Source organism: Oceaniferula flava, assembly GCF_016811075.1.
In the GTDB taxonomy this organism is placed as follows: Bacteria; Verrucomicrobiota; Verrucomicrobiia; order Verrucomicrobiales; family Akkermansiaceae; genus Oceaniferula; species Oceaniferula flava.
In genome coordinates, this window is the sequence record NZ_JAFBGL010000003.1 from 344150 (window position 1) to 401820 (window position 57671).

Annotated in this window: 50 protein-coding genes, 1 tRNA gene and 1 pseudogene (1 of these 52 cut by a window edge); 31 read left to right on the forward strand and 21 right to left on the reverse strand. The window is 54.5% G+C overall.

Annotation, left to right across the window (positions count from 1 at the left end):
* The first annotated feature begins 18 nt into the window (after positions 1–18).
* Entirely contained in the window at positions 19–513 is a 495-nt protein-coding gene (locus tag JO972_RS06825) for a lactoylglutathione lyase family protein (RefSeq protein ID WP_309489270.1), read from the forward strand.
* Positions 514–790: 277 nt separating this feature from the next.
* On the opposite strand, the gene JO972_RS06830 is transcribed toward JO972_RS06825, so the two are convergent.
* The 3 genes from JO972_RS06830 to JO972_RS06840 form a co-directional block, all read right to left on the reverse strand.
* Positions 791–1237 (reverse strand): hypothetical protein, encoded by a 447-nt coding sequence (locus tag JO972_RS06830; protein ID WP_309489271.1) that lies wholly within the window; start codon positions 1235–1237, stop codon positions 791–793.
* A gap of 236 nt (positions 1238–1473) precedes the next feature.
* A complete protein-coding gene (locus JO972_RS06835) occupies positions 1474–1923 on the reverse strand; it encodes a hypothetical protein (protein ID WP_309489272.1) in 450 nt (149 codons plus the stop codon).
* Positions 1924–2022: 99 nt separating this feature from the next.
* Positions 2023–9810, reverse strand: coding sequence for a hypothetical protein (locus tag JO972_RS06840; protein WP_309489273.1), 7788 nt, complete (start codon positions 9808–9810; stop codon positions 2023–2025).
* Positions 9811–10619: 809 nt separating this feature from the next.
* On the opposite strand from JO972_RS06840, the gene JO972_RS06845 reads away from it, so the two are divergent.
* Positions 10620–11300, forward strand: coding sequence for an RNA polymerase sigma factor (locus tag JO972_RS06845; RefSeq protein ID WP_309489274.1), 681 nt, complete (start codon positions 10620–10622; stop codon positions 11298–11300).
* Between the two features lie 269 nt (positions 11301–11569).
* A complete protein-coding gene (locus JO972_RS06850; protein ID WP_309489275.1) occupies positions 11570–13849 on the forward strand; it encodes a serine/threonine protein kinase in 2280 nt (759 codons plus the stop codon).
* Between the two features lie 47 nt (positions 13850–13896).
* Here JO972_RS06850 and JO972_RS06855 read toward each other — a convergent pair whose 3' ends face one another.
* From JO972_RS06855 to JO972_RS06875, 5 genes are all read right to left on the reverse strand, one after another.
* Positions 13897–15054, reverse strand: a complete 1158-nt coding sequence (locus JO972_RS06855) for a prenyltransferase/squalene oxidase repeat-containing protein (RefSeq protein ID WP_309489276.1) — start codon at positions 15052–15054, stop codon at positions 13897–13899.
* A gap of 29 nt (positions 15055–15083) precedes the next feature.
* Positions 15084–15920 carry a YdjY domain-containing protein gene (locus tag JO972_RS06860; RefSeq protein WP_309489277.1) on the reverse strand — a complete coding sequence of 279 codons (837 nt, stop codon included), beginning with the start codon at positions 15918–15920 and terminating at the stop codon, positions 15084–15086.
* Between the two features lie 98 nt (positions 15921–16018).
* The gene (trxB, locus tag JO972_RS06865) at positions 16019–16948 is read right to left on the reverse strand and encodes a thioredoxin-disulfide reductase (protein WP_309489278.1); all 930 of its coding nucleotides are present in this window, start codon (positions 16946–16948) and stop codon (positions 16019–16021) included.
* Between the two features lie 76 nt (positions 16949–17024).
* On the reverse strand, positions 17025–17930 hold the full coding sequence (locus JO972_RS06870) for a LysR family transcriptional regulator (RefSeq protein ID WP_309489279.1): 906 nt from the start codon (positions 17928–17930) through the stop codon (positions 17025–17027).
* A gap of 34 nt (positions 17931–17964) precedes the next feature.
* Positions 17965–18915 carry a LysR family transcriptional regulator gene (locus JO972_RS06875; protein ID WP_309489280.1) on the reverse strand — a complete coding sequence of 317 codons (951 nt, stop codon included), beginning with the start codon at positions 18913–18915 and terminating at the stop codon, positions 17965–17967.
* Positions 18916–19456: 541 nt separating this feature from the next.
* Here JO972_RS06875 and JO972_RS06880 point away from each other — a divergent pair.
* The 3 genes from JO972_RS06880 (at position 19457) to JO972_RS06890 (ending at position 23306) form a co-directional block, all read left to right on the forward strand.
* Positions 19457–20209 carry a PEP-CTERM sorting domain-containing protein gene (locus tag JO972_RS06880; RefSeq protein ID WP_309489281.1) on the forward strand — a complete coding sequence of 251 codons (753 nt, stop codon included), beginning with the start codon at positions 19457–19459 and terminating at the stop codon, positions 20207–20209.
* Between the two features lie 214 nt (positions 20210–20423).
* Positions 20424–21770 (forward strand): Trk system potassium transporter TrkA, encoded by a 1347-nt coding sequence (trkA, locus tag JO972_RS06885; RefSeq protein ID WP_309489282.1) that lies wholly within the window; start codon positions 20424–20426, stop codon positions 21768–21770.
* A gap of 30 nt (positions 21771–21800) precedes the next feature.
* Positions 21801–23306 carry a TrkH family potassium uptake protein gene (locus tag JO972_RS06890; RefSeq protein ID WP_309489283.1) on the forward strand — a complete coding sequence of 502 codons (1506 nt, stop codon included), beginning with the start codon at positions 21801–21803 and terminating at the stop codon, positions 23304–23306.
* 18 nt (positions 23307–23324) lie between these two features.
* Here JO972_RS06890 and JO972_RS06895 read toward each other — a convergent pair whose 3' ends face one another.
* A complete protein-coding gene (locus JO972_RS06895) occupies positions 23325–23897 on the reverse strand; it encodes a YqgE/AlgH family protein (RefSeq protein ID WP_309489284.1) in 573 nt (190 codons plus the stop codon).
* A 133-nt stretch (positions 23898–24030) separates the two neighbouring features.
* On the opposite strand from JO972_RS06895, the gene JO972_RS06900 reads away from it, so the two are divergent.
* From JO972_RS06900 to JO972_RS06925, 6 genes are all read left to right on the forward strand, one after another.
* A complete protein-coding gene (locus JO972_RS06900; protein WP_309489285.1) occupies positions 24031–24999 on the forward strand; it encodes a thioredoxin fold domain-containing protein in 969 nt (322 codons plus the stop codon).
* A gap of 178 nt (positions 25000–25177) precedes the next feature.
* Complete coding sequence (locus JO972_RS16825) at positions 25178–25927, forward strand: TraR/DksA family transcriptional regulator (protein WP_309489286.1); 750 nt, start codon at positions 25178–25180, stop codon at positions 25925–25927.
* Positions 25928–26095: 168 nt separating this feature from the next.
* On the forward strand, positions 26096–26269 hold the full coding sequence (gene rpmG / locus JO972_RS06910; RefSeq protein WP_309489287.1) for a 50S ribosomal protein L33: 174 nt from the start codon (positions 26096–26098) through the stop codon (positions 26267–26269).
* A 37-nt stretch (positions 26270–26306) separates the two neighbouring features.
* Positions 26307–26558: a 30S ribosomal protein S18 gene (gene rpsR / locus JO972_RS06915; protein ID WP_343221548.1), complete on the forward strand. Its 252-nt coding sequence runs from the start codon at positions 26307–26309 to the stop codon at positions 26556–26558.
* An 86-nt stretch (positions 26559–26644) separates the two neighbouring features.
* Entirely contained in the window at positions 26645–27430 is a 786-nt protein-coding gene (folE2, locus tag JO972_RS06920; protein WP_309489288.1) for a GTP cyclohydrolase FolE2, read from the forward strand.
* Positions 27431–27483: 53 nt separating this feature from the next.
* On the forward strand, positions 27484–27903 hold the full coding sequence (locus JO972_RS06925; protein WP_309489289.1) for a hypothetical protein: 420 nt from the start codon (positions 27484–27486) through the stop codon (positions 27901–27903).
* A gap of 39 nt (positions 27904–27942) precedes the next feature.
* Here the strand turns inward: JO972_RS06925 and JO972_RS06930 are convergent, their stop codons facing one another.
* Entirely contained in the window at positions 27943–28587 is a 645-nt protein-coding gene (locus JO972_RS06930; protein ID WP_309489290.1) for a CHAP domain-containing protein, read from the reverse strand.
* Between the two features lie 207 nt (positions 28588–28794).
* On the opposite strand from JO972_RS06930, the gene JO972_RS06935 reads away from it, so the two are divergent.
* Genes JO972_RS06935 through JO972_RS06945 form a run of 3 tightly spaced genes read left to right on the forward strand, consistent with a single transcriptional unit; the run spans position 28795 to position 32878 of the window.
* Positions 28795–30510, forward strand: a complete 1716-nt coding sequence (locus JO972_RS06935) for a GspE/PulE family protein (RefSeq protein ID WP_309489291.1) — start codon at positions 28795–28797, stop codon at positions 30508–30510.
* A gap of 31 nt (positions 30511–30541) precedes the next feature.
* Positions 30542–31855, forward strand: coding sequence for a type II secretion system F family protein (locus tag JO972_RS06940; protein ID WP_309489292.1), 1314 nt, complete (start codon positions 30542–30544; stop codon positions 31853–31855).
* A gap of 48 nt (positions 31856–31903) precedes the next feature.
* Positions 31904–32878 carry an ornithine cyclodeaminase family protein gene (locus JO972_RS06945; protein WP_309489293.1) on the forward strand — a complete coding sequence of 325 codons (975 nt, stop codon included), beginning with the start codon at positions 31904–31906 and terminating at the stop codon, positions 32876–32878.
* 76 nt (positions 32879–32954) lie between these two features.
* On the opposite strand, the gene JO972_RS06950 is transcribed toward JO972_RS06945, so the two are convergent.
* Entirely contained in the window at positions 32955–35855 is a 2901-nt protein-coding gene (locus JO972_RS06950) for a M16 family metallopeptidase (RefSeq protein ID WP_309489294.1), read from the reverse strand.
* A gap of 255 nt (positions 35856–36110) precedes the next feature.
* Here JO972_RS06950 and JO972_RS06955 point away from each other — a divergent pair, with 255 nt between their 5' ends.
* The 4 genes from JO972_RS06955 (at position 36111) to sucD (ending at position 40001) form a co-directional block, all read left to right on the forward strand.
* A complete protein-coding gene (locus tag JO972_RS06955; RefSeq protein ID WP_309489295.1) occupies positions 36111–36965 on the forward strand; it encodes a VTC domain-containing protein in 855 nt (284 codons plus the stop codon).
* An 84-nt stretch (positions 36966–37049) separates the two neighbouring features.
* The gene (locus tag JO972_RS06960; RefSeq protein WP_309489296.1) at positions 37050–37757 is read left to right on the forward strand and encodes a DUF4956 domain-containing protein; all 708 of its coding nucleotides are present in this window, start codon (positions 37050–37052) and stop codon (positions 37755–37757) included.
* Between the two features lie 141 nt (positions 37758–37898).
* Positions 37899–39083: an ADP-forming succinate--CoA ligase subunit beta gene (gene sucC, locus JO972_RS06965; protein ID WP_309489297.1), complete on the forward strand. Its 1185-nt coding sequence runs from the start codon at positions 37899–37901 to the stop codon at positions 39081–39083.
* Between the two features lie 27 nt (positions 39084–39110).
* Positions 39111–40001: a succinate--CoA ligase subunit alpha gene (gene sucD / locus JO972_RS06970; protein WP_309489298.1), complete on the forward strand. Its 891-nt coding sequence runs from the start codon at positions 39111–39113 to the stop codon at positions 39999–40001.
* A 64-nt stretch (positions 40002–40065) separates the two neighbouring features.
* Here the strand turns inward: sucD and mgtE are convergent, their stop codons facing one another.
* The 3 genes from mgtE to JO972_RS06985 are packed head-to-tail and all read right to left on the reverse strand — an operon-like array spanning position 40066 to position 43237.
* On the reverse strand, positions 40066–41460 hold the full coding sequence (gene mgtE, locus JO972_RS06975) for a magnesium transporter (RefSeq protein ID WP_309489299.1): 1395 nt from the start codon (positions 41458–41460) through the stop codon (positions 40066–40068).
* A gap of 56 nt (positions 41461–41516) precedes the next feature.
* Positions 41517–42107 carry an HAD family hydrolase gene (locus JO972_RS06980; protein ID WP_309489300.1) on the reverse strand — a complete coding sequence of 197 codons (591 nt, stop codon included), beginning with the start codon at positions 42105–42107 and terminating at the stop codon, positions 41517–41519.
* Between the two features lie 20 nt (positions 42108–42127).
* Complete coding sequence (locus JO972_RS06985) at positions 42128–43237, reverse strand: MGDG synthase family glycosyltransferase (RefSeq protein WP_309489301.1); 1110 nt, start codon at positions 43235–43237, stop codon at positions 42128–42130.
* A gap of 68 nt (positions 43238–43305) precedes the next feature.
* On the opposite strand from JO972_RS06985, the gene JO972_RS06990 reads away from it, so the two are divergent.
* Positions 43306–44376: a hypothetical protein gene (locus JO972_RS06990; RefSeq protein ID WP_309489302.1), complete on the forward strand. Its 1071-nt coding sequence runs from the start codon at positions 43306–43308 to the stop codon at positions 44374–44376.
* An 85-nt stretch (positions 44377–44461) separates the two neighbouring features.
* On the opposite strand, the gene JO972_RS06995 is transcribed toward JO972_RS06990, so the two are convergent.
* Positions 44462–44881, reverse strand: coding sequence for an EF-hand domain-containing protein (locus tag JO972_RS06995; protein WP_309489303.1), 420 nt, complete (start codon positions 44879–44881; stop codon positions 44462–44464).
* A 187-nt stretch (positions 44882–45068) separates the two neighbouring features.
* Between JO972_RS06995 and JO972_RS07000 the strand changes: the two genes are divergently transcribed.
* Together JO972_RS07000 and JO972_RS07005 are read left to right on the forward strand one after the other, a co-directional pair.
* Positions 45069–45980: a phosphatidate cytidylyltransferase gene (locus tag JO972_RS07000; RefSeq protein ID WP_309489304.1), complete on the forward strand. Its 912-nt coding sequence runs from the start codon at positions 45069–45071 to the stop codon at positions 45978–45980.
* 33 nt (positions 45981–46013) lie between these two features.
* Positions 46014–47174, forward strand: a complete 1161-nt coding sequence (locus JO972_RS07005; protein ID WP_309489305.1) for a 1-deoxy-D-xylulose-5-phosphate reductoisomerase — start codon at positions 46014–46016, stop codon at positions 47172–47174.
* Here JO972_RS07005 and JO972_RS07010 read toward each other — a convergent pair.
* Together JO972_RS07010 and JO972_RS07015 are read right to left on the reverse strand one after the other, a co-directional pair.
* A complete protein-coding gene (locus JO972_RS07010; protein WP_309489306.1) occupies positions 47152–48042 on the reverse strand; it encodes a PEP-CTERM sorting domain-containing protein in 891 nt (296 codons plus the stop codon). The genes JO972_RS07005 and JO972_RS07010 overlap by 23 nt on opposite strands.
* Before the next feature lie 94 nt (positions 48043–48136).
* Complete coding sequence (locus JO972_RS07015) at positions 48137–48853, reverse strand: N-acetylmuramoyl-L-alanine amidase-like domain-containing protein (protein ID WP_309489307.1); 717 nt, start codon at positions 48851–48853, stop codon at positions 48137–48139.
* A 302-nt stretch (positions 48854–49155) separates the two neighbouring features.
* Between JO972_RS07015 and JO972_RS16830 the strand changes: the two are divergent.
* The 7 genes and pseudogenes from JO972_RS16830 to JO972_RS07045 form a co-directional block, all read left to right on the forward strand.
* Positions 49156–49248, forward strand: a pseudogene (locus tag JO972_RS16830) (type II secretion system protein); the annotation flags it as partial.
* 6 nt (positions 49249–49254) lie between these two features.
* Positions 49255–49524 carry a hypothetical protein gene (locus JO972_RS07020; RefSeq protein WP_309489308.1) on the forward strand — a complete coding sequence of 90 codons (270 nt, stop codon included), beginning with the start codon at positions 49255–49257 and terminating at the stop codon, positions 49522–49524.
* 105 nt (positions 49525–49629) lie between these two features.
* On the forward strand, positions 49630–50484 hold the full coding sequence (locus JO972_RS07025) for an undecaprenyl-diphosphate phosphatase (protein WP_309489309.1): 855 nt from the start codon (positions 49630–49632) through the stop codon (positions 50482–50484).
* A gap of 263 nt (positions 50485–50747) precedes the next feature.
* A complete protein-coding gene (locus tag JO972_RS07030; protein ID WP_309489310.1) occupies positions 50748–51476 on the forward strand; it encodes a thermonuclease family protein in 729 nt (242 codons plus the stop codon).
* A 55-nt stretch (positions 51477–51531) separates the two neighbouring features.
* Positions 51532–52290, forward strand: coding sequence for an imidazole glycerol phosphate synthase subunit HisF (gene hisF, locus JO972_RS07035; RefSeq protein WP_309489311.1), 759 nt, complete (start codon positions 51532–51534; stop codon positions 52288–52290).
* A 118-nt stretch (positions 52291–52408) separates the two neighbouring features.
* A tRNA-Val gene (locus JO972_RS07040) sits at positions 52409–52483 on the forward strand.
* Positions 52484–53117: 634 nt separating this feature from the next.
* Positions 53118–53582, forward strand: coding sequence for a PEP-CTERM sorting domain-containing protein (locus JO972_RS07045; RefSeq protein ID WP_309489312.1), 465 nt, complete (start codon positions 53118–53120; stop codon positions 53580–53582).
* Between the two features lie 118 nt (positions 53583–53700).
* On the opposite strand, the gene JO972_RS07050 is transcribed toward JO972_RS07045, so the two are convergent.
* The 3 genes from JO972_RS07050 to JO972_RS07060 form a co-directional block, all read right to left on the reverse strand.
* Complete coding sequence (locus tag JO972_RS07050; protein WP_309489313.1) at positions 53701–54153, reverse strand: DUF5069 domain-containing protein; 453 nt, start codon at positions 54151–54153, stop codon at positions 53701–53703.
* Between the two features lie 367 nt (positions 54154–54520).
* On the reverse strand, positions 54521–55198 hold the full coding sequence (locus JO972_RS07055; protein WP_309489314.1) for a vWA domain-containing protein: 678 nt from the start codon (positions 55196–55198) through the stop codon (positions 54521–54523).
* A 40-nt stretch (positions 55199–55238) separates the two neighbouring features.
* Positions 55239–55367 (reverse strand): hypothetical protein, encoded by a 129-nt coding sequence (locus tag JO972_RS07060; protein ID WP_309489315.1) that lies wholly within the window; start codon positions 55365–55367, stop codon positions 55239–55241.
* Between the two features lie 172 nt (positions 55368–55539).
* On the opposite strand from JO972_RS07060, the gene JO972_RS07065 reads away from it, so the two are divergent.
* Positions 55540–56310 (forward strand): BrxR family helix-turn-helix transcriptional regulator, encoded by a 771-nt coding sequence (locus JO972_RS07065; protein ID WP_309489316.1) that lies wholly within the window; start codon positions 55540–55542, stop codon positions 56308–56310.
* Positions 56311–56354: 44 nt separating this feature from the next.
* On the opposite strand, the gene JO972_RS07070 is transcribed toward JO972_RS07065, so the two are convergent.
* Positions 56355–56882, reverse strand: coding sequence for an adenine phosphoribosyltransferase (locus JO972_RS07070; RefSeq protein ID WP_309489317.1), 528 nt, complete (start codon positions 56880–56882; stop codon positions 56355–56357).
* A gap of 124 nt (positions 56883–57006) precedes the next feature.
* On the opposite strand from JO972_RS07070, the gene JO972_RS07075 reads away from it, so the two are divergent.
* Positions 57007–57671, forward strand: the 5' portion of a protein-coding gene (locus JO972_RS07075; RefSeq protein ID WP_309489318.1) for a response regulator transcription factor. It continues 25 nt past the right edge of the window; 665 of the gene's 690 nt are visible here — the first part of the coding sequence; the start codon lies at positions 57007–57009; its stop codon lies off the right edge, out of view.

The following is a 57671-nucleotide window of genomic DNA, read 5'->3' on the forward strand; positions in this document are numbered from 1 at the left end:
TCAACACACACAATTTTTATGACCGACTATCCAAAAACATTCTCCCACATCGGCCTTTCTGTGCCAGACGTCGAAAAAGCCGTCGAGTTCTATGAAAAAGTCATGGGCTGGTACACCATCATGAAGCCTACCGTGGTGCATGAGGAGTCGGATTCCGCCATCGGTAAAATGTGTATCGATGTCTTCGGTGAAGGCTGGGGCTCGTTCAAGATCGCCCACGTTTCCACTGGAGATAAAATCGGCATCGAGATGTTCGAGTTCAAGAACAACGAGAAGCCCAAAGATTTCGAATACTGGAAAACCGGAACATTTCACTTCTGTGTCCAGGATCCCAACATCGAGGAGCTGGTGAAAAAAATCGTCGCCCACGGCGGCAAGCAGCGCATGCCGATCCGGGAGTATTACCCGAATGAAAAGCCATATAAAATGGTCTACGTCGAAGATCCCTTTGGCTTGGTGTTCGAAATCTACACCCATAGCTACGAATTGACCTACTCTCAAGGCGCTTACTAAAACCGCTGACTCCTCGCGCGGGCTTGCGTCCTGTCATAGATGACTGTTTTCAGTTGTGAGTATATTCTCAGTTTTACTCGGTGAATGAGTGGACGGAGTATTACCAAGAGGATTCAACTGAGATCAGTTGTCTGCCAGGTTGTTAAACCTACGATTAAAAGCATACGGCCAGCCTCGGATTTGGAAGTAGCAGAAAAACATCCCTTCAATCCTGTAAATAGGTCAGAGGGCCCGCATCCCAAGTGGCGTGCGGTCTCATCTTCAATCTTGATCCTTTTTAAGCGTGGATTTGTTGAACGGGTTCTACTTGTCTAGGGGCCAGGGATTGAATCGATTGGATAACCGCTTGGCTACTTTGGAAGTGGAGATAGAGAATATGGTGTGAGCTTTTTTGTAACAAGATACGAAGCTCGACAGGCTCAGGTCTACCTGGCTCTTTAATGTGGTAGAGATATTCAGCTCTTCGGTCCTCCGGTAATTCCCACATACGAGTGTGAAGTTGGTGGAACTGATGCTCTGATAGCCCTTCAATCGTGGCGAAAATACGCGCCATCCTGGGATCAATGTATTCGATCTGTGCGATCAATTGGTAGTTAGCTTCAAAACGCACGATGTCCTTTTCTGAGGCCTCACCGTAATCTTGCTCAAGAGGGGAGTTCACTAAAACTCCTACGATGGAGTTGACTACCCGGCGGATGATTAAACTAACAAATGAACAAGCCATGCCGTCGAATGAAGAAGCTAAGGGGGTTGGGTAATAGTTAGATGTTAATTACAAGTCGCTATGCTGCGTCAGAGCTTTAAAAAAAACACCTCAACGTTACTAATATCAAGACATCGCATGCAGAAGTGAAAACACTCCAGCAACTTCGCCTTGAGGGCTAGATAACGATGAGGTGAAAAGGTGGAATACTCAAAGATTTTGAGCATTCCACAATTTTATATCTCGTATGAAATGTCTTACTTTTTCTTCAGCCAGACTGCTTGATAGTATGCTTCACCCGATCCGTCCTCATAAACCTGCAGGTGTTTTCTTTCAAAACCGGCTTTTTGGAGTTTGAGATCGATTGGATAAAAATCATCCGAGCTAAGACCCCAGTAGACAGCCCACTCAGAATGAGTCTCCAAGGGGAGTGGGCGAATCACGTGGCGGTATTGCTGGAACCCTCCTAGTGAGCGCCCTTCAGTGAAGGCGAAATAAGTGTTTTTATCCCGTTTCTCATAAGCGATTTGTTGATCCGCTTTACTCATCCACTCTGAGAAATCGCTTTCTTCAAAGCTGTGGCTTGAGCTGTAGGATCGCACCTGAGTGGGGGCTTCCGTCGTCTGTGCAGTGCCGTCTTTACAAGATGGTAATGTGCAGATGAGCGCAAGTGATGATATCACGGGGAATACGTGTTTAAGTTTCATGGTGATTACTATTTTTAGTGTTCTATAAGATGGAAAAAGAGGGGCTGCAGACATAGCCGCAGCCCCTCTTGGATGAAATCCAATTTTAGTCTAGGGAGACTAGAAACTGAATGAGGCTCCGAGGCCGAATGTATTGCTGGTTTCCTGATCAGATCCGAACTCAGCGCGGTAGTTAGCGTTGAAGCTCAGGGAGTCAGTAGCATACCAGGTAGCACCGAGGCCGAGGCTGAGGATATCATCACTCAATCCGTTGGAATCAACACTGAATGGGGTAGCTCCACCCACGAACTGAGCATCAACAGTGCGACCACCGTCGATGAAGTTATGAGTGTAACCGATGCTTCCGTTAACGAGGAAACGTTCGGTAACCTTGTATTCAGCGTGAAGTTCCAGCTCAGCGAGCAGCGCTTCGTTGTCCATGCTATCGATCGTCATTGGAAGCAGTCCACCGGTTTCGGTGAAGCCATCCACTTGAGTGTCGATGTAATGCAGGCCAAACGTAGTTGTCAGGCGGAACTTGTTGGACTGGTAGACATCAGTTTGAGCCTCCACGAAGATGTCCAATGACTCGCCATCAACTCCGCGGAATTGAGAAACGCCATTGAATGCACTGCTGCGCGTTCCATCATACTCGAAGTCGCCATAGGTAATACCACCAGTGACAAACGTATTAGTTTCATCATTGATATGGTAAGAAGCGAAGGCTCCGAACATCAGGCTGTCCACATCAGCGTGAATGTGAGTCGTTTCGATGTCACCGGAGTCAACTCCGATAAACCCACCGAGGGTGACTTTGTTCACACGGTGACGAAGACCGGCAATCGCTCCACTACCATCAAGAGAATAATCTCCAGCTGATGATGAATCGGTTTCGGCATCGAAGTTAATGAAGCCAGCGAAGATCGTGGTTTCTTTAACTGTCTGTGCTGGATGATATTCAGTCATTCCACCTTTGGCTCCGCTGCCCTTCGCGCTATCAATAACGGGAGGTTCAGGAGTAACAATAACGCCAGGCATGTTCAGCGCGGATCTCGTGTAAGTGCGAGTCGCGTGCTGCGCATAGTCTGCCATTCCTGCGTAACCTTCTGGAGAGATGGAACTCAGGAAGTCTCCATTACCGCAGTCCGAAACAATTTCGATGGCTGCAGCACCAAACGCGTTGTTAGCATCGACTGTATTGCTACCGTCGAGAACTTCATCCGAAATGGCTCCTGCAATTGCTTGCTCGTTGGAGTCCAGTCCGTCGATGTCTTCAAGGCCTTCACCTTGGTCCACTCCGGTGCCGTAAACGATACCGTCATAACCATTGGTGGTGCCGTTGTCGAACAGCATCAGCTCACTGAACTGGGAGATGTCGAACAGGTCGACAGCCCCGGTGATTCCTCCGCCTGTCTGGATGACACTGGCTTGCTCGCCACACCCGAGGGCGTAGTATTGCTTGTCCAGGCGCAGAGTAGTTCCGCTCAAGTTGGCTGAGCCTTGCGTGATGAACTGATCAGTCAGAACTCCAGAGTTATAACCATCGAGTTTGATCGCGATCACTGCACCGTTCTGGCCTTGGTAGTTACCTCCGATTGTGAGTGAGCCGTAGCCCGTGAGGTATCCTGGGGATACCGTTCCACCATCGTTGAAGAGGTCTCCAGCCACGTAGCCGTGACCAGCAAGAGTAGCTCCGGATGCCACATAACCGTGACCTGCCACTGAAGCTCCCTGCCATGAAGCATCGCCGAGCACCAGTGTGCCTTCCTGAACGGAGGTAATACCGGTGTAGGTGTTTGCTGCATTGAGAACCAATGTTCCGTCTCCAAGTTTCCAGAGGCCGCCATCTGTGGCTGATCCTGTGATCGCTTGGTTCAGGGTGAAGGTGTTGGATGCATCATCGATGTCAATTCCGCCACCGCCGTCAAGGATGTTGAGATCTCTTGAGGTAGTAGTGAATGCCGTTCCCGTGATCTGAAGGTTACCACCATCGAAGGTGATACCGCCAGCCAGGTCACCAAGGTTGCCTTCTTCAGAAACCGAGAGGGTTCCGCCGAGAAGCGTCCATGGTGTTAGTTCAGTGGTCGTATTTGTCAGAGTCCAGAGGCTGGTGCCACGTTTCTCAAACAGATCGAATCCATCGTATTGGTTACCGGAACCAAGTTCGGTGACATCGAAGGAGTGATCGACTGATCCGCCGAGGGCGAAGGTATCGATGCCTCCAGTTGCGATTACGTTGCCCTGGATATCGGATCCTGCCCAGATCTCGAGATCGTTTCCACCACCGGTGAATTCGATCGCGTTAGCTTGGATGGTTCCATTCCAGTTAAGGCCACCAGCGATAGTGCCGTTGTTGATGACCTTGGTGTTTCCACTGCCAATGACAGCGACTCCACCAACTCCGCCAACTCCGGCGATGCCGCCAGCCAAACCAGCTGTGCCAGTTGAACCAGCGGAACCGTCTGTTCCAGCCAGGCCATCAGCAGCAGCGGCTCCATCAGCACCAGCAGGAGCTGCGGCATCGCTGCCGTCGACTCCATCGCTTGCGCTTTGGCCATCATTACCGGCATTGCTGTCGGCTCCAGAGGAACCATTAGCGCCGGCACTGAGTTGCGATCCTTGAGCACCAGTGGCTCCTTGGGAACCATCGGCACCAGTAGCACCATCAGCTGCGGCATTACCGGAGCCAGCAGCGTTACCAGCTGCGCCGATTCCCTGAGGAGTCACGCCATCGGCACCAGCTGCACCGTTTCCGCCCTGGGCACCAGTAGCGCCTGCGCTTCCATCGGAACCGAGGTTGCCGTCAGCACCAACTGTTCCGTCGGTTCCATCAGCACCAGCTGCGCCAGTGTTTCCAGCAGCGGAATCAGTGCCATCAATGCCGGGGTTACCGTCAGCACCGTTAGCACCAGGGGAAGCGAGCTCTCCAGGGGTTCCAGCAGTGCCATTCGCACCATCAGCACCATCAGTACCGTCAGTGCCAGCTGCGCCACCTACACCAGCGTCTCCGCCTGTGCCACCGCTGCCACCAATTCCACCAGAACCTCCTTGGGGGCCACCACCAGCAGCTCCAGTTGTTCCTCCATCACCATTGTTACCAGCAGAAGCGCCGTCTTCACCAGCGGCACCGCCAGTTCCGCCAGCTCCGCCAGCTCCGCCAGCTCCTCCGAGACCGCGAGCACCGCGAGCACCGCGGAGGCCGAGGTCTCCGCCTTCGCCAGCTTCACCAGCAGTTCCGCCAAGTGCACCTGCACCACCAGCACCACCGGCACCAGCATCTCCAGCCAGTCCAGCAGCACCGCCAGTTCCTGCGGTGGTTCCTGCTGTTCCAGCTGCGCCACCAGCACCGCCAGCACCGCCGTCACCAGCAGCACCGCCAGTTCCAGCAGCACCGCCAGTTCCGCCTGCACCGCCAGCACCCGTGATTCCGGCTGTTCCTGCGGCACCACCAGCGCCGCCGACACCGGCGTCACCGCCAGTTCCGCCTGCACCAACTGCGCCAGCAGCACCACCAGTTCCAGCAGCGCCACCGCTTGCAGCAGCACCGCCAGTTCCAGCTGTTCCAGCTGTTCCAGCTGTTCCAGCTGTTCCCGAGACACCTCCTGTTCCTGCAGAACCAGCGGTTCCAGCGGCACCTTGGTCACCAGCGTCACCGCCAATGCCTGCTGCGCCAGCGTCACCGCCAGCTCCGCCTGCCGCACCGTTACCGCCGCGGACTGTGCCTTCGTTCATTAGAGTTGCTCCGTCAGCGAGAGTAACACCGGTTCCACCGTTGCCACCGTCGCCTCCATTGTTTCCGATGCCTCCGATGCCGCCATTGGCTCCATCTGCACCGTTGCCGGCGTCGCCACCAGCTCCTGCATCACCAGCGTCGCCGCCGATTCCAGCGTTACCGCCGTTGCCGCCAGCACCAGCATTGCCGCCGTTGCCACCGTTACTTGCGGATCCACCAGAACCACCAGCACCGCCGAATCCACCGATCCCGCCTGTGCCGCCGACTCCACCAGTTCCTCCGATGCCACCGACACCGCCGATTCCAGCGTCACCGCCGTCACCAGCATCGCCGCCGACACCGCCGAAGCCGCCATTTCCGGCTGCTCCACCGTTGCCGCCAACACCGCCGACACCGCCATTGGCACCGTCACCGCCGTCTCCGGAGTCACCACCAACGCCGCCGTCACCGCCGTTGCCTGCGTCACCACCAATGCCGCCGTCGCCAGCGAGGCCAGCATCACCGCCGTTACCAGCGTCACCGCCAACGCCGCCGTCGCCGCCGTCTCCACCATCGGAGCCGTCGCCACCGTCGCCGCCGTCGCTACCAGCACCACCAGTGCCACCGTCACCGGCTACACCACCGGTTCCGCCAGTTCCGCCAGTTCCGCCGGTTCCGCCGTCACCGCCGTCACCGCCAGGGAAATTGTTACCAAAACCGCCGTCACCGCCGTCACCGCCGTCACCGCCGTCACCACCGATTCCGCCGTCACCAGCATCGCCACCGTTACCGGCAGTTCCACCAGTAGCGCCGTCACCGCCGTCGCCGCCGTCTGAGCCGTCACCGCCGTCGCCGCCGTCACCGCCGTCGCCGCCGTCGCCGCCGTCACCGCCAGCACCAGCATCACCGCCGATACCGCCGTCTGAGCCGGTTCCTCCGTTACCACCGATACCGCCGTCGGCGCCATCAGCACCGAGACCACCAGCACCGCCAGTTCCCCCGGTTCCACCAGTAGCGCCGACTCCGCCGTCGCCCCCGGTGCCACCGATGCCACCTTCACCGCCGTCACCGCCGATGCCGCCGTCACCACCGATGCCGCCGACTCCGCCGACTCCGCCGATGCCACCGGTGCCACCGGTTCCACCAGCGCCACCGGCGCCACCGTCACCGCCAGCGCCGCCGTCGGCACCGTCGCCGCCGATACCGCCAGCGGCACCATTGCCAGCATTACCGCCGTCGCCGCCGGTTCCGCCGTCCTGGCCATCGCCGCCGTCACCGCCGTCACCGCCAGCGCCACCGGCGCCACCAGTTCCGCCGACGCCGCCGTCGCCACCTACGCCACCTACGCCACCGTCACCACCATCAATGGTAGCGCCTGCATTGTTAAGGAGATAAGAATTTTCACCGACTTCGACGCCAACGCCGCCGTCGCCACCGTTCATGCCAAGGCCACCAGTGCCGCCGTTACCAGCTACACCGCCAACGCCGCCGTCACCGGCAGCGCCACCTTGAGCACCACTACCAGCGTTGCCTCCAGCGGCACCATTGCCACCGTAGCCACCGGAGCCACCATTGCCTCCGTTGCCAGCAGCAGCTGCTGATGCGCCAGCGCCACCAGCAGAGCCAGCACCACCGTTACCACCAGTGCCACCGATACCACCGGTTCCACCAGTGCCACCGATACCGCCGGTTCCACCAGTTCCACCAGTTCCACCGACACCACCAGTTCCACCGGTGCCTCCATCGGCACCTTCACCGCCGTCACCACCAGCGCCGCCTTCAGCGCCAACTTGGCCATCGCCACCGTTGCCGCCGCTACCGCCATTCTGGCCTACAACGCCATCTTCACCGGCTTCGCCGTCAGTGCCGTTTTCACCGTCAGTGCCAGCTTCGCCGTCAATGCCAGCTTCGCCAGCTTCGCCGCTTTCAGCGTCACCGCCATCGATTCCGTCTTCACCGTCTTCACCAGCGACTGTGGCATCTGTGCCGTTTTGACCGTCCTCGCCGGGAGTGCCCGCTGCAACTGCAGCACCATCAGCGCCATTAGCGCCATCAACGCCATCGTTATTAAAAAATGTTCCATCAGTGCCGTCGGCTCCATCGCCTCCTGTTGTGCCGGTTCCGCCATCACCACCGTCAGCACCGTCAGCGCCTGGTTGGATTTGCTCTACGGCATCAGCACCATCGGCAACCGGTGCACCGTCAGTGCCGTCTGCACCATCGGCGCCGTTAGCACCGTCAGCACCGTCAGCACCGTCAGCGCCCGCAGCTCCGTCTGCAACAGCAGCACCGTCTGCGCCGTTAGCACCCGCAGCACCTGCAACAGCAGTTCCGCCGTTTCCGCCAGCAGCTCCTGTGCCGCCAGTTCCACCGACGATTCCGTCACCGCCGGTTCCACCGGTTCCGCCTTGGCCGCCGATTCCACCGGTCTGGCCGGTGCCACCTAGGCCACCAGTGCCGCCGGTTCCACCGGTGCCGCCAGTTTGACCCTGACCGCCTTGGCCGCCAGCGCCTCCATCAGCACCATTTCCTCCATCGGCTCCTGCTACTGAGTTGCCGCCGTCGCCGCCATTGGCACCGTCGAGTCCATCACTACCGTCACCGCCGTTTCCAGCAATGCCGCCGTCACCGCCGGCTTGACCGTCCTGGCCATCACCGCCGATTCCTCCAGTGCCGCCTTGGCCGCCAGTGCCTCCTGCACCGCCGTCACCACCGACTCCACCAGAAATTGATCCGTTGTTAGTGACTACTGAATTATCACCAATTGTCATGCCTGAACCACCGGTTCCACCAGCGGCACCGTCAGCGCCGTCAGCGCCATTGGCTCCTGCTCCTCCAGCGCCACCATTGACACCTGATTGTCCAGCTGTGCCGTCTGTGGCATCTGTTCCGGCTGTGCCGTTGAGACCGTTTGCGCCGTCACCGCCGTTTTGGCCATTGGTAGCTGCTGTGCCAGCGCTGCCGGATGTGCCGGCTGTAGTAGCGCTCGTGCCATCTTGTCCAGTGCCTCCGATAAGGCCAGTAGCACCGATTCCTCCGTCTACGCCAGTTCCACCGTCATTGCCAGCTAGGCCAGCATCACCAGTGATTCCTGTTTGACCGGGTGTGGCGTTGCCGCCAGCTTGACCCGCCTGACCAGCTTGGGCGTCTACGGCGCCATCAGATGCGTCACCACCATTGTCGCCAGGATTGACGCCATCGGTGCCGTTTGCTCCGACTGTGCCATCGTTCCCTGCGGCAGAAACGACTGATGCGTCAGTGCCATCAGTGCCATTGGTTCCTTGAGCTCCTGTTGCTGCTTGCGCTTGAGCTGCTCCTGCAGTGCCCACTGTGCCGTCCGTTCCTGGAGCGGCCACACCGGCTGTATCTGTTCCTGCTGCACCAGCTGTGCCAGCGGTTCCGTCTGTTCCGGCTGTTCCGGTGGTGGCATCTGTGCCATTTGCTCCAGCTACGGCTGCAGGGCCAGCGGCCGCGCCATCGGTGCCGTCAACGCCGTCTGCGCCATTGGCAGCTTGGGAAAGACCTGCACTAGACGTGCCGGCAGTGCCTGTAGCACCTTGGGCGCCATCAGCACCTGCTCCGCCTGTACCGCCGGCTCCGCCAGCGATGGTGTCATTATTGACATAGCCTCCGGTGATTGTGCCATTGGCATCTACGCTGCCGAGGTCATCACCAATGGCTGCGCCTACGCCGCCTTGGCCACCTGCTGCACCACCATTGATGCTTGATCCACCAATTCCGCCAGCGCCGCCTGAGATGGGGCTGCTAGATGCGATTTCTGGGTTGCTGTTATTAGAGTCGTTGACCACGAGTCCTGCTCCGCCTTGGCCGCCGTTACCAGCTGCTGCGGTGCTTCCTGCGAGAGTGTTGTTACCACCATTGCCGCCTTTTCCTCCTGCGAGAGGCATGGAAATGGGAATTGCAAAATTGGAGTTGATGACGGCACCTGCACCGCCAATTCCTCCAGCACCAGCGACTGTTTCCGAAATAAGGGTGATGTTGTCGCCGTCTCCACCGTCTGCACCCGTGTAGGAAAGAGCTCCTCCGAGTGTGCCAGTGTCGATGCCGTTGGCTCCGTCTGCGCCGTCAGAGGCTGCGCCTACGTGTCCTGTGGCAGATGCTCCAACTGTTGCAGCCACAATGGCTGCCACTGTTTTGGAGTAGTTAATATTAATGGTCGGTTTTTTTGGTTTCATAATGATGGTAGTTAGTGGGGTGTATTGATGTTTGCGTTGTTGTTTTTTAGGCGGACAATTTGGTGTCGAATATGCTGTTTATCTAACGTTTGTATTAAAATGGAGATAACTCCTTTAGTTGATCCGTGTTTTTTGAGCAGGGGTTACGTAATTCGTGCGAAAAAAAACAATGAATGTTAGGGGCGCTGATTTTAAGTGGGTTGGGTGTTAGTGGGCTAAGCAGAAAGGTGCTGAAATCCTGTTAGCTGAAAAACCGGGCGCTGCTGTTGGGGGAAATCCAGATGACCAAGAGCTCAGGCCGCGTGAAATCGTTAGGCGTTCTTTGGTTAGCTATCCCTCTTGGGTTGAAGGTGGTTCGATGGTCAATGTTTTTTGTTAGCCTAGCTGCCTCTAGGGTATCGAACGAATGGGTCCTGAGGTGTGTAGGGACTGAGACGCTTTGTATCTTGCTTGCCAACTCGTAGATCCAGGAGTGTGGGGCGTTAGAGATGGTGTCAACATTGCCCCACTAATCCATATTACCCAGGGGGCGTGGTGATTTATAGTGGATCGTAAAGAGTAGTTAACTAACGATGTTTGAATTCGATGACTCGATAAAATATTACTTGGTTTGTATTTATCAGTTAGGTAGGAAGCAGTGAGACATGTGAATTAGTTAGTCTTAGTGTGACTTTTCTATACCTGTATGAAGTGTGAAATACGGCGAAGAATCTACCATAAATCATGACTAACTGCATTTTTCTAGTATCTGATAGTTATTTGTGGTGAATATTTGAAAAATCAATTCGTCGATTGCGAAATAGAAAAATATGGTATTTCCGATTACAAACTGGGCAACGATCTCCAAAGCGACGCTGAATGGCGGTGATGAAGAACGTACAGCAATGGGAGCCTTCATTGATCGATATTGGAAACCTGTTTCCGTCGTAATTCAGTCGAAAGGCGTTCCGTTCGGTCGGGTTGAAGATCTAACGCAAGACTTTTTCGTGAAGCTCATTGAAGATGATTTTGTGAGCCGTGCTACGCAAGAGAAGGGGCGATTTAGGAGTTTCCTGCTTAAGGCTTTACGTGATTTTTTGGTTGATGATATGCGGAAATTCATGGCTCAAAAAAGGGGAGGGAGCTTTGAGCGAGTGGAGCTGAGAGATGATTCCGCTGTGCTCCGTGATGACCAGTTACTCTTTGATAAGACGTGGGCAAAAACTTTGTTTGATGCCGCGATTGAGAAAACGGCCAAGGAGATCATTGAAAAGAAAGGGGAGGAGAAATGGCAGGCGACAAGATATTTTCTATCAGGAGAAGGCAAGGAGCTTAGTTATGTTGAATTAGGGCAGATCCTTGGAGTAAGTGAGAATGCAGCTAAAACTCATGTCTCACGGTTGCGTTCACGGCTCAGAGAAAACCTGAGAGAACAAATATCTCTAACTGTAGGTGCACCTCACGAAGTCGATGAAGAACTCGCTTTTCTGCGAGAAGTGATGATGCACTGATATTTCCCCTTCAACATATCTATTCAATTCACAGCTAGCTAGGCAGCCAGCGTTATAGAACATTATTTTAAACATTGTTTACATGGTCTAGCGAAAGCTGGTCCGTCGTTGAGATTCACGAGCTAAACCGTTTTTATGTAGAACTTCTTAATTTTATGACAGATTATCAAACGAGATTCCTTATTGATAATAAAAATCTAACTGACTAAGTGATAGTTGGTCAGTAAATCTAACCGGTATTTAATTTTACCCCCTTAACATTATCGGAAATGGTCAGTGAAAACGGCACCTCGAACATATTTATAGCGGAAGCATTTGGTGATGCTCTCGATATGGGGTTGCAATCTCCTGAAGGATACCAAGTCTTGCGCGAAATTGATCGTGGAGGAATGGCTGTTGTTTATCTAGCAGAGCAATTAAGTCCTTTAAGAGAGGTGGCCTTGAAGGTCATGCTGCCTCGTTTTATCACGGACCAAATAGTAAAAGACAGGTTTAGGGTGGAGGGCCAAGCGATGGCAGAACTTGAGCATGCGGGGATTTTGCCCGTCTATCAGGTGGGTGTATGGAATGGACTTGGTTTCATCGCTATGAAGTTTGCTGATGGAGGAACGCTTCAGGAATTGTTGAATCGGCAAGCTCCAGATGTGAGGCAGGCGGTGGCGTGGATCATTACAGCTGGTGAGGCAGTTCATTTTGCCCATCAGCGCGGTGTTCTGCATAGAGACCTGAAACCGGGAAATCTCTTATTCGATAGCCAGGGCTCGATTTATGTAGGGGACTTTGGCGTTGCAAAAATGGCATCGGCTCAAGAGCGAGAGTTAAACCCTAAGGAGTCATTCGTGGGAACACCGCATTATGTGGCGCCTGAAATGGCAAATGGCACGAATTTAGGCGGGAATATTGCGACTGACGTCTACAGTTTGGGAGCCGTGCTCTACGAGTGTCTCAGCGGGAGCTGTCCCCATGAGAGCTGTGATAATCTTGAAGCTTTATTTCGAGATTTAGCTGATAGTGATTTGCCCTGTGTGAGTCAATTATGCCCTGATATTCCAAAGGATTTAGCGGCCGTCTGTGCCAAGGCTTTGGCGAAGAACCCTGAAGATCGTTATGCTTCGATGATCGATTTTGTGGACGACCTGCGTCGCTGGCAGAAGGGGATTCCTGTAAAAGCTAAACCTCTGAGCCTTGTGGAAAAGCTTTGCCTGTGTGTCAAGAAGTGCCCTGTTATCACACTGCTATCGCTCCTCGTATTGGTCACGACCGTCGGTGGTGGGGTCCTAATCTGGAATAGTAAACAATCACTTAAAAAAAGTGATGAGAAGCTCAATACGGTAATTGATGAGAGGAGCCGCCTCTATCAGCGATCATTGATCGATCGTGCGCATGTGATGCTCCTTGCCAGAAAGCCCGGGTATCGGCATGAGGCGTTAAAAATGCTGTTAGCAGCTCGAGATTATGGCGAGAATGAAGCCATTCGCACCGAAGCCGTATCGCTGCTGTCTCATTGGGACATCGGTGCCCCTGGAGGTTCAGATATTTTATGGGTCGAACGTGGCTCTGATTTCACCGTAACCATTGGAGATGCAGGGCTACGTGTGACAGATGGGAGACGTGAAGTTGATGTGATATTGCCCACGACTGAGGCCTCGAGCTGTGCTCCGGCTGTATCAGAAGATGGGAAACGGCTTGCCTACCTTCGTGGCGGGCAAATGGAGCTGATTATTCACAATGTGGAGTTTGATAAGCAGTGCGCACTCATTCCTCTGAGAAAGTCGCCTCATTCGATTCAATTTGCCAAAAACTTCAATGTAATTCGTGTCGATTACGACCTTGGTGTGTCTGACTTGTATCGGGTGACCGGTGAGCGACTTTTGAGAAATTTTAAAAGTGCTAGTCCTTTGTCGCCACCGTGCGGATTGTCACTATGGCAACCACAGATTCCGGGTGAGAGGGAATTACCAAGAACTGGTGGGAAGCTTTCTAAATGTGGGCAATTTTTACTGACGATGGGCTCTTCTGGGATTCAGCTGTGGAATTGTGACCTTGAGAAGAAGCTCAAGGATTATGAACCCGGGGATTTCAGCGAACACACGCTTTCTGACACGAAGTGGTTAGAGGGACAGCGACTACTCGTGGAAACAGATGCTGATGTGACCATCCTAGAGGTGGCTCAGAATGGGAAGTTTACAAAACATCAAAGCAATGCCCGGATCGATCGTGCACGGGTGAAAGATGTCTTGGGGAACGGTGACTGGCTGGTCGAGCGCGAACATGAGGAGGACTCTATGTCTCTGGAGATCTGGCCGGGAGGCGATGCTGAGTCAGCTCGCGATTCGGAGCTAGGAACAAAACCGTCTCCTTTTTCCCTGGATGATGGGAAAATCAAGATCGGCGCTCTGACCTTGACTGTGCCGGATAATACAGAGGTCTTGGACTTCTATGTGGACGAGCAGAAACGCAAGGCCATGGCCATTACTGCGGACTGTTGTCTTTACCGATGGGATCTAAATGTCCTGCGAGAAGAGTTGCAGCGCTTGGGCCTGGAGTAGGCTCTTTTGTATCTGCGTGGCGCAATGAGTATGTGCTTGTTACCTGATCACTCCGGGATGGAGTGGTAGATCTGTTCCAAGGAAAGCACGGCGTAGCAGGTGACCAGAATAGCATCGTTTTCCCACCAGCGGGAGTTCTCTGCGTTGATCCATGAGCCGTCTTCGCGTTGGCGTTTGAGCAGTTGGTTGGCAAGGTCAGTGCGCCAGTCGGCTTTCTCGCCATCCTTGAGTTCCAAGTTGTCGAGATTGGCGGCGGAGAGCGCCTTGGCCATAGTTTGGTAGTAGTAGTAAAGCCCTTGCTGACCGAGTGAGGGGTCGTCTTTGGTGGCCAATCCGGGGTTTTCTTTCACGGTGTAGTTTTCAGACAACCATTGTTTGGCAGCGGCTACGCGGGGGTCGCTGGCATCGAGATCGGCGTAGATCATGGAGAGCAGGCCGGCGTAAGACATGGATCCGTATCCACGCAGGGTCTTGGTGCCATCCGGGTTGACATTTTTTTCCACTGCCTTGGAGTCGCCCGGGTAGTAGTTGAACGAGCCGTCGTCAGAGATTCCTTCGACGTCGCTGGTTTCCTTCAGGTTCTGGGTGCGGGAAATGAAGGTGATGGCGGCGTCCCAGTTCAGTTCAGGCTGCTTACCGTTGGCTTCGTCCTGAGCGATGCTGCGCGAAAGGCGCAGGGCCTCGATGGCGAGGTGGGTGTTGGAGAGATCGGAGTGCGGGTAGGATCCGCCGTAGCCGATGCCGCCGTCGAAGACGTTGTCGGTCTCTCCTTTGGTGTCCCAATCGGTCTGTTGGTTAATCAGGAAACGGCGGGCTTGAAGGATGGCGGGATGGTATTCCTTTTTGCCGGCAGCCACCAGTGCGGTGAGTGAAGTTGCTGTGTTGTAGGTCGCCAGTCCTTTGACATAAATACCACCGTCCGCGTGCTGATTGCTGAGAATCCACTTGTAGGCTTTCTCGATGTGCTCGGATTTCTCGTAGGATGGCGAGCGCATGGCTGCTGTGACTGCGAGGGCCGTGAACGCCGGGTATTTGCTTTCACCCCAATATCCGTCTTCGTGTTGTTTGCTTTTGAGATAAGCATTGCCGCGCTCGATGGCGCGTTTCATCTCGAGCTTGATCGAGGTGTGTGGATTCGGTTGGTTGCTCTGTGCGCTCAGGGGCAGCACGGAGGCGAGAGTGAGAATAGTGGCTAGCGTCTTCATCGGTTGAGTGGTTCGAAGTGAATGGAGGATTATTTTTTCCAAGGTTTGATGGTTAGGCGGACGTCGGTGCCTTCACGCGGAACTTTCGCACCGGGCACCCAGATGGTGTCGTCATCGCGATCATCGCCTGGGTAGTTGGCAATGGCACCGGGGTCCGGGAAGATGGTTACCATGCTCCCGGAGAGCTGGGCTTTGAACTTTTGATTGTGAACGTAGGAGCCGTTATAGACCCAAGCGGTGTCGGGCATATGTTTTTTGGTTCCGCTGTGTTCCAGCCAGTGGGTGATCGGGCGGGTTCTTTCCACGCCCTTGTCTTTCCAGGTGATATCGATGCTGAAGCGCGCGGCTTGACGGATCGACTCGGGAACTTCCGGGTATTCATCGCTGGGGGTGCCGTCTTCCTTGGCCACGCGGAAGAGCTCGGGCGACTCCTTGTAGTTCAGAAGTTTGAGGGCGATGTTCAAGTTTGTGGGCGCCGCCTCGGTGACCAGCAGGGCTTCGTGCACTTTCTCCCCATTAAAATGCACCAGCAGATACTCGAGAAAGGTGTCTTGGTGGGTGATATTAGTTTTCGCAGGAATGGTGATGCTGCGTTTGTCCCTATTGAAGATGATTTTGCCAATTTGGTAGTCACCGTTTTCCAGTTTCTTGACCAAGGGTTTGGCGTCCTGCTGCTCCTTGGGGGCAGGGGAATTCGAGGGGTTTTCGGTCGTCGCGACCTCAGGCGCGCTTGCCGGATCTGCCGATGCGGCGGCAGTGAGGAACAGTCCCGCCACCGCTGCCAGCCCCGTGCTGCGAGTGAGCGAGGGGCGTGCGGGTGTTGGAAATGGCGGAGTCGGCCGGTGATGCTTGGTGGCGCGCTGCATGGATGTAATAGCTTAAACTCTTCCCAAGAAATTATCTTAGGTTTTTTGTGATTTTTTTTGCCGGGATAGGCGACCGGCCAAGACTCCGCCGCAGGAGATTACTCCTGCTCAGCAAGCCAGCGCTCTACCTCGATGGCGGCGGCGCAACCTTGACCGGCGGCGGTGATCGCCTGACGATACTCGGTGTCCGAGATGTCGCCGGCGGCGTAAATGCCTTCCACGCTGGTGCGGGTGCCTTGTTTTTGTAAAATGTAACCGTTTTCATCAGTCTCGACCAAACCGTTGAGGAAGCCGCTGTTCGGTGTGTGGCCGATGGCCATGAACACGCCTTCGACTTCGAGTTCCGAGGTCTCGCCATTCTGAGTATCGGCCAGTTCGACGGCGCGGATGTCTCCTTTTTCATTGGTGAGATACTGCTTGATGCCGGAGTTCCAGATGATCTCGATTTTTTCGTGCTCGAGCGCGCGCTGGGCCATGATCTTGGATGCGCGGAGCTCGTCGCGGCGGACGATGAGGTAAACCTTGCTGGCGAACTTAGTGAGGAAGGTGGCTTCTTCACAAGCGGAGTCGCCACCGCCGACCACACAAACGGGCACGTCGCGGTAGAAGGCACCATCACAGGTGGCACAGGCTGTCAGGCCGTGGCCGCCGACGGTCAGTTCTTTTTCCCCGGGGAGACCAAGGTAGCGGGCGGATGCGCCGGAGCAGACGATGACCGCGCGGGATTGGTAAGTTTTCTCTCCTGCTTTGAGCGTGAAGGTGCCGTCGTCTTCTTTGACCACCGACTCAATCTGACCGAACTCAACTCGAGTGCCGAAGCGTTCAGCCTGCTGCTGCATCTGAACCATCAGCTCAGGACCGGTGATTCCTTTGGGGAATCCTGGGAAGTTCTCCACCTCGGTAGTGGTGGTGAGCTGGCCTCCAGGCTGGGTGCCAGTGATGATGAGAGGGGCGAGGTCGGCGCGGGCTGTGTAGATGGCGGCGGTGTATCCGGCAGGGCCGGTTCCAATGATGATGACGTTTTCCATATTGCTTAGAGGATGAATGCGCGGGATTATGCCCGTAAAGTTTCGCGGCGCAAGAGGTTTAAGCCGCGCGCTTCGCTTATCCTATCTGAGCAAGGCTGTTACGACTTATATTCACCAGTTCATGGACGATTTGCGGATCTAGGTGATTTGCGCAAACTAGAGAGGTGGTGAGTTCAAGATCTTTGAATGCATCGATATCGACAAACTTCAGACAGTCTCCGTAGTGCTTCCTCCAGACAGATGCCTGTCCGGAGAGTAGTCCAATGGTCATGGGGTTCAGACAGGAGGCTACGATCTGATCGTAGCATGCCAGATCGCGCACCACACGATGAGTCAGTCCCACCTTCTCAGCCGCTTCACTTTGCAGAATCTGCCTGGTTCCTGGTATGCATGTATCGCAGGGGATGACGATCTCGGCATGGGGAGGGAGTGTGTCTGTAGGGGCGGTGGTTTCGGATTCTTCAAAATCGGGGTTGAAGACTGCGCAGAGGCCTTTTATTTGGTGAATCAGATGATGCTTATAGCCTGCCTTGGGGATCTTTGGCGTATATTCACAGATCAGTTTTGCATCATGTTCGGCTGGGGAGAGCGTATCGCCCCAAGTCTCCTCGGTTGGGAGAGCCAGTTGGTAAGCTGGATCTTTGGCTAAGCGAATGCGTAGATCATACGTCCACGGGCATGAGGGTAGGAAAACTGAGCAACTTGGTGGGTGGTTCGAGCCGATCGTTTCTGCAGTATCGAGAACTGATTCGTAGGAACGAAGGAGTTGCTTGATTTTGGGCTGCAGTAATTGACCTACTTCATTGAGAACCACCCGACCTTCTGTTCGGTGAAATAGTTGAATATCGAGGTCTTTCTCGATTTTTTTCAATGAGAGTGACAGAGCTGGCTGGGTAACGCCGAGGGTGCTAGCGGCTGAAGAGATGTTTTGATGTTCGGCGATTTGGGTGAAATGCTGTAATTGTTTGAGAGAAAGATTCATCGAGTGCGTTGTCTGAGTCTTTTGGTGATAAGGCTTATGCGGCTGGTGATATTTTGGCTGTTAGGTCGGAGAGTATTTGCGCGTGGTCGGCACCACGGAGTGTCGTTAGATAAATGGGGAGGTTTACGTGGTTGCCGAGTGGGTAAGGTTCCAAGTTCTTTGGGACGATTTCTGGTTTTAATAAAATGGAAGGAAATAAGGCATTTCTGCTGGAAGCATAGTATAAGGCCTCTGTGACATTAGCCACATAGGTAAAGGAATAGTCAGCGCTAGAGGTGTCGCGAGAACTATCGAGGATGGATGTTGCTTGCCTGGGGCTTAGAGGATGCTGGAGAACAACATCAGCATTTGGCGCCGGCTTTTCAGCAGAGGTTTCAGGTTTCACCCGATAGCAATAAATTCGCTCATGACCTAGAATGTGTGATTCCAAGGTGTCTTGCTGGGCAGGGGCTAGGCTGATGCAGCCCACACATTCTTGTTTCAGAACTTTATCGAACCCTGCGGACATTCGGAAGATATGCGTGTGAGATTGGTGCGGAGTGCCGTTACCCTGCAGACTTGCCCATAGATGCTGAGAGAATGCCAAGTAAGGAGTGATTCCAATATGTTGATGGCTATTAATCCGTCTCACGTTAGAGATCGTTTGACTCAAGCTCGTGAGTGACTGGTGAAGTGGGCGAAACGACTGAATCCATGCCTGAGCTTTGCTGGTTAATCCAAGTGTTTGATTGCGCTTGCGCTCGATGAGTTTGAAGCCAGCGACGTTTTCCATCTTGCGAATCAAACGCCGAAGATGAGATTCCGTAATTTGGCTGCGGTAAGCCGCTTCGGTGTAGGACGCTGCTCGGTCTAAATTGAGTAACCGTTCTAGATCAACGAGGTCTAACTGGTGTTTGTTTTTTGCTGACACTTGGAATGTTTTTTCTATCTGAAGAGAGGCAAAGTTAAAAAGTTGATTTGCAGAAATAGTGAAAAATCCACACAAATTAAATACTAACGCAACTTATACACCTTGAGGTGTGGTTGCTTCAAATAGAAAGTTAGATCGTCTGTGAGAAAGGTGACTGTCTACTGCTTGTTGGATATTTAGATGTTTCAATATCAGTATGTTATCTTGTTTGTTGAGTGGCCCTGTTCGTTTGATTACAGGTAAAATAGGTAATCGCAAAACTTATCCACCCATTAATATGAGTGCTTTTTTGGGTGGCGTGAATGATGGAAACATAGGGCCTCATGCTGACCTCGCGCATGCGTGGTCGTAGCTTGTCGAATATCGTGGCCTTGTTCCTAGGGGTTTTACTTTTGATTAGATGTCGAGTTGGCATAGTTTTTTCTGCTATTGATGCATATCTAGCAGGCTTTTAATATATGGCTGGATAATGTGAGTGACTGTCTAACAGTGAATGGTTTGATTAGTATAATGTCATGACCTCTTGATGGTAAAAGTATGTGAAGCGTATGAGAATGTAAGTGTGTGAATAATGAAAATTCAAACAACCTTACATTTCAAACAACCTTACATGATTATGAAAACAAAACACTTATACCTGTTAACTGGAGTGTCCGCCGCGCTGACACTTCCTTGTTACTCGCAAGTCGTCGTCGACGATGTCTTTAGTTACTCAGGGCCAGGTTCGGCCCCCGGGCCGGTGGAGGCCACGGCTGTTGTTGGGGTTAATGCCACGGAGACTGGCGTATTGGGTGACGGTTGGGATACGTCTGTTGAAATCGGGGTTGGACTCCTGTATTATGTTGCCGCGGACATGCCTGGTGATGGAAGCTTTACGATTTCGAACGGGAGTAATGTGGGGATAGGTTCGGTGCTCACTGCGGCGACTGATGTCGATGCCAGGAGGGTGTTTTCCAATACGCAATTAACCAGTGACGGAGAATACAGTTTCTCCATCACGAAGTCCCAATCAGGGACTGTTAATTTGTTAGCTGATATTGACATTGAAATCGGGCATACCGACGGCGTTACCGATACCGTGTTAGTGGACACAAGCACAGGCACAGGTTTATTGGGTATTCTCGATCTTGTCGGTTTGTTTGGAGGAACCGATACAGGGACGTTTAATTTCGACGGGGCAGATTTTGGAGATGAGGATCTCTACATTGAGCTGCGCACGGACACCGTGGCCAATGCACTGGGAAGCTCGGTGGTATTTTCCGATCTATCTATCGAGCGCACCAATCCAGTGCCCGAGCCATCCAGTTCGCTGTTCTCGATCGTCGCAGGAGGAATGATGTTGGGTTACAGAAGGAGAAAAAGCTCATAATACGGATGCTGCAAAAACGCGTTCTTCGTTAATGCAGTTGCCGGTCAGCTCTGGCTGACTTCTCAATGAGGCGTAACTTCGGTTACGCCTCAATTCATTGGTGGAAGAGGCGAAATGAAAGGGTCAAGCTTGTCACTCCCCTTGGCGCCCGATCGGTTCTTGCCATTTCGGGTTCACGATGGCAGAAGGGCGGCGCGGCCGTCTGGCTGAATCTATGAATATTATTATTGTAGGAGCAGGGGAAATTGGCCGGCATCTGGCGGTTTCTCTATCGAAAGAGGCGCACAGCATTGTGGTGATCGAATCGGCAGCCCAAGTGGCCACCGAGCTGGAGCAGCAGATCGATGCCCGTGTGTTGACCGGTAGCGGGGCAAGTGCCTCCTTATTGGTTGAGGCGGGCGTGGCGGAGTGTGATCTTTTTCTTGCTCTCACCAGCGATAGCACAGTGAACCTGATGTGTGCCTCGATGGCGAAGAAATTGGACGCTGCCAAAGTGATTGCGCGGGTGCACCCCGGCCTCCAGCGTGAGGAGTGGCTGTTTGATTACCGCGGGCATTTTGGGATCGATCACATTTTCAGCTCGGAGCGTCTCAGTGCCATCGAGTTGTCGAAGTTCATCCGCAACCCGGACTCGCTGATTGTTGAGGAAATTGCGCGCGGTCGCATCGAGCTCCAACAGATTCGTGTGGGCGAGCGCAGTGATGCCGTGGGGAAGCGCTTGGTCGATCTGAAAGCACCCGAGCGCACTCGGGTGGCATCGATCACCCGGGGCGGCGAGCACTTTGTGCCGTCGGCAGAAGACGCCCTCGCTGCAGGCGATGTGGTGACCATTTTTGGCGATCCGAACAAACTTCGCAAGCTGGCGCTGCGCCTGCAGAAGGGCGCTGGCAAGGAAGATGCCCTGAGAGTGGTGATCTTCGGTGGCGGGGAGTATGGATATTGCCTGGCACAAATGCTGGAAAGCTTTCATTGCAAGGTGCGAATTTTTGAAAAAGATCCCGTTCGAGCGCAGGAACTTACCGGCCTGCTAGCTAATACCACGGTGATCAATACCGATGGCACGGTGCTTTCCGAGCTTGAAGAAGAGCAGGTGGGCGACGCGGATTTCTTTGTCGCCACCGGCGGCACTGATGAGGATAATGTAATGACCTGTCTGCAGGCGAACAACCTCGGCACCAAGAGCTGCCTGACGCTGATCCACCGCGCCGACTATGCGCAGGCGATCAGTGCCAGTGGTCGACACTTTGGGGTGCTGGCGGCGGTCAGCCCGCGTGAGGCAACTCGCCGCGAGCTGGAGCGATTCCTGACCTCCGATAAATTCCACACGGTGAAAAAACTGGGTGCCGGCGAGGTGCTGGAGACCCAGGTGGCCAGTGCATCCCTCGCGGCGGAGCATATGGTATCCGAAATCGAATGGCCGGAAGGTTGCGTGCTGGTGGCTCGAATGCGTGGATTGCACGCGATCGTTCCCGGTCCGGAAGACGTGCTGCGCCCGGGCGATACCATCTACGCCATGGTCGCACCCAAGGTGCGGAAGAAGTTTCTCAAGCTGGTGCGCTGATCGGGCGCCTGATTCCCTGACCTCTGAATTATGAACTTTCGCATTCTTGCCAAATTCCTCGGTGCCTTGTTGTTATTGGAAAGCTTGGCGATGGCCGCGTGTGGTGCCTTTGCCTGGTTCGATACCGTGGCTGGTGACGAGGTGGCGCGCGACTCCTTGTTTCTCTCGGCTGCCGTCGTGGCTCTCGGTGGTATTCTGCTGATGGTCTGTGGGATTGGAAAAATCGACCGCATACCGCGCCGTGAAGGCATCGTGGTGGTGGGTTTGGGTTGGATTCTCTGCGCCTTTGCCGGCAGTCTTCCTTATGTTCTGGGAGAACCCCGATTGCACTGGGCTCCGGCCTTTTTCGAATCGGCCTCCGGATTTTCAACCACCGGCTCCTCGGTGCTGTCGGGCGATCCCAATGAAGCTCTCAACATCGCTTCGTGGCCGCGGGGGATTTTGATGTGGCGCTCGGTGACTCAGTGGCTGGGCGGTATGGGGATTCTGGTGCTCTTTGTGGCGATTCTTTCCTACCTCGGCATGGGTTCGAAGTCGCTGTTTCGCAACGAGTCGTCCTTCCAGACCGGTGAAGTGTCCACCGCCCGGATCCGCGACACCGCGTTGATTCTCTGGAAGGTCTATGTCTGCATCACGGCGATCTGTGCGATCGGGCTGAAGGCGATGGGGCTGACCAGCTACAATGCCATCTCCCACGCATTCACGGTGGTCTCAACCGGCGGTTTCAGTCCACACAACGAAAGTGTCGGGTATTATTCGAATTGGGGAAATGGCTGGTTGATCGAATTCTGGCTCAGCCTGTTCATGGTGATTTGCAGTATCAGTTTCCTCGTTTGGGTAGTGCTGATGCGTAAGCGTTGGAAGCGGTTGAGAAACGAAGAGGAGGGGAGGTTCTTTATCTTGATCTGTCTCGGCTCGACCCTGTTGATGGCTTTTGGTGTGGCGGAGTCTCAGGGGATTCCTTTTGCCACCGCGCTGCGGCAGTGCTGGTTCACGGTGACCTCGATTGTATCGACCACCGGCTTCGGCACCGTCGATTACACGCTGTGGCCCGGCTATGTGATGGTGATCATTGCGATGTTGATGCTCTTGGGGGGCTGTTCCGGCTCCACGGCAGGTGGCATCAAGGTGAGCCGACTGATCGTCTTTCTGAAAACTGCGCGCTTTGAAATTGTCAAAGCCTTCAGGCCGAACCAGGTCTTCCGGATGCATGTGAATGGCAATCCGCTTGATGCCGGTGAGCGCTCGCAGACGCTGCTTTTTATGGCGCTCTATACCTTTATTCTGGTGGTTTCTTGCTTGCTGGTTGCCTTGCTGGAAGTCGGCAATGGCATGGACATGATGAGTGCCTTCGGCGCGGTGATTGCCACCCTTTCCAATATCGGACCGGGTTTTGGTGAGGTCGGGCCAAGCTCGAACTTTGGTCATCTGATGCCTGCGACTCAGGTGTTTCTCGCCTTGCTGATGATCTTGGGTCGACTCGAACTCTACGCTTTGCTTGTGCTCTTTGTTCCGTCGCTTTGGAAGCACTACTAAGTCGCGGTCCGTCGAAGCTCAGTTGGAATAAATGTCGTCTGGCGCCTCGGCCAGGATTTGGTGGTAGGGGGAAATGTTCCTCAGCAGTTCACCCCAGAGGTTTTTCTCATGCCGGTGGGCGAGCAGATCGGCGCTGGGGAGTGTGGGAATCCACGACTGGTGGCGGAGTTCATTTTCCAGCTGTCCTTCGGTCCACCCTGAATAGCCGGTGAAGGCACGCACCAGAGTGCCGGGTTGTTGAGTGCGAGTAATGGCATCTTGAGCTGAAATTCGGGTGGCAAAACGCAGCTGCTGCATGGGGTCGGGGTTCGTGGAATCGATCCAAAACGCGACGAATGTCAGGTGCTCTTGTCCCACCGGGCCTCCGAGGTGCACTGGGATGTGGCTGAGCACGCTGAATTCCTCGGAGTTAAGCAAATCACCCACGGTTTGTCCCGTTGGGTGATTGAGAATCAGCCCGTATGCCCCTTGCTCACCGCTGTGTTCTGCGAGCAGGATGACGCTTTTGTTGAAAATGCCTTCACGTAAGGAAGGGTCAGCAATCAACAGCTGCCCTTCAAGGTGGATGGGTGAGTCCGGTGAATTCTGCATAGCTACCAGATATCAAACACTGGAAACGATGTCGCTGCCAAGTCTAGAGCTACCTTTTTTATCGTGAGCCGTCTTTGTTGAGTGAGAAATTTTCCGTGTTGCTAATTCGAGCCAGAATTATCACCATGGGCGCATGGATTGGAAACGTGTTCTCTCTCTTTTTCAGACGTCGAGCTTGGTGGCTGGCGGGGTGTTGTCGCTATCGTCCTGCGGCAGCATTGGAGAGATGATGGGGGGAAAGAAGGAGAGTGGTGATGCCGGTGGCGAAAAGCCATTGACCGGGATGGAAGCCTATCAGCGTGCCGGTGGGCGCATTGCTGGAGTCGGAGGTGTGGCTGCATCCGGCACGGTCACCGCCAGCGTCAGTTCCAATATCACAGGCATCACCGCTGAAGAGGATATTTACTGGGCGCCGGAAGATCCGGATGCGCCCATGGGGGGGGGATTCGAACAACTCTGGAAACAGCCTGAGAATACCTCGTGGAACGTCAGCTATACCGAGGCGATGCGGTTTTCCAGAGAGTCAGGAAAACCGCTTCTCATCTGGTTCACGGACTCCGCCCGGAGTCCTCTCTGCAAGGCACTGAGTGGTGAGTTGTTTTCTAACACCGGCTTCGATGGCTGGGCGTCAAAAAAGATCGTGAGGTTGCGCGTGGATAATGTCATCCGAGGCGTGCGAGCCGGGGAGGACGAATGGACACAGAAAAAGAAATACATCGAGTCCTTGAAGAGTCGCTACAAAGTTTTGGGGCATCCTACCGTTTTGGTGCTCTCGCCCAGCGGTGCGGTGGTGGGGCAATTCCGTGGCTATAAAAAAGGAACTCCCGATTACTACTGGGGAAGGATTAAAAGTGCCGTGGATCAGGCAGAACGCGATTACGGTCAGTGGCGAGAAAAGTATGAAAAACGGGGCTACCGACTGTGGACTAACCGACAAGGGCGTAAAACCTTCGCCAAGCTCTATCGCTTTAATGCTGGGCGAGTTACCTTGGTTGATCCCGATGGTAACCGAGGCTCAACGACCATCAACAAGCTCTCCGATGCAGATCAGCAGTGGATTATGGAGAAGAAGCTGCAACACGATGCACGACGTCGCCGTTAGCGCTTGGCTGGCAATCATTTACAAGTGATTTCTTGGAAAAATTCGCTTGCAGTCACAAAAGAAAGCGATTAGCCATTGCCGCCCTTTCATTTAGTTGTTCTTTGCTAGAGAAACGTTCAATAGAGAATCAGGGCATTCCATTAACCCTCATTTACCATCCTATTTACGAACCACCGTTATGGCCGCTAAGAAAAAAACTGCGAAGAAAACAGTCAAACGCGCTGCAAAAAAATCCACAAAAGCTGCGCCTAAAAAAGCAGTAAAAAAGACGGCCGCCAAAAAGACGGTGGTGAAAAAGGCCGCCAAGAAAACGGCGAAAAAAGCGCCAGCTAAAAAAGCAGTGGCCAAAAAGGTCGAGAAGAAAAAGACCACCGCCAAAAAAGCAGCCAAGAAGACAGCCGCTAAAAAGGAGGTCAAAAAATCACCAGCCAAGGCGAAGAAAGCTGCGGCCGTGAAGCCCGAGACGAAAAAGCCAGTGCAGCCAGCCCAACCGAAAGAGCCGGTGAAGTTGACCGGTTTTGCCAAGAAGCAATACCAGCGCCTGCTGGATCTGCGCGACAGCATTATGGATGCCATGAACGGCATCACCACTGACACCCTGAAAAATACCGACGGCATGGAGACCGGAGGCGGGGGGATGCACACCGGTGATGCGGGCAGTGATGCCTACGATCGCGATTTCGCCCTCAACTTGCTCGCCAAGGAGCAGGACTCACTGAGTGAGATCGAACAAGCGATCGAGCGCGCTGAGCGTGGCGTCTACGGCATCTGTGAGATGTCTGGCGAAAGAATCCCGAACGAACGCCTGGAAGCGATCCCATTTGCCCGTTACACCGTCAGGTGCCAGGAAGAATGGGAGAAAGGCCACAACGGTCGCCATCACTCAGGAAAAGGTGAGTTTGGATTCTCGAACGGAGCCATGCGCTAAAAGCACCGCCAGCCTCCCGAATCACGAAAAAAAAGCGAAAACGAAAGATTCTCTGCTTGACCAACAGGCGGAAATGCGTAGTTTGCGCCTCCCGTCCGGACTTTCATCCGGAGACCCAGTTTCTCGAAACACCGATTTATCACCCGAATTTAACACCTTAACAAGATCATGGCACGCGACATCATCATCCTCGAATGCACGGAAGCCAAGGCTGAAGGAAAGCCCACTTCACGCTACACTTCCACTCGTAACAAAAAGAGCCTCAACACCCCAGGTCGTCTGGAGAAAGTGAAATACAATCCTTTCCTTCGCCGTCGCACCCTGCACCGCGAGCTCCGCTAGTTTCCAGTCGTCTGGCCACTCAACCACTTAAAATATCATGTCCTCAATATCCACTCCTAAGAACAAGGAACGCCGTATCGCATTCTGGAAGGCTAACCGCCCCATGCCGCACCGCCGTCATGACATTCCAGAAGCTGAAATCGATTACAAAAATGCGGATCTGTTGAAGAAGTTCACCACCGAAACCGGTAAGATTCTTCCTCGCCGTGTGACTGGTGTTTCTGCCAAGCTTCACCGCAAGATCACTCGCGAGATCAAGCGTGCACGTGCTTGTAACCTTCTTGGTTAATTTTCGGCCATCGAGCCAACCATTTTTCAAGCCTGTCCGATGATACCGGGCAGGCTTTTTTGTTCTCAAATTTTCACTGGTCCATCATGAAGGAACTCAAGGATACTCAAAACGAATTCGACGATCGAAATATTGCGATCGACCGCGTAGGGGTCAAGGCTCTGCGCTTCCCCCTGCAAGTGCGTAACAAAGACGGCAGCACCCAGCGCACCGTGGCCACCACCGCCCTCGCCGTGGATCTGCCACATCACTTCAAGGGCACGCACATGAGCCGCTTTGTCGAGGTGCTGAACTCTCATGGCAACTGCCTCGATGTGCGGGAGATGAATGCGATTCCCAATGAGCTCCTCGAGCGATTGGAGGCGCGTAAGGCTCACGTGGAGTTTCGTTTTCCCTTTTTCCGAACCAAGGAGGCGCCTGTGACCAAGATGCCGGGTGTGATGGACTACGAGGTGGTTTTCGAATCGGAAGCCGATGTCGACGGCAATACCGACTTTATTCTCACCGTATTGGTGAATGTGGCGACTCTCTGTCCTTGTTCGAAAGCGATCAGTGAGCGAGGTGCGCACAACCAGCGGGGGACCGTCACCTATTCCGTGCGTTTCAAGGAGGCGATCTGGATTGAAGACCTGATTGATCTGGTGGAAACTTCTGCCAGCTGTGAGCTTTACAGCTTGCTCAAGCGTCCGGATGAAAAAGCAGTGACTGAAACCGCTTACGATAACCCAGTGTTCGTGGAGGACTTGGTTAGAAACATCGCAGCCCGTTCCAATGCCCAGGACAACATCATCTGGTATCGTGTGGAGGCTGAGAATCACGAATCGATCCACAATCACAACGCCTACGCAGTGGTGGAGAAATCCATGAGCTAACGGCGTCTTAGCGATCCAAGTATTCCATCTTTTTACTCCTTAGCCCAATCTCCATGTCAGACGATAATACCCTCCGCCGACCCTATCTCACCCTGCCAGGCGTGACTGGCATGCCCAACTTGCGCGAACTCCTAGCCCAGATGCCGAACGAAAATAAACATCGCTTCGAATCCTCCGGAGAATTCATCCGCCGTCTGGCACATCGTGTGACCAAGTGGCGTGAAGGTTTGGCTGAAGGGGAGGAGCCGGCGATATTTGCCCTGATGAGTAATGGCGATGCCGTGGAGGTGCATACCTTGGGGGAGGATGGTCACTCTAGCGTGGTAGTCGAGGGCAGCCTGAATGGTTCTTCCTGCATGTTCATCAGCCACCAGTCGAGTTTTCAGGTGCTCTGTTACACCCGTAAGATTGTGGAGGAAAAGCCGAAGCGTAAAATTGGCTTCTACGTTGGCGGTGAGGAAATTGAGGCTTGAGCTAAGTCTTGAGCTCAAGTGCTGGCTCGGCGGCGTGCTCTACAAAGCGGTGTCTGTTTGTGGCAGGCGCAACCATGCTGCAGGGCTGCGAGAGCCTTCAACTTTCCATCCATCGTCTGTATGATGGAGTTTCAAGGTTTCGCGAGTTTTTTCTTCCTCGGCGTTCTGTTGCGCAATGACGACGCAGTTTTCACTGACTTCGGTCACTACTCCTATATGGCCACATTCGCCCTCGAGGAATACCATAAGGTCGCCAGCCATGGGGATTTCGTCGAGTCCGTTCTGGAATTGAATCAAACCAGGTTTGGGGTTGATGGCTCCTTGTTGGATAGCGGGGTCAAAGAAAGATTTGGCCGAGGCCAAGTCGTCAGGCATTTTGAAGTTGTGAACTTGGTAATAATAGCGCCTGACGAATTCGGTGCTGATCCATTTGTTGCCAAATAAGTAGCCGTCTTCAGCTCGGTGCTCATCCTTGGTTCCGCAGCTTTGAGCCACCGGAGCATAGATTGGGATGCCTTGTTCAGTGTCGAGCACGCGAAGCTCTTCCTTCACATCGGACCTAGCCTTGTTTGGGGTTCCAATTGCGCCGATATTGAGCTCAAGTCGATCGTAATCAATCATAAACGGAACCCACAGAAAAGGGACCGTTAATATGGCAATTAAGATGAGCGTCTGACGAAACACACCTTCATTTTATTATGTTAGGTTAGGTTTTCAAGAACGATGTTAGAAATTTATGACACTTCCACCTGTTCAGGGGGGCTGATTATAGTTCCTCGATAGTTGGGCAAATTGAAAACTTCTCAATTATCTGCGCAACTTCACGGAAGATTGGGTTTTATAGACAGAGTATTGCGTTTACGACGTTAAAGTGAATAGTGACTACCCAACATGACTGACCTACTTATTGCACCAGCCCGCGAGAGCGGATGTGAGGACTTGGAAGCTCTGGCTGATGTGGTCCAGAATGCCGCCGAGCAACAACGATCACCCATCGATGATGTGCTGGATTCTGGTGCTGTGGATGAGGAGCCCTACCTGCGAAATCTTGCTGAAAAAACAGGCATGGAATGGGTGTCTGAAATACCCGAGTTCACCGAAGTGGAGCCACTGCGCCAAGCTTGTGGCCCGAAGGTGGCTCTGGCGCACCGCCTGCTACCGATGGCCTTGGAGTCCGATGGTGATCACGAGGGCGCGGCTCAGAGCATCGTTTTATTAACTTACGATCCTCTGAACTTGGTGGCACGTCAGGCAGCCACGCAGCAAATTCAGATTCCCATCATCTGGAAAATGGCCTCGCGTCGCCGGATTCACGAGTCGGTGAGAAAACTTTATGGGGTGGGGGCCGATACCTTCGAGCAGATTCTCGAAGGCCGCGATCTCGACTACGACAATCTGGAAACCTCCGACGAAGCCAACGTCATCGACGCCGATGAGGACGAGGAGGCCAGCGTGGTGAAATTTGTAAACCAAATCATCCGCGAAGCTCTGCAGCAGAGCGCGACTGATATTCACGTGGAACCGCTGCATGATAATCTACGGATCCGCTACCGGATCGATGGCTTGCTGGTGGATGTCACCGTGCCTGATAACATCAAGGCTCTTCAGAGCTCGGTGATCGCCCGTCTGAAAATTATGTCGCACCTCGATATCGCGGAGCGCCGCTTGCCGCAGGATGGTCGGATCAACCTGCAGTTCGAGGGTTCCACGATTGATGTTCGTGTCGCTACCGTGCCCACCGTCGAAGGTGAGAGCGTCAGTTTGCGTTTGTTGAACCAAGAAAAATTCACCATTGCCCGCTTGGGGATGGAGAAGTTTGTTCAGGACCGCATCGAGCAGCTGATCAAGCTTTCCAATGGAATTATCCTCATTACCGGACCCACAGGTTCGGGTAAATCGACCAGTCTTTATTCCTTCCTCAGTGAAGTGAACTCTCCGGATACTCGGATTGTGACCATTGAGGATCCGGTGGAGAACAAGCTCCCCGGCGTGATGCAAATTGCAGTTAAATCAGATATTGGTCTGACCTTTGCCAGCGGCCTGCGATCGATCCTCCGTGCCGACCCCAATATCGTCATGATTGGTGAGATTCGAGATCTGGAGACGGCAGAAATTGCCATCCGTGCCTCGCTCACTGGTCACTTGGTGTTCAGCACCTTGCACACCAATGATGCTTTGGGCGGAATTAGTCGTCTGACCGATATGGGCGTGGAGCCTTTCCTGGTTTCCGCCTCGGTGCGGGCCTTCCTGGCGCAGCGCCTGGTGCGTCGTCTCTGCCCAAGCTGTAAAGTGCCCCACGAGCTGACTGAACTGCAGCGCAGAGAGCTGGAAATCCCTGACGAAATCGTCGGTCAGTGCTACGATTCTGTAGGCTGCGACAAGTGCCGAAACACCGGCTTCAAGGGACGTCTCGCTATTTACGAAGTCGCTCTAATCACAGATGCCGTGCAAGACCTCATCGTGAAGGGGGCCGATAACCGAGACTTGCTCGAGCAAGCGCACAAAGATGGCTACGTGCCGATGCGTGAGTATGGCTGGCATAAGGTGATGAAAGGCGAAACCACTCTGGAAGAGGTGATTTCCGTCACCAGCTCCGACATCGTATAATCATCAGCACGAGAGTTCACCTCAATCAAGCATGGCAGTTTTCACATACAAGGCGCTCGCAAAGGATGGCGCTGTTTCCACAGGAGAAATCACCGCGGGCGACCGCACAGAGGCGATCAAGGTGCTAAGTCGGCGCGGCTTGCAGCCGGTCAATTTATCCGCCTCATCGGTCGCTAAACCTTCGCCGAAGGCAAAGAAAAACGACTCGTCGAAAGCCACGAAGGAGAGCCCCCCAGTTAAAGGGGAAAAGCCTCCCGAGAAAGAAGGCAAGGGGCCGGCGCGAGACGCCAATGGTCTGCTCAAGCTGAAGCGTGCCGAGGTGGTGATGTTTACCGAGGAGCTCAGTGAGATGTTAGGTGCCGGACTCCAGCTGGAACCGGCGCTGAAATCGATGGAAAACCGTGAGGAGCTAGGCTCACTCAAGGATGTTTCTCGTGATATTCGTCAGCTGGTGCGTGACGGTAGCAGCTTTTCTCTCGCGCTACGCAAGGTGAGCGATAGCTTCGGGCCTCTCTACTGCAGCCTCGCTGCTGCTGGTGAGGCTTCCGGTGCGTTGGATACCATTCTCAAACGTCAGGCGCACTATCTGAAGACTTTGCAAGAGCTTCAGAGTAAGGTGACCCTCGCTCTCATTTACCCGGCCTTCCTAGTGCTGGCCGGCATCGGTGTCGGGGTGATCTTTGTCACCAAGTTAATCCCGCAGCTGACCGATCTGATTTCCAGCACCCCGGGTGGTAAGATTCCCCTGGGCGCAAAGATCCTCATTAACACCAGTAACTTTTTCCAGCAATGGTGGCTGGTCATGCTGCTCACCTTGGTCGGCGGCGCACTGATCTTCAAGGCTTGGAAAGATGCTGAATCAAACCGACTGACGTGGGATCGCACCAAGCTCAAGCTTCCGCTGTTAGGTGCGGTGATCGAGAGCCGGTTCTATGTCCAATTTCTGGAAACTTTGGCGAACCTGGTGGGCAATGGTCTGCCACTTTTACGCTCCCTCGAATTGTCACGTGATGCCACTCAGAACTTACATATCCGTGGTCACATGGATCGGGTGATCGAGATGGTGGGGGACGGTCGTTCCTTCTCGCGCTCCCTCATCAGCACGGGGATTTTCCCACCCTTGTTGATCGATATGGTCTCGGTCGGTGAGAAAACCGGTAAGCTGGACAAGTCTCTGCGCCGCGCTGCCGAGCGCTATGATTCCGAGCTCAACAAATCGCTCTCACGGGTGATGGAGTTGATCATGCCAGTGGTGCTGGTTGTCATGGCTTTGCTGATCGGCACCATGGCCTACCTGATGATCACCGCGATCTTCCAGACTATTGACAATTTGGGTGGCCGTTAGATCCCGTCGCGACTTGCCCATTGCCTGATTCTGTGTCATGGCGTGGGCATGAATGTGAGACTGATTGATCAAGCCCTGGTAGAGAAATGTCTAACGATGCCGCGCGCCATCGAGCTGATGCGCCAGGCATACGCCGACCTGACTGAAGGCAAGGTGGACAGCCCGCTGCGCACGGCTCTGGTGAACGAGGGAGGCACTGTTCTCTATAAGCCTGCTTACTCATCTGGAGCGGGGATTTTCTGCGTCAAGGTGGTCTCTGTGTTTGCCGATAACGTCAATCGGGGGCTGCCCGTGACGCCAGGCATCATCGTGGTCAATAGCTCGGAAACCGGGATGCCCTTGGCGATTTTGGAAGCTGGCTATTTGACCTCGTTGCGCACCGGCGCCGCCACGGGGATTGCGACCGAGGTTCTGGCTCCTGCCGATGCCACGATCGGAGCCCTATTCGGCACCGGTGGACAATCGCGCCACCAGCTCGAAGCGATGCTTTGCGCGCGTGATTTCACCAAGATTTACGTCTTCTCTAGAAAGCAGGAAAATGCGGTGAGGTTCTGCGAGGAAAATGCCGACATCGCGGGGGACTGTGAATTGGTGGCTAATCCGGACCGCGCGGTGCTCAAAGACTGTCACGTGATTACGGCAGCCACCACCAGTCCGACCGCCGTTTTTTCCGACGATGAAATCTCAGACAGCGTGCATATCAATGCCATCGGTTCCCTCGGGGCGGAGCGCACGGAGGTATCTGCAGAGACGCTACTGCGCTCCGATGTGGTGGTCGATCAACGCGCCGCCTGCCTCAAAGAGGCCGGTGAGATCTGTCTGATGCGTGATCAGGGGCTGATCGGTGACGACTATCATCCTCTGGAAATTGGCGAGATCATCCTTGGCGATCAATCGACCGGGGAAAGGGATCGACCCACGGTGTTCAAATCCGTGGGCAATGCGGCGCAGGATCTTATTTGTTCGGCTGAAATCTACCGTTATGCCGAAGAGCATGGTTTGGGCGCCCAGGCGGAGCTGTAAGCGACGAAGCTCCACCCAAAAAACACGGTCGAGCCCTGAGGCCCGACCGTGGGGGAGATCGAATCGAAACGTTCGCTTAAGGAGCCTCGGGCAGGGGGGCGACTTCGGCCACTGGCATGATCTCAATGCGGATGGCATTGCCTGAGTTTAGGTATTTTTGCGCCAAGGCATTCATCTCGTTCAGGGTGATCGACTGGTAATCGGCGTCGCGCTCGCTCGCCCAATTCAGACGGTAAGGTTGCTCTTGAGACTGACTCATCACGGTGCTTAGCCAGTAGTCGTTTTCGCGCAGGCTGGTTTTTAACTCGCTGAGTTTGGGAGCCAAGGCCCGGTTGAGTTCGTCCTCGGTGATGTTTCCGCTGGCGAGGTTGTGGCCAATGTCGACGATCAGCTTGCCAACGCGTTCGGCCTGCTCCGCCTTGCCGGGGCTGACGGCGAGAAGGTAGCCGAGATCGACAAAGACATCGCTGGGCTGGAAGCCGGCGTAGGGGCTGTAGGCTTCGCCCAGTTCCTCGCGGATTTTCTCACGCATGCGGTTGGACAAGATCGAGCTCAGCACTCCGAGGCGGCGTGTTTCCTTGATGGTTTTGTCGCTCAATCCAGGGCCTTTCCAGACCACCATGGCGGTGCCGGGGGCGACCCGACTATCGAAGGTGTAGCGTCTCAGTCCGGGTGTCTTGGGAAGGTTTTGCAGAATTCGCTCGGCCTTGTAGGCTGGCTTGGTCAAGGCGCGTTCTGGCAGTGTGCCAATAGTGCGAGCGAGGATGGGGATGACCTTTTCAGGCTCGAGGTCACCGATGATGGAGATTTCCAGATAACCTTTTTCAAAGGCGGGCAGCAGCCACTTCTTCAGATCCTCCACGGTGAATGCTCTGACCTGACTTTCTTCCGGGAAGACAAAGCGCGGGTCGTTGCCCCGGAGGTCCGCTTGAAGCTCGGTTTGAGGGCCTGCGGAGCTGTGTTTGAGTTTGGAGTAGATACTGGGCAGTTGCGCCTTGAACAATCGGGCCGCCTCGGGGCGGAAACCCGGATCGGTTAGGTAGGCGCAGATCATTTGCAGCTGCAGCTCGAGGTCCTCCGGGGTGGTGTTGCCGGCGAGCGCAAAGGCGTCTTCCTGCACCTCGAAGCGGACACGTGCATTGCGCCCGGCGAGGATGGTGCGAAGCTCATCGCTGCTGTGCTGGCCGAGGCCTCCGGCGGTGAAGGTGGCGGAGGCAAACATGTCCAAACCTGGTTTGTCCTTGGGCATGGTCAGCTTGCCGGCGCCCACACGGGTGGTCACGCTGACGCTATTTTTTTCAAAATCGGTTTTCTTGATGTTGCAGTGACAGCCGTTGTGGAAGGAGACTTGGGTGAAGTCGTGTTCCTTGACCTGGGTTTGCTTGGCGATGGTGCCGGCCTGACCGAAATCGGTGTAGGCGAACTTGGCGCTCTCGGTCTTCTCCGGAGCGGTCACCTCCTTGGCGGTGCTTTGCTGATAGAGTTTTTTCAAGGTGGCGTCAGCCTCCGCATCGGCCTGCGTGGTGGTTAGCACCAGGGTGATGTTCTCGGTGACCCAGAGCTTTACCAGTGCCTCGTGGCAGCTCTCGACGGTGATCTTTTCCAAGTTCTCTTTGAGAATGGCGAGGTCGTCTGCCGGGGTGGAGAACACGGCATCGCTGTGAATGTGTTTGGCGAGTGCGCTGGCTAGGGTGTTGGTTTGGCGGCTCGGCGCGGATTTGACGGCGCGCTGGTAGGCATTGACTAGGTTCGCTTTGACTTCGTTAAGCTCACTTTCGGTGAAGCCATGCTGCACCGCGCGGCGCAGTTCTTGCTCTAACACTGGGAGCGCAGCCTTCCAGTCGTGGTTGTTAGCCACCACCGAGACACCGGTGATGTCGGTGAACTCAAAGAGGTCATAGCGGTAGGCTTCTCCTCCTGAAATGGCGGCATTTTCTTTCTTCGAGAGAATGGAAAAGCGACGTCCAAGGATGGAGTTGGCAATCGAGAGCGGCAGCTTCTTCGCACGGTTGGCCTTGGTGTCGGCGCTCTTCTCATGCGGTGTCATCACCATCAGGGTGAGATCGGTGCTGGCCACTTCTTTGTCGGCCACCACCAAGGTTTGAAACCCTTTGCCGGATGAGATCTTGCCGAGCTGGGGATCCGCTCCCGCTTTGGCGGGGTTCTTCATCGATCCGAAGGTGGCGCGAATACGCTTCTCCGCTTCCTTGGCGTCAAAGTCACCAACGTAGACGAAGGTCATTTTACTGGGGATGTAATACTCGTTGTAAAAGTCGGTGAAGGCACTGCGCGGGGCCGATTTGATAATTTCCTCGGTGCCAATGGGAAACCGCTTGGAGATCAATGCGTCTGGCAGCAGGGCTTGGAACTGCTGCTCCATCAGGCGCATTTGCACGGAGTCCCGTGAGGTTTTTTCCGATAGGATGACGCCACGTTCCTTGTCGATTTCTTCATCACGGAGAAAGGCACCGTCGCCAAAGTCACGCATGACATCGAAACCTAACTTCAAGGTGTCTTCTTTGTTGTTAGGAAGATCAAGCATATACACCGTCTCATCGAAGGAGGTGTAGGCATTGGCATGGGCGCCGAAGGCGATTCCCAAACGCTGCATCTTGGGGATGAGTTGGCTGGAGTCTGGGAAGTTCTTCGAGCCATTGAAGACCATGTGCTCGAGGAAATGGGCGACACCACGTTGGTCCTCGCGTTCCATCAGGGAGCCAGCGGCAATGTGCAGTCGCATGCTCACTCGGCCCGGAGGTTGATCGTTGGGCAGGAGCACGTAGCGCATGCCGTTGGGAAGTGTGCCGTAGACCACTTTCGGGTCGGAGGCGATGTCGCTGCTGTCATGTGCCCAAGGGCGGGCGTCGACGGCTTGAGCAGCGATGCTTGGCGTCTCCTTGGCGGAAACCGGGAATGAGCTCAGCGCACTTACCCCCAAGGTAAGTGCTAGCAAGAGGTGGGGCTTGGTAAGTTTCATGATGGCTATTGTGAAGGCTGAGCGATCTGAACCAAGCCCATTGTCTGCCAATTTGCAGCTCAGCGGTGATTTTCAAGCAGCTTCAGTCCATAGGGGCGGGAGGGGGAGGCTCAGTGTCAGCTTTCACTTTTCTCATTGATCTCTGAGTCATCTTCAGGCGATGGTAGTTGAATCCTATAACCAAAGCCATTGGGTGATGATTGTCATGAGGTTCTCCGTGACGATTTGATCACGCTTTTGCTCGCAAATCAGCCCATGATATTTCCTCGTGTAGACCGCACCGAGTCCAAGTTTGTCATTCCATTGACAACGAAGGACGCGCTGGTGACTGAAGTGGAAAAACATGCAGCCTACGATCAAGAAGCCGGAGGCGTGGCGCAGTATCCGATCATCAGTCAATACTACGACAACGCATTCCGTGATTGTTACTGGGAAAAACAGCGCGGCCAGCAAAGTCGGCGCAAGCTGAGAATTCGTGTCTACGGCTCCGATCAAAGCGACATTCCACCGACGACATTTATCGAGGTGAAACACAAGTGCGATGGTCGTGGCGTGAAACGCCGGCGGCGGATGCCGATGCAGCAGGCACTCGATCTGGCGGAAGGGCGGGTCGATGGTCGTGAGATCAAGCGGGAAAACATGTCGCGTGAAGAGCGGATGCTGCTCGCCGAAGTGCTCAGCTTGGTGGAGCAGCGTGAATTTAAATTTCTCTGCACCCTGAGATACGACCGGCAGGCCTACGTAGGCGCCGATGATGCACCGGATCTCCGGATCACCTTTGACACCGGCATTGCGTGTCGATTTGAGCAGCTCGACCTACGCGCTGACGACCAACGTTTCGAACACTACCTGCTCGACAGGGATCTCTGTGTGATGGAGGTGAAAACCAACACCGTGGTGCCGAGTTGGCTGCGTGATTTGGTGGGGGATAAACATTTGGTGCGACAGGGGTTCAGTAAATTCTGCACTGCGGTGGAGCGCTATGACCCGGTGGTGCGAGCTGCGATCTACGGGCCTAACACAGTGCCGTTTTTGAAACAGGAGGACGTTGGTGAGCGCGATGGGGTTTTACCCGTAGCCATAACCACCCGCACAGCCAGAACCACCTGATTGCTTGATTCTCCATACCTAGCGACATTTTTTTCCGCTTGGCCCCTAGACCTTACCCACTTTATCCATCGATACCTGACCCCTATGTTTGCATTTTTAGATTCACTCTTCGCTGCCGGCGGTAGCTCTCCTGGCGCTGTTGAAATTGTTGTCGCAGTGATTGTTAGCCTGATCCTGAACTTGTTAGTAGCGATCCTCTACAAGGCGACGTATCGCGGAAATTCCTACTCTCAGGACTACGTGCACACCTTGGTGATCATCGGCACGGTGGTCACTGTCATCATTCTCATCGTACGCGGCGAGGGTGGGGGGCAGATTGCCTTTGGTATGTTTGCCGCCTTCTCGATTATTCGTTTCCGGCGCAACCTGACCCAGGCACGGGATCTTGCCTTTATTTTCGTCTCCATGGCCATCGGCCTGTCGGTGGGGGCTTTGCCGCTGGGGCAGCTGTGGTTGGCCGTGGTGGTGTTGTGTATTGTGGCGGGGGCGATCTTCGCCATGGCTCAGGGGGATCTGTTTGCTCCCCGCCGAGTCAGTCACAGCCTACGGGTCAGAGTGACCAATGACATCAACTACGACGAGGCCTTTGATCCGATCTTTGCCCTGTTCACCGAGGCGTCAGAGCTGCGCAGTGTGGAGTCTGTCCAAGCGGGAATGATGACCGAGCTGCGCTATGACATCACGCTGAAGGAATCAGGGAGTGTGGCCGATTTTATGGAGAAAATGCAGGTCGCCAGTGGCAACAACCGGGTGCTGCTCTCGAGGATCCGAGGCAATGATCTTGGTGTGTAGTGGGGGGATATGCCTGATCCTCGGCTGTCAGTCCGCATCGGGTCAATGCTGGGGTTTTGCGAGTGGGGATTCACCTTGACCGCGATAGGTCCTCTCCCTAGCTTCCGAGCGTTCGCGTCATATAAAGGCGCTCAAATGTCCATGAATATTCACGAGTATCAGGCGAAGGAGTTGTTTGAAAAATACGGTGTAGCCAGTCCTAACGGACAGGTCGCCTCAACAGCTGAAGAAGCTAAAGCCGCGGCTCAGTCCCTCGGTAATGGCAATCTAGTTATCAAAGCCCAGGTTCACGCCGGCGGCCGCGGTAAAGGAACTTTTAAAAATGGCTTCCAAGGTGGGGTTCACCTCATCGAAAGCCCCGATCAAGCGGCTGAGTTCGCTGAGAAAATGATCGGCCAGACACTGGTCACCAAGCAGACCGGCGAGGAAGGAAAACTCGTCAGCAAGGTGATGATTGCCGAGGCGGTCGATATCGAACGTGAGCTTTACCTCGCGATCCTGATGGACCGCGAAACCTGCCGTCCAGTGATCGTTGCCAGCACCGAAGGTGGTATGGACATCGAGGAAGTGGCGGAGAACACTCCAGACAAGATTGTCCGTGAGTTCATCCACCCACTTGCAGGTCTTCAAGGTTACGAGGTGCGCAAGCTGGCCAAGGCGCTTGAGCTCTCCGGCGACCAGGCGAAGCAATTCGGCAAGCTGCTTGCCAATCTTTACACCCTCTTCCTCAAGAGCGACTGCTCGATGGTGGAAATCAACCCACTGGTGGTCACTCCTGACGGTCAGGTGCTCGCTCTCGATGCCAAGTTTGGTTTCGACGACAATGCTCTCTACCGCCATCCGGATATCGTCGCCTACCGCGACACCGACGAGGAAGACCCTCGCGAAGTGGAGGCATCCAAGTTTGATCTGAACTACATCGGTCTCGATGGCAACATTGCCTGCCTGGTGAATGGAGCCGGCCTCGCCATGGCCACCATGGACATCATCAAGCACTGCGGTGGTGATCCGGCCAACTTCCTCGATGTAGGAGGTGGCGCAACCAAAGAGCAGGTATCCGCTGCTTTCAAAATCATCCTTGGCGACCCGAACGTCAAAGGCATCCTGGTCAACATCTTCGGTGGCATCATGCAGTGTGACATCATTGCTGAGGGCATCCTGGCTGCAGCCAAAGAGACCGGCCTCAGCATCCCGCTGATCGTTCGCCTCGAGGGCACCAACGTTGACAAAGGTCGCGAGCTGATCGCGAACTCTGATCTCGATGTCATCACCGCCGAAAGCCTGAACGACGCTGCGGAAAAAGCCGTCGCCGCCGTCAGCGCGTAATTGTTCAATCTCAAATCTTAAATTATCATGTCCATTTTAGTTGATGAAAATACCAAGGTGCTTGTGCAAGGCATCACCGGAGGATTCGGCGGCAAACACGCCCAGCTGAGCCTCGATTACGGAACGCAAATCGTCGCAGGTGTCACTCCCGGAAAAGGAGGCCAAACCTTCGGTGAGAAGACTCCTGTTTTTGACACCGTTTCCGAAGCTGCCGGTGAGACCGGAGCTACTGTTTCTGCCATTTTCGTGCCACCTCCGTTCGCGGCGGATGCCATTCTCGAAGCTGTCGACGCCGAGCTCGATCTCGTTGTCTGCATCACCGAGGGCATTCCTGTTGCCGATATGATGCGTGTGAAGGAAATCATGAAAGGCAGCAAGACGCGCCTCATCGGGCCTAACTGCCCAGGCATCGTGACTCCAGGTCGTGGTGAGAACTCCCACGGCGGCTGCCGCATCGGCATCGCTCCTGGCTACATTCACAAGCGTGGTAACGTAGGTGTGGTTTCCCGCTCCGGCACCCTAACTTACGAAGCCGTCTATCAGCTCACCGAGCTCGGTTACGGTCAGTCTACCTGCGTCGGTATCGGTGGTGATCCAATCAACGGCACCTCCCACCTCGACGTGCTGAAGATGTTCAACGACGACGACGAAACGGAAGCGATCATCATGATCGGTGAAATCGGTGGCAACGCCGAGGCCGAAGCCGCTCGTTGGGCCAAGGAGAACTGCAAGAAGCCCATCGCCGGATTCATTGCCGGTGCCACAGCGCCTCCGGGCCGCCGCATGGGCCACGCTGGTGCCATCGTCGGTGGTGAAGAGGACACCGCTGAAGCCAAGAAGAAGATTCTCGCTGAGTGCGGCATCGCCGTTTCCGAGACTCCTTCAGACATGGGCAAAACCCTCGTGGGAATGCTCTAAGCGAAGGGAGCTGTCCAAGCTTTTACTCAAGCGTCTCCGTATCATGCGGAGGCGCTTTTTTTTATTAGGTGATGTGCAGGATCGCGCGGGCGGCAGTGAAGTAGATTAGCATGCCGGAAATATCCACCAGGGTGGTGATCGCCGGGGCGGCCACCACGGCAGGGTCCAACTTGATGGCCCGGGCGCCGATGGGTAACAGGGCGCCGGAGAGGGTGGAGCTGGTGATTTGCAAGGCCAGGGCTAGCGAAACTGCCAAGCTGAAGGAGGCGATGGTGACGCCGACTGGAAGCTGAGGGTTGAACAGGGGAAGGATGAACATGGTGACGATGGCAATGCACAGCCCCATCACCGATCCTAACATGGCACCGAGGCAGACTTCCTTGGAAAGCACCTTGCGGGTGGTTCCTGCTTCCAGTTCACCCAGAGACATGGCACGGATAACCATCGCGGCCGCTTGCCCCCCGGTATTACCCCCGGCGGCGACCACCATCGGCAGGTAAAGTGCCAGAAGGTAAATGCTGCTGAGCACATCCTCAAAGCGAAGCATCACGTAGCCGGATGAGATGGCCAGCATTGCCAGGATGAGCAACCATGGGAAACGCCGCTTAAAGTGGGTGGAGAGTGCGGTGTTGAGGTAGGTTTCCTCCGATTGCTCACCGGCGATACCAGACATCTTCTCGATATCCTCGGTCGATTCCTCTTCCAGAATTTCAAGGACATCATCGTGGGTGATCACCCCTAACAGGTATTCATACTCGTTGACCACTGGCAGCAGGGTCATGTCGTATTTGGAGAAGATCTGGGCGGCTTCCTCCTGGTCTGCGGTGGCGAGAATGGTGATGTCCACCTCCTCCATGATGCTGGAAACGCGGGTGTCCCAGGTGCTGAATGCGAGGTCTCTGAGGCGAACTTTGCCAAGTAGGTGGCCACGCTCATCGACCACATAAATGCGCGCTAAGGACTCGGCCGAATCCTGCTCTTCACGGAGAGTGTCGAGGGCCTCCTTCACCGACATGTTCTGGGTGATGCGGGCCACCTTGGTGGTCATGCGGCCACCGGCGGTTTCCTCGTGGTAGCGCATCAGGCTGCGCGTTTCCTCCATCTCTTCCGGTTGCAGCAGGGCTAGGTAGCGTTGCTGGGCAGAGGTGCTGACGTCCTGCAGGATATCGGCGCGGTCATCATCGACCAGCTGTCCGAGGATTTCCCGCTGTTGCGCGATGGGGAAGCGCTCCAGAGTCTCCTCGATCAGGGTATCCGGCAGTTCCGCGAGCACCTCTGAGAAGCGCGCAGTATCAATGTTTTTGGTGAAAAACTCGCGCCCTTGGTCGTCGAGATCCTCAAAAACATTGGCCAGATCCGCATAGTGCAGCTCCTCCGCCGCTTGGGCGAATTTCTCTGCGTTAAAATCGGCGATCGAGCCAACGAGGTTCTCGATATCCATGGTCCTCTCTTCGGGCATGCTGATGTTTTAATGGGCTGCACTCAAAATCCAAATACCAAACTGAGGAAATGCCGTCACACGATCTCTCCCAGCCAGCTGAGGAACTCATCGTGGCGGGCTACATCGTATTGGTGGCAGAGGAACCCAGCCTTTTGCCCGGCGGCGATGTTGGCGGGGAGATCATCAATGTAGGCCGTCTGTTCCGGCACCAACTGCCATTGATCGATGGTGAGCTGATAGATTTCCGGTTCGGGTTTGATATGACCGGTCTGATAGGAAAAGACACCACCCTCGAACTTCTCGAAAATCGGGTGATTCTGGATGAGGTGGTCTTTGTGAGGGTTGTTGATGTTGGAAAATAAAATCAAGCGGTGACCGTCGGCGTGCAGTTTCTCGATGGTCGACCACATGATGGTGTTCGGCTCAAAGATATCGAGCCAGGCACTGAGGAAGGCTTCCTGTGTCCCTTGGAACCCGAGTTTTTCCGCGGCCCAGGTGAAGTATTCGTCCGGCTCGATCCTTCCGGCTTCGAAGTCGTCTTTGCGCTCGATCAGGGCGTTGAAGCGGGATTCCGGGTCGCTGACCTCGGCGGGAATGAGCTTCGAGAGGGCGGGCTGGAAATCAACGCCGATGATGACGTTGCCAATATCAAATAGAAAATCCATGGTGGGTGAGGAGCTGGGTGTTACGAGCAGTGGCTGAGGATGAAATTGGCAGCCGTCTGGGCGGCATTCGGTCGGGCGTGTCGTGCGAGGCTCCGTTTCATCGTCCGCCAGCCGCAGGCGTTGTCACTGAGCATTTCGCGAATGTGGGCGGAGAGCGAGCCTGGGGTGTCGGCCAGGTGACCACCGTTGAGGTGTCGCAGCAGGTTTAGATTACCTTCTTCCTGACCCGGCACCAGGTGGTGAATGAGCATGGGGCAGGCGGCCGCCAGGGATTCGTGCACCGTGGCGCCTCCGGCTTTTCCAACCACCAAATGATGCGAGGTCAGCAGCTCCGGCACCCGCTTGGTCCAGCCTTTGATACGCACCCGGCCCGGGTAGCTGTCCTTGATTTCCTTCGCCCGACTGTAAAGTTTGCGCACATTGCGACCTAACACAATGGTGAGCTCCACATTGTCGTGGCCGGCGTCCAGGATCTCGCGGGCCACGCGCCGGACGTGTGGTTTTTTGGCCGTGGGGAAATAGAGCACCCGGAATGGCTGCAGCGAGTCGTCTGCCGAGACCGGAGCCAGATCGGCAAAGTGCGGATTCACCGGGAAGCCGGTTTCCACCAGTTGGGTTTCTGGCAGACCTTGACGAATCAACGAGTCCCGGGTGCGGCTGTCTGTCACCAGCCAGTAGTCAGTGGGCGCTTTTCGCCAGGCGGCATTGATTTCGATGGAATCGGTCACCACGGTGAACACCGGGACCTTGGGGGTGCCGTTGGCGAAGATGCGTTGTAAAAAATAAGGGTAAAGCGGGTAGCTGCTGACGATGGCCTTGGGCTGGTGCTCCTGGATCAGGTCGCGCAGCATCATCTCGGGTTTGCGCATCATCGGCAGGCGTTCTTTGGAGAAATCCTGACGTTCGGTGGAGAGGTAAATCCGACGCCACAGCCAGGGGGCGTGGGTGGTGACACCACGGTAAAAACTACGCAGTCGCTCATTGATCCACGGGGCTCCCAGCGCGCAGGGGTCGGTGCACAGGACCGGGCATTGTTTTTCCAGAGCAATCGACAGGTTTCTGGCGGCGCTGTTGTGGCCATCGCCAAATCCAGCGGTTAGTATTAATATGTCGGCCTTGCTGCTGCTCACGCGCGAAACGATAGTCGGCGTCGAGGGTTGCGTCGATATCTCAATTGGACTAACCGTTATAAAAAGACATGGAAAAGAAACGCTCAAAAGCGAAACCGCAGCCTGACTTAAGAGTGCTTCCCGAGGAGGAAACGCCGCGACTCGTTCCCGACCAAGAGTCGGAGACCGATGAGGTCAAAAAATCGGCCGCACCTTCGTATGCTGGGAAAAGCGCGCAGCCGGTGCTGGATTTCGACACCGCTGCAGCGAGCACACCAACGCAGCAACCCAAATCAATGGCAGCTGTTCTAGAGCCTGAGGAAGCTTGGGGTGCTGAGCAGAAAAAAGGCCAAATCCCCACCGGCTGGCTGGTGCTCGGCGGGGCGCTGATCTTGGGTATTGCAGCCTGGGTGCTGGTTTCGCTGAATCAAAGCCGGGAGGTGGTCAGCCAGAATTTGGTGGTGCAGAAGGAGATTGAGCATGACCGGGAGCAGGAAGACCGGCAGGCTCGCGATAGCTTGGACGCCTTGCGCAGTTCGGTTACGCAGTTTTTTGCCGCAAAATCAGCGGCAGATCTACTTCCTCACGTCAGGCAGCAGGGGCGGGTGAAGCCATTGCTCGAGAGCTACTACCAGGCTCACACATTCCAGCCGCGCAAGTTTGTGACCTTCTCCAGTCTGAATGCCCTGGTCCTAAGCACCCGACCATTCTTACTCGCCGAATGCCAGCTGGAAAATGGTGAGACTCAGGAGTTGCTCTTGGAAGATCAGGGTGGAGGCAAATATTTAGCCGACTGGGAAACCTACGTGCACTATCAGCCGATGCCTTGGGAAGATTTTTTAGATCAGCGCCCGAGCAAACCCTTGAACATGCGTGTGGTCTGTAAAAAAGATAATTTCTATGCCTACGAGTTCAGAGATGAAGCCGAGTATCAATGTTATCGGCTCACGGCTCGTGATTTCGAAGGGTATGTTTACGGATATGTGCCACGTAGAAGTAAGCTGAATTACCAGCTGGATAGCGCGCTTAAGAACTCAAGTCGGATACAGCCGATGATCCTTCGACTGCGTTATCCGGAAGGGGGGAACTCGAAGCGTGCGGTGCTGATCGATGCCGTGCTCTCCAAGAACTGGACCTACGTCACCGAGCCGGAGTTTTAAAAAGGAGAGGGGATAAAAAAACGGAAGAGCCGAAGCCCTTCCGTTGAAATGATTGAGTTTGGATTGAGTTCAATCGGGGCGAGAATTACTCGTCGCCACCTTTTTTGCCACGGCCGCCTTTAGCTCCGCCTCTTTTGCCTGGGGCCATTTGGATGGCATCAGGATAAGTGGCTTTGACCCACTCGCGCACGCCTTCACGCTCTTCTTTGCTGAGTTTGCCGTCTTTGTCGGCGTCGAACTTAGCGAGTGTGGCAGCTTTGATTTCTTTGCGCTCTTTGCTGATGGTTTCACGAGCGGTTTTCTTTTCCGCATCGCTCAGAGTGCCGTCTTTATCGGCATCGAAACGCTCGAGCATTTTTTTCTTCATTGCTTCGCGTTGCTCTGGGCTTGGGCCTTTGCCTTCACGGCCTTTTTTGGCACCTTTTTCAGGCTTCTCAGCGTAAGCGGTGACGCTCAGGGCGAGGGCTGCAGCAGCGGCGGTGATGATGGTTTTGGTCATTTTCATATTAGTTGGGTCTTAGTTTGTTTAGTTGGTTACGCTCGTTCCTGAACGTTTGGGGTTCAAGTTGCTATTGCGTGAGGTCTAAAACCCGCAGGGGATGAAAAGGTTGTAAAAAAAATCATGAGCTTGAGAAAAAGTTCTCTCAAATGCATTGCCAGCCATCGGTGAACCCGCTTGGATGCCCCTGCTAATGAGTTCTCCTTCCGAAGCTAAAAAATCCAAGGCTCAGGTGTTTGCCGCCAGATTGTTCAGCACCCTGATTTTGTGGGCGCTGGTGACCGCTGTGTTCGTGAGCGACCAGGCTTGGGCCTTCCTCGCCGTTCTTTCCCTGCTCGGCCTGTTTAGCGTCCGCGAGTATTTTCAAATGACCCGCAAAGGCGGTATGCCATCGCAGCCGCGCTGGGGGCTGCTGGTCAGTTCTTCCTATTTGATCTATGTGGCAGTGAGGCTGGGGATGCAAGGACCTGCGGCCTTGGACGGATTGCTGGAAACGGACATCGCCTTTGTCATGCTCATCGTCACCGGCGGCTTCATGTGTCAGCTACGGCGCTCGGTGGACGGCAAGAATACCGTGACCGAGGTGGCCATTACGACCTTGGGGTTCGTTTACGTTGCGGTGCTCTACAGTTTTCTCGCTCGCTTGTTATTCCTTCCCGAGCCACTGGCTGATGGGGCCCGGGTGCCCGGCGCTTGGCTACTGCTCTGGCTGATTGCGGTCACCAAATTCACCGATATGGGAGCCTACATCACCGGCTCATTGATCGGAAAACACAAGATGATCCCACACATCAGCCCGGGGAAAACCTGGCAGGGCTTCGGTGGTGCTCTGATTTTTTCCCAGCTCGCGGGCTGCGGACTCTACGCCATCATGCCAGCTGAGTTGGCCATCCTCGGTGGCTGGGGCTGGGTGGTGCTGCTGAGCCTGGTGCTCTCGCTCTTGGCCGTGGTGGGTGATCTCGCGGAATCTGTTCTCAAACGAAGCATCGGGGTGAAGGATTCGGGCAACACCCTGCCGGGGATTGGCGGTGCGCTCGACCTCATCGATAGCCTCTGCTTCACCGCGCCGGTGCTGTATTTCTTCCTTCGTTGGATGCCCGTGTAAGCCCTTGTTCAACCGCTCCCTCACATTTGTTGTATGCCGAAACGTAAAGTAGTCTTGTTAGGATCCACCGGGTCGATTGGAACCAGCACCCTGAAGGTGGCCGCAGATCTACCGGATCGATTGGAAATCGTTGCCCTGGCGGCGAACTCCAGCGTGCAGGACTTGGCGGCGCAAGCCCGTGAAACCGGGGTGAAGCATGTGGCGCTGTATGATCGCTCGAAGGAAGCCGAACTCCGTGCCGCACTGCCCGATGACGTGACCATTCACTTGGGGGCGGAAGGTTTGTTAGAGGTTTCGACGCTGGCGGAGGCTGACATGGTGCTGGTCGCCATCGTAGGCACCGCCGGACTTCAGCCGGCACTCGCGGCAATCGAGGCCGGAAAAGATCTCGCCGTGGCCAGCAAGGAAATCCTCGTCATGGCTGGCGAGCTAGTGATGGGCGCTGCCGAGCGCCAAGGGGTGAACGTGCTGCCTGTCGACAGTGAGCACAATGCGATTTTCCAATGCCTAAATGGTCACCAAGGTGGCGAACGTGAAGTTTCCCGCCTCATTCTGACTGCTTCCGGTGGACCGTTTCGGCAAACGCCCGCGGAGGAGCTGCAAGATGTCACTCTCGCCCAGGCGCTGAAACATCCCACCTGGGACATGGGTCGCAAGATCACCATCGATTCCTCGACCTTGTTTAACAAAGGTCTGGAAATGATCGAGGCACGCTGGCTCTTTGGGATCGAGATGGAACGGATCGATGTCATCGTGCATCCACAGAGCATCGTGCACTCGATGGTGGAATACGTCGATGGCAGCGTCTTGGCCCAGCTGAGCAATACCGACATGTGTTTCCCGATTCAGTATGCCGTCACATGGCCGGATCGGGTGCCAGGCGGACTGAAACCACTCGATTTTGCCAAGCTTGCGAAGTTGGAGTTCGAGGCCCCTCGCTACGATGATTTCCCGGCACTCAACTTGGCGCGCCGTGCCGGCCAGCAGGGGGGAACCTTGCCGGCTGTCTACAATGCTGCCAACGAGGTGGCGGTGGATGCTTTCTGCGATGGCAAGATCGGCTACACCGACATTGCTCGGGTCGTGGCACAGGTCATGGATGCCCACGAGGTGCAGCACGCCGGTGATTTGGACACTCTGATCGCGGCTGATTCCGCTGCCCGGGAAGCGGCTAGCGCAATTTGCGACGCGTGATTAAAGCGAAGCCTGCGAGCGATAAGAGCCCGAGCGACGAGGGCTCAGGCACGGTGACCAAGGTGAGCGACTCACCATCGACGGCCAGCAGGGCGTTGATTTCCGTGATGTAATTGGGCACGAAGGTGGCTCCGGAATAACGAGGGTCGCCACCAGAGGCCGGATTGTTGAACCAATTCACACCAGTAAGCACGAGATCGGAACCAACCGTGGTGAATAGCGGAGCTCCTGAGTCACCTCCGATCAGATAAGCTTCGTCGGCCCCTAGGCTTTCGGGCGAAAAGGCGTCGTCGTCAAAGGTGATGGCATCGCCCACAGTTGGGAAGTCGCTGAAGGAACCGAAGCCGTCCAGTTCATTGCGTCCCACCCGAAACGAAGTGGTGCTGGCTCCTGCATCACGGCCAACGACGTAGGCCTCGCGGTCTGAGTAGACCGATGAGCCGAAGGTTAACGAAGTCGTCGGTGTCGCGGAAATGGCGTAGATGGCGACAGTCGGCCCCGGTGCTGAGCTCAATTTGCCAATGACGAGATCTGTGCTGCCGACCTGGGTGATGCTGAGGACTTCGCGGGTGACCGTGCTTCCAGCTGGATTGTTATCGGTGTGGAAAACGATATCGTTTCCTACAGTGGGCGCTGCGTGTTCGGCGGAGATGAAATAAGTTGATGAAATCATCGTTGCCCATCGGTAGCTGCCACCGTTCTCGATACCGACGCCAGACCAATCCTGAGTCGCACCGATGAATGCTGCGTCGTTGGTGAAGCGGTGGTGGGAGGCCGATGAATAGGTCTCCAAACTGAGCGCCGCGGGCAGGGAAACCGTGGAAATGATGAGCAGGCTGGAGGCGATCGAGAGTGTGGTGTGTGACATAGCGAAGGGTGAGGAATGAGCGTTGTGTTGATCAGACGAATGAAACTCGGTGCTATGCATTTCTTAAATATGAAGCTCTTTAAAAGAGGTTCTGCTAGCGTGGTCTGGCGATTAAAATGCCGGCGTGTTTTTTAAATTTGTGCAAATAGCCGGACACGGTGCTATCGATCACGATTTTTTTATAGGTCGTGGAAGCATGCATGAACCTGGACCGTCCTTGGGCGTCCTTGATGACGATGCCTACGTGTGAGCAGTAGCCTCCGTCGTGGTGGCTGGCGATGCCAATGATGTCGCCATTTTGCAGGTGCTGCTCAATGCCCGCTACCTTGTGCTTGGGAACCATGTGAACCGGCATCTTGGTCAAGCGGGCCTCGTGGGCAGCCATACCTCGTCTGAGCTGCGGGTTGTGCTTCAAGTAGCGGTAGCTTTTCCACAAAATAGTCATTTCCTGGCACTTGTTGTTCATTTTCTGCGTAGGAAAACGCTTTGTCAGATCGAAAATATTGCCCCGGCGATGGTTGTCTTGATACCACTCCGCGAGGTAGTGGATGCGATCGAGGTAGTTGCCGTTGCAGCGGCCACCGCGGTAGCGTGTCCACTCGATTTGGCGCAGTAAATCTTGGGGCGTGTAGCGGCTCTTGGGGGTCTCCAGCATCCGACTGAACCCCAGGCAGGCTTCAAAAAATGTCCAGCAGTCCATGCCTGTGAAGTCTACCGACGGACTTTCGATGTGGTTGTCAATTTCCAGCGTGTAACTCTTATAGGGCAGCCCTTCCAGCTCCTTCGCCACCTTGACCATCCGAGAGTGCATGGGCAGGCGTCCCCATTGTTCTTTGACTGCCTTGTGTGCGATTTGTTGAAATTTAGCCTGCCCTTTGAAGGTTTTGGATAGCGGCAAGTGCGGGGCGGCTTGGGCTGAAAATGACCAAGACAAGAGGATGAAGAAGGTAAGAAAAAGTCGACGCATCATCTCAACCATAACGTCATTTGCTTCCGACGAAAATCGAAAACCACAGAATTTGTGATAGTTAAGTGATTGCTAAGTTTAAAGTTTCAATTAATTAGAAGTCAACCTCAGCAAGGAATGCTGGGCTTGCAGCAAACCCCAAGCGCATGAAGGTTCCATCCTCTCACTCACTCCGCCACCGCGGATTCACTTTAGTTGAAATCACTTTTACCGTGGCTGTGTTGCTGACTCTTGTGGCGATTACCATGACAGTTTCCCATGGCTATGTGCAGCAGGCTCAGCGAGCTGGCTGTGTGATGAATCAGGACACTATTCGCACCGTGCTAACGGCTCATGCCAATCTCACGGAGGAATCATTCGAGGCGGGCGTGGACTACTATGATTCTGAGGAAACGCGCGACTTATTTAGCAACCTCCCGTTATGCCCACAGGGAGGTCAATATTCCGCTAAACTCGATGCGGCTGGTGAAAACCTGGTGGTGACCTGTGACTTGCACGGTGAGGAACTTGAATAATTAAAGAGGCGAGTGTGGTAACCCAGATTCCCCAGCGAATGCTCTTGCCCGTGGGTGCTCGGCTCACTAGCTTCGCGTGGCTCCGATAGCGGGCTGATTGAAATCATGGAAATCTGGAAGGCAATTATCGTGGGCGTCGTGCAGGGGCTGGCTGAGTTTTTACCCATCTCCTCGTCCGGACATATCGTCTTGACCCAATTTTTACTGGGAATGCGCCCTTTTCCAGAGGGTGGCGAAGGTGATATCGTGTTTGAGGTTATCCTGCACTTGGGAACGCTGATGAGCGTGTTGGTGTATTTTTGGCGTCGACTGTGGAATATGACCCGCTCGCTCTGGACCAAGGACCTGGAAGAAGAGCGTCGCTGGATCTGGCTGCTAGGTCTGGCCACTTTGCCTGCTGTGGTGTTGGTCATTACGCCCATCAATTTCGTGACCAATGCTGAAACAGGCGACCGAGAAAAGGTCACTCTCGGCGATATTTTCGAACGTGCTTACGATAATCCAGTGGTGGTTTCCTGTCTTCTGCTTGTTACGGGTGCACTTCTGCTGGCTCCGAAAGTAATCCGAATCAAACAACGTCAGCTTGGTTGGAAAGGGGCTCTTGCCATGGGGATTGGCCAGGCAATTGCAATTCTGCCCGGCATTTCACGCAGTGGCTCATCGATCACTGCCGGATTAATAGCAGGGGTTGACGCCAAGAAAGCGGCGGAGTTTTCCTTTCTGATGTCAATTCCAGCTATTGCAGGGGCCGTGGTCTTTAAATTGGATGAGTTCAAAGAGAAGTTCACCAGCGATACCATGGTGCCGTATCTGGCAGGAGCGATCAGTGCTTTTGTGGTCGGAATTCTGGCCGTGGCGTTGGTAATGACCGCGATCAGGCGCGGTAAATTCCAGTATTTCGCCTACTACTGCTTCGCGGCTGGTATTTCCGGCATTCTTTATTTCTCGCTGGCCGGTTAGTTGCGCTGAGCAACATAGGCCACCCTGAGGATGGAGAGGCAGGCCTACTTGGCTGGAGGTCTTGTGAAGTCCTGCACTCGGAGATAGCTGGGCACTTCGAGAGATGGATGTGGTGAGAGAGTGTATCGCGCTCATTGACAAACTGGGCCGATCCCACCAAGTTCGTCCGCGCCCGTCGGAGGCTCGAAAAAGGATTGGCACCTGGCCCCGTGCCACCAGAACCTGATCAGACTGATAGCGGCTTGAATGGACTCTAACGAATTATGGCGAAGAAGAAAAAAAAGACAGTTCTGAGCACCGTCATCAGCATGGTGATTATCGCGGCGGTGATCTGGATGAAATACCAGGAAACGACCGACGCCAATATCCGCGAGGGCAAGGTCAGGGATAAGTCCGTAGAAATTACGGTTCCAGCCGAGCAGTCTGATACGTCGCTTACAAACTTGCTCAGCGTGGTGCAGCTCTCGTCGACTCAATTTGAGGTCTTGAAAAATTGTTCTCTAATCGATCACCGAGGCAATGACGGTGATAGTTTTCACGTGAAAACTGCCAAAGGTGAAGAGGAGGTTCGGCTGTATTTTGTGGATGCTCCGGAAAGTGCCGCCCGAACCTACGGCGGCGGGGAGAACAATTACGAACGGATCGCCCAGCAGGGAGCGGCCATGGGGGGACTGGACCAGAAGCAAACCACCCAGGTGGGTGTGGAGGCCAAGTTGTTCGCCAAAAAACTGCTCAAAGCCCGTCCTTTTACTATCGTGACTAAGCGTGAAAAAGTCTATCGATCCCACCGGATCTACGCCTATGTCATTGTTGAGTGGGAGGGTGAAAAACGTTATCTGCATGAACTGCTGGTGGCCCACGGACTGGGGCGGATCCATACCAAGCCGATGACCATGCCCGACAATACCTCCGGCTCGCGCCAACGTGATCGCTTGAAAACGATTGAGAACTATGCCAAGTCGAAAGACTACGGAGCGTGGGGCGCCCATTAATCTACCGAGAAGCTCAAACTTCCGAATCTGAACCGATCAATCTAAATATTTTCCCATGTTAGCTAAAAGAATCATTCCCTGTCTTGATGTCACCGATGGCCGCGTGGTCAAGGGCACCAATTTTGTCGATCTCCGCGATGCTGGCGATCCTGTCGAGTGCGCTGTGGCCTATAACGATCAGGAGGCGGACGAACTGGTATTTCTCGATATCACCGCCTCATCGGACGAGCGCAAGACCATGGTTGATGTGGTCCGCCGCACCGCCGAGAAATGCTTCATCCCGCTCACCGTGGGGGGAGGAATTCGCAGCGTGGAAGACATGCGTGAAATGCTTTTGGCTGGGGCTGATAAAGTGGGTATCAACACCGCAGCGGTGACCCGACCCGAACTGATCAATGAAGGCGCCACCGCTTTTGGGAACCAGTGCATTGTCGTTGCTATCGATGCCAAACGAGAGGGCCCTGGAAAATGGGGAGTCTACACCCATGGAGGCCGTAATCCGGTGGGACTGGATGCCGTCGAATGGGCCAAGGAATGCGCCAGCCGCGGTGCCGGGGAGATTCTGCTCACCAGCATGGATTCTGATGGCACTAAGGCAGGTTACGATATTGAACTGACCCGTGCGGTCAGCGAAGCGGTGAATATTCCGGTGATTGCCTCCGGCGGGGCAGGGAACCTGCAGCACATGGTGGACGTCTTGAAGGATGGCAAAGCGGATGCCGTGCTGGCTGCCAGTATTTTCCACTTTGGGGAACACACCGTCGCTGAAGCCAAAGAACTTTTTGCCGAGCAAGACATCCCCGTTAGGCGTTAATTACGGGCTGATGCAGGGCCGGCAATTAATGTGAAGAAAAGGGCAAAAAAAAACTTGCATCCAAGTGTCTGTCCCACTAGTTTGCGCCCGCCCTGAGGGAGACTCCAGGACACAAAGTGCGCGATTAGCTCAGTGGTAGAGCAATGCCTTGACATGGCAGAGGTCACAAGTTCAAATCTTGTATTGCGCACCATCTTTAACAGGGAGTTATGGGAAACCATAACTCCCTGATTCTTTTTAGGCATCACATGCGACATACGTGCAGATGATCGCTCACGAAGGCTCGATGGATGGGGTGTCGACAATTCCACCTTCGCTTGATTAAACGCAGAAAATTGCTCAAACGGTAGCGTTTCCAATTTATCAAGGGTTCTAAATTAGCCGTTTTTCTCCACTTTCAAGGGGCTGGTTTTATTTCTTAACGTATTCAGAAGGTTAAGAATGGTGTTAGATTAAAACTATTTTATCTGCCTGAAAGACTTCGTCTCTGAACGCGAAAAATCAGGGGCCTGAGGGGGGCTTCAATCCTATGCGGTATGAAATATTACAAGAAATCTGAATATTTGCCTTTCGAGCATTGATGAAACTTGAAGATATTCAGCCTTGGTTAAGCAATGACTAAAGGGTGTCAGAGGCCTTTTTCATGAGGGTAATTTGGAGTGGAACCCACCCCAAAAACCAACATGAATATTAAACAACATTGTTTTGCCATCACGGCCTTAGCATTGTCTGCCACGGCCTCTTCAATCAGCGCTCAGACCGTTAGCACTACTTTCACAGGTGTCTCTCCAGGATTGACTCTTAACGGAACTTTCGATGGGGCTAACGTGGAGTCTCTGAACTCAGGCGTCATGCAGTTCGATGATTTCGAGGCCTTCTGCGTTGATCCCTATCAGAATATCTCTGTGAATCAGACTCTGACCTACGCTCAGGAACTGACCTTTTCAAATCCAGCCACCAGTGATGCCATTGCTCGCTTGGTAGGCAACTACTACACATCCGGTCAGTCGTCCCAAGAAGCCGCAGCCACACAGTGGGCAATCTGGGAAGTGGTGATCGATGGAGTCAGCTCTGCCAATCTGAGTGACGGAAATAACCGCGTTTATAACACAGCTACAGCCAGCCTGGCTGAATCCTACTTGAATGACCTCGATAACATGACCGCTGCCGATGTGGTCTACCTGACAAATAAGAAATACCAGGACGTTGTCACCGTTGTTCCTGAACCATCCTCTCTGGCACTGCTGGGACTCGGCGTGGTAGGATTCATCCTGCGTCGCAAGCGTGCCTAAGCTACGAGACGGCATCAATTTTAAACAAATCACCCCGTGGAGCAGGTCTCCACGGGGTGATTTGTTTTAGTGGTTATGGCAAGTGCTTTGCCATGATTCGGGAATTGATCTTCCTAACTTAGATACGACCTTCTTCAAGGTCATAGACATCGAACCAGACGTAGACTGGACGGTGTTTTGGCACGTATTCTTCGATGTAATCTTCGAGAAACTCTTGAAGGTTTTCCGGCATGTCAGAGATGGATTTGTAGCGGAGGCTGTTGTTCCATTTGACGATTTCCACTTTTTCGCGCTTCTTGGCGTTTTCTTGGATGTAATCGGCGACTTCAGCATCGGTGGCACCTTCGGCAACGAATGCTTTGAATTTATCCGCATCAAGCTCGGTGAAATCGAAAAAGACCTGATCGAGTGGGCAATCGTAGTGATACTCATCGGCGGTGCCTGCAATCACGGCACGACACTTGTCCAGTGTGCGAGTTGCGACAACATAGCCGGCAATGGTCTCACGCGGGCTGCGTGGAAATTCTTTCGAGAGATCTTTGGCGAGTAGTTTGACTTTTTCGTTAGACATGATGCGACTATCCGATGGGATTGGCTATTGTCAAATTTCAGGTCAAAATGGTCGATTTTCGGAATGCTATATGCCGATTCTCTAGTTCCACGGACCACGAGGCTGTAGCACTCATCGAGTGCATGACGGCTGACGTAGACGAGTTGAAAATAGGGGGGGGAGTCACCCTGTTTACAGTGTATGCCGTGATTCTAAGGCCTGGTGACTTCTTGGGCCAAGCCATCGGGGCATTTGGCTAGTTTTAAAATATGCTCAAAAGCATGGGTTAATGCGGGGGCACAACACACACACAACAGGTGGCCCCCGCACTAACTTGGTTTTCCGGCTGAAGCTGTTATACCTTGGGGGCTTACAGCCGGGAAAATGTTTAGTTCTTAAATTTCTGCGTCTCCTCGCTCACGATCTTTGCCAGCGGAGTCACACTGTCATAGAGATCCTGCTTTTCGAGACTGCCTTGCGCGAGTTTGCGGCTCGCTCTGATCTTGCGGGAGTAGCTGGACGCCGCGGCATTGGTTCCAGCGGTGTCGTGGTTCACAATCGAGGCATTACCAGGATCGATCCCGTAGTCACAGGCCGTTGTTATGGCATCTTCGTGGGCTCCAAGGAAGAGAAATTTCCACCCGTAATGATTTGTCTGATGCCGGATCATTTGTCTGATCTGCTGCTCCGTGTAATCAGTGGAGGCGTTTTCGTAGCCATCGGTGTAGATCGCCACGATGACTTGGGCAGGACGGTCTTTTTCCGCTGTGATAGCAAGCTGTTTACCAATGTGATCGATGCTGCGCCCGATGGCATCAAGCAAGGCGGTGCAGCCACGAGGGACATAACTGCTGGCGTCGAGCGGGCGAACTTCGCAAATCGGTGAGCGGTCGGCATGGAGTTGATATTCATCATCGAAGAGCACTAGGGAAAAGGTAGCTTCTCCAGGCGTATCCTGCTGTTCCCTCAGGAAGCTGTTAAAACCTGTAATGGCAGGTTCGCAGAGCGATTGCATGGAGCCTGAGCGATCGAGGATGTAGGCAATTTCAGTGAGGTTTTGGTTCATGGTGGTTAAGAGGCAAAGGGGCTTCGATTACGTGGGCGGCTTAGAGCACCCAGAGTTCAGCAAGTAGGCTCAGGGTTTTGGCAAGGAATCCGATGATGAGAAGACCGATCAGGGGCTCGGCGGTCAGCTCGAAAGCTCGGTCTAGGGTGCTCATGTTATATTTTTTCATATCTTTAAGGTTTGCTAACAATGGAAACTTGCCGTATTTGGAAGGGGCGAATTAAACGACTGGTGATACTTTTTCATAAGGTGTCGATTTTTACCAGTATAAAAAAACGATACATTTGTAATTAACGATGGGAAATAGGACGAATTCAGAAAATTGGGCAGCACAAGAGCGTTTGCGAGCCATTGAAAAAGCTGTCTGGTGGCGGGGGTGGATTGGTCGTGGCGATTTAGCGGAGATCTTCGGTATCTCACGGGCGCAGGCATCGAGCGATTTACAAAAGTTCCAGGAGCTGAATCCGGGCGCGCTGGTATATCAGATGAGCCGGAAGCGCTACGAAGGGCCTCCGGAGATGCGCTGTGTGCTTCATGAACCTCGGCTGGAGGAGGGCATGGCTGCATTTTTAGGCGACCGTTCAACGGCAGCTGTGTCACTGGGAAATACGGTGAACTCAGTGGCACGCGTGGATTTACCTCAGCGCAAAGGCAAGGACCTTGTGGAGCGGGCGCTGCTGATGGCTGTGGCCGAAGGACTCAAGCTGCGAGTGCGTTATTGGAGTGTCAACAGTGGCAAGGCCAGCTGGCGCTACTTGGCTCCGCACGCTTTTGGCCACGATGGCTACCGCTGGCATGTCCGCGCATGGTGCTACGAACGCGAGGCGTATCTCGATTTTGTGTTAGGCCGTATGGAGAAAACCGACTGGCCGGAGCCGCATGACTCTGTCCTGCCGGAGGATCAAGGTTGGCAGGAAACTGTGACTGTCAAACTTAAGCCAAACAGCGCACTGAATGACCCCGCCAAACGAGCCATTGAGATGGACTACGGCATCCGGAAGAACGGGCAATTAACCATCAAGGTGCGCCAGGCGATGGAGCGGTATCTCCTCGAGCACCTCCGAATTGGGCACGATGGAGGAGAATTGCCGCGACACTTTGAGCGCGTGTGATGCTGCCAGAGCAAGTGCGGCTCTGACAGCAGATGGAGTCGTGTTTAATACGAAATGATCGCATTCACGGGGGTATCGCCGAGAAGCTCGCGACCGTTGAGGTCGGTGAGTTCGATCAGGAACGAGGCCGCTACGAGGTTGGCATCGAGTTGTTTGATCAATTTGATGGCCGCGGCTGCCGTGCCGCCGGTGGCTAACAGGTCGTCGATCAGCAGCACACTTTCGCCCGGCTGAATGGCGTCCTTGTGAATCTCCACGATGTTTTCGCCGTATTCCAGCGAGTAGGCCATTTCGTGTGTTTGCCACGGGAGCTTGCCTTTTTTCCGCACCGGCACAAAGCCGGCTTCGAGGTTGAGCGCGACGGGGGCGGCGAAGATGAAGCCGCGGGCGTCGATGCCCACCACCTTGTCGATTTTCTGTCCGCCGGATGTCGCGGTGAGTTCGTTCATCGAGTGACGCAGCAGCGCAGGATCGGAAAGGATGGGGGAGATGTCCTTGAACAAGATCCCTGGTTTGGGGAAATCGGGCACGTCGCGGATGCTGTCGCTGAGAAGTTGGGAAATCGTAGGCATGAGTGCATGCTAGGCGCGATCTTCGACTCGCCAAATCTCAAAAAGCAGAAAATTTCCACCCGCGTGAGTTTACACAATGTTTACAGACAAAGGCGGACCGGAATGGTAGTTTCAGCCAAATTAAATGATGAAAGCTGATCCAGTAATCCTTGTGGTGGAAGATGATGCGGCCGTGCGCCAGGGCGTGGTCGATTCCCTCAGCTTCTCCGGCTATCAGGTGCTCTCGGCGGCCGATGGTCGCGAGGGCATGGAGCAGGCATTGCGGGCGTCCTATCAGCTGCTGTTGCTCGATCTGGTGCTGCCACATCACAGTGGCTTTGACATTCTCGAAGCCCTGCGCAAAGAGCGCCCCGGACAGCCGGTGATTATTCTCTCAGCTCGCGGTGAGGAGGCGGATCGGGTCAAGGGCCTGACCATGGGGGCTGACGATTACGTGGTGAAGCCATTCAGCGTGCGTGAGTTGTTAGCCCGAGTCGATGCCGTGCTGCGACGCAGTTCCGAGCGCATTGTCGGGTCCGACCGCTACCCGTTCGACGGCGGCGAAATCGACTTTTCCAGACGCGAGGTGAGTTTGGAAAATGGCGACCGCAAAGAGCTCTCCGAGCGCGAATCCGATCTCATGCGCTACCTCATCGCCAATTCCGGTCGTGCCGTCGCCCGCGATGAGCTGCTCAGGCAGGTGTGGCGGATCGACCCAAAAAATATCGAAACCCGCACCATCGACATGCACGTCGCCCATCTGCGCGAAAAGCTGGGGCCGACTGGTGCTAATGTGTTAGTGACGGTGCG

Coding starts and splice junctions, on each gene's coding strand:
- JO972_RS06860 (WP_309489277.1), bottom strand. CDS start 15,920: ATGCAGCGCGCCACCAAGCATCACCGGCCGACTCCGCCATTTCCAACA.
- JO972_RS06835 (WP_309489272.1), bottom strand. CDS start 1,923: ATGAAACTTAAACACGTATTCCCCGTGATATCATCACTTGCGCTCATC.
- JO972_RS07070 (WP_309489317.1), bottom strand. CDS start 56,882: ATGCCTACGATTTCCCAACTTCTCAGCGACAGCATCCGCGACGTGCCC.
- folE2 (WP_309489288.1), top strand. CDS start 26,645: ATGAAGGAACTCAAGGATACTCAAAACGAATTCGACGATCGAAATATT.
- mgtE (WP_309489299.1), bottom strand. CDS start 41,460: ATGCCCGAAGAGAGGACCATGGATATCGAGAACCTCGTTGGCTCGATC.
- rpsR (WP_343221548.1), top strand. CDS start 26,307: ATGTCCTCAATATCCACTCCTAAGAACAAGGAACGCCGTATCGCATTC.
- JO972_RS06870 (WP_309489279.1), bottom strand. CDS start 17,930: ATGAATCTTTCTCTCAAACAATTACAGCATTTCACCCAAATCGCCGAA.
- JO972_RS06995 (WP_309489303.1), bottom strand. CDS start 44,881: ATGAAAATGACCAAAACCATCATCACCGCCGCTGCTGCAGCCCTCGCC.
- JO972_RS06890 (WP_309489283.1), top strand. CDS start 21,801: ATGAACTTTCGCATTCTTGCCAAATTCCTCGGTGCCTTGTTGTTATTG.
- JO972_RS07005 (WP_309489305.1), top strand. CDS start 46,014: ATGCCGAAACGTAAAGTAGTCTTGTTAGGATCCACCGGGTCGATTGGA.
- JO972_RS06895 (WP_309489284.1), bottom strand. CDS start 23,897: ATGCAGAATTCACCGGACTCACCCATCCACCTTGAAGGGCAGCTGTTG.
- JO972_RS06830 (WP_309489271.1), bottom strand. CDS start 1,237: ATGGCTTGTTCATTTGTTAGTTTAATCATCCGCCGGGTAGTCAACTCC.
- JO972_RS07030 (WP_309489310.1), top strand. CDS start 50,748: ATGGCGAAGAAGAAAAAAAAGACAGTTCTGAGCACCGTCATCAGCATG.
- JO972_RS06925 (WP_309489289.1), top strand. CDS start 27,484: ATGTCAGACGATAATACCCTCCGCCGACCCTATCTCACCCTGCCAGGC.
- JO972_RS06900 (WP_309489285.1), top strand. CDS start 24,031: ATGGATTGGAAACGTGTTCTCTCTCTTTTTCAGACGTCGAGCTTGGTG.
- JO972_RS06850 (WP_309489275.1), top strand. CDS start 11,570: ATGGTCAGTGAAAACGGCACCTCGAACATATTTATAGCGGAAGCATTT.
- JO972_RS06935 (WP_309489291.1), top strand. CDS start 28,795: ATGACTGACCTACTTATTGCACCAGCCCGCGAGAGCGGATGTGAGGAC.
- JO972_RS06960 (WP_309489296.1), top strand. CDS start 37,050: ATGTTTGCATTTTTAGATTCACTCTTCGCTGCCGGCGGTAGCTCTCCT.
- JO972_RS07055 (WP_309489314.1), bottom strand. CDS start 55,198: ATGAACCAAAACCTCACTGAAATTGCCTACATCCTCGATCGCTCAGGC.
- trxB (WP_309489278.1), bottom strand. CDS start 16,948: ATGGAAAACGTCATCATCATTGGAACCGGCCCTGCCGGATACACCGCC.
- JO972_RS06990 (WP_309489302.1), top strand. CDS start 43,306: ATGGAAAAGAAACGCTCAAAAGCGAAACCGCAGCCTGACTTAAGAGTG.
- JO972_RS07025 (WP_309489309.1), top strand. CDS start 49,630: ATGGAAATCTGGAAGGCAATTATCGTGGGCGTCGTGCAGGGGCTGGCT.
- JO972_RS06950 (WP_309489294.1), bottom strand. CDS start 35,855: ATGAAACTTACCAAGCCCCACCTCTTGCTAGCACTTACCTTGGGGGTA.
- JO972_RS06855 (WP_309489276.1), bottom strand. CDS start 15,054: ATGAAGACGCTAGCCACTATTCTCACTCTCGCCTCCGTGCTGCCCCTG.
- trkA (WP_309489282.1), top strand. CDS start 20,424: ATGAATATTATTATTGTAGGAGCAGGGGAAATTGGCCGGCATCTGGCG.
- JO972_RS06825 (WP_309489270.1), top strand. CDS start 19: ATGACCGACTATCCAAAAACATTCTCCCACATCGGCCTTTCTGTGCCA.
- JO972_RS07010 (WP_309489306.1), bottom strand. CDS start 48,042: ATGTCACACACCACACTCTCGATCGCCTCCAGCCTGCTCATCATTTCC.
- JO972_RS06840 (WP_309489273.1), bottom strand. CDS start 9,810: ATGAAACCAAAAAAACCGACCATTAATATTAACTACTCCAAAACAGTG.
- rpmG (WP_309489287.1), top strand. CDS start 26,096: ATGGCACGCGACATCATCATCCTCGAATGCACGGAAGCCAAGGCTGAA.
- JO972_RS07000 (WP_309489304.1), top strand. CDS start 45,069: ATGAGTTCTCCTTCCGAAGCTAAAAAATCCAAGGCTCAGGTGTTTGCC.
- hisF (WP_309489311.1), top strand. CDS start 51,532: ATGTTAGCTAAAAGAATCATTCCCTGTCTTGATGTCACCGATGGCCGC.
- sucD (WP_309489298.1), top strand. CDS start 39,111: ATGTCCATTTTAGTTGATGAAAATACCAAGGTGCTTGTGCAAGGCATC.
- JO972_RS06945 (WP_309489293.1), top strand. CDS start 31,904: ATGAATGTGAGACTGATTGATCAAGCCCTGGTAGAGAAATGTCTAACG.
- JO972_RS07060 (WP_309489315.1), bottom strand. CDS start 55,367: ATGAAAAAATATAACATGAGCACCCTAGACCGAGCTTTCGAGCTGACC.
- sucC (WP_309489297.1), top strand. CDS start 37,899: ATGAATATTCACGAGTATCAGGCGAAGGAGTTGTTTGAAAAATACGGT.
- JO972_RS06845 (WP_309489274.1), top strand. CDS start 10,620: ATGGTATTTCCGATTACAAACTGGGCAACGATCTCCAAAGCGACGCTG.
- JO972_RS16825 (WP_309489286.1), top strand. CDS start 25,178: ATGGCCGCTAAGAAAAAAACTGCGAAGAAAACAGTCAAACGCGCTGCA.
- JO972_RS07050 (WP_309489313.1), bottom strand. CDS start 54,153: ATGTCTAACGAAAAAGTCAAACTACTCGCCAAAGATCTCTCGAAAGAA.
- JO972_RS06955 (WP_309489295.1), top strand. CDS start 36,111: ATGATATTTCCTCGTGTAGACCGCACCGAGTCCAAGTTTGTCATTCCA.
- JO972_RS06980 (WP_309489300.1), bottom strand. CDS start 42,107: ATGGATTTTCTATTTGATATTGGCAACGTCATCATCGGCGTTGATTTC.
- JO972_RS07020 (WP_309489308.1), top strand. CDS start 49,255: ATGACAGTTTCCCATGGCTATGTGCAGCAGGCTCAGCGAGCTGGCTGT.
- JO972_RS07015 (WP_309489307.1), bottom strand. CDS start 48,853: ATGCACTCTCGGATGGTCAAGGTGGCGAAGGAGCTGGAAGGGCTGCCC.
- JO972_RS06880 (WP_309489281.1), top strand. CDS start 19,457: ATGAAAACAAAACACTTATACCTGTTAACTGGAGTGTCCGCCGCGCTG.
- JO972_RS06940 (WP_309489292.1), top strand. CDS start 30,542: ATGGCAGTTTTCACATACAAGGCGCTCGCAAAGGATGGCGCTGTTTCC.